We start from the raw sequence: 55,420 nt of genomic DNA, 5'->3' as shown, positions 1-55,420 counted from the left end.
TTCCTGCACAAAACACGAGTGCCGGCGCTTGCGGTAATGCCCGCCGTCCTTCAGGTGGGCGTCCGGCGGCAGCCTGTCCCAGGAGGGCGTCAGCGCATTCCAGGCCGGCGCCCAGGCGGCGCCCAGTTCCAGCGTGGCCGTCAGCTCGGCCGGGTTCAGCAGGCTCAGGCCGTCCTGGCTGAGCGCCTGGCGGGCCGACTTGGGGACAGTGGCGATATTGAACATAGGCCGCTATTTTGCTTGAGCCGCGCAGCCCGCCCGGCAGCCGCACCCGCAAAGCCCCACGGCCCCAGGAAGTGAAACCTGCCTACATACACAGGTTCAAAAACTTTCCATAATGGCCTGTCTGTCTAATTAGAGGAGCTCTCCATGCTTTACAAATTCAAATCCAAAGACGCCGGCGACGTGATCATGCTCGAAGCCAACGGCCGCAAGGTCCTCGAAATCATCGGCAAAGACCCCGCCCCCAAAGGCATCATCCTGCCCGAGCAGATGCCCGCCGCCATCGCCGCCCTGCAGGCCGCCATCGCGCATGAAGAAGCCCACGACGCCAATGCCGAAGACGGCGTCGTCCCCGGCGACGGCCTGGGCCTGCGCCAGCGCGCCGTCCCCTTCATCGACATGCTGCAGCGCAACCTCAAGTCGGGGCATGAGGTGGTCTGGGGCGTTTAGGCCTCTGGGCGGAGAGGGGCGCCGCCGCGGCAGCCCCTGTCTCTCTATATATGTATGAATGAAAAAAAGCCCTGGTGACAGGGCTTTTTGCTTGGTGGCGGCTTTGGACATGTGATCCGCGGCCGGCGTTTTAAAAATCGCTCACACCCAGCCGTTTCAGCGCATCCTTGGCCGGCTCCAGGCCCTGCAGCGCCGCTTTTTTGTACCACTCGGCAGCGGCAGCCTTGTCCTGCGAGCCGCCCCAGCCGTATTCATAGGCGTGGCCCACCTTGTACTGCGACTGCGCAAAACCCGACGTCGCGGCCGACAGGTAGTAGGCAAAGGCCTTGCGCGGGTCCGCCGGCTGGCCGGTGCCGTTTTCAAGCTGGGACGCCACGTTGTGCGCGCCGCGCGCCAGGCCGGCCTCCGCCGCGCGCATGAACCAGTCAAACGAGGCCTTGACGTCCGGCCGGGTGCCCACGCCCCGGAAATACATCACGGCCAGGTTGTTCATGGCATAAGGGTGGCCCTGCTCGGCGGCGCGCCGGTAATTCTCAAAGGCCAGCGCGGGGTCGACAGCCGTGCCGATGCCGTTGTGCTGGTTCCAAGCCAGGCTGGCCTGCGCCAGCACAAAACCGGCCTCCGCCGACTTGCGGTACCAGGTATTGGCCAGCTCATGGTTCACCTCCACGCCCAGGCCCTGGTTGTAAATCATCGCCACAGCGTGCTGGGCGCGTGCATTGCCGCCATTGGCCAGGCGCAGCAATTCTTCACGCGTGCCGGCGTTACCCTTGGAAGCCGCCTGGAACAGCGCCGCGACTTCAGGATTCGGCAGCTGCGACAGCAGCCGTGCAAACGGGTTCGCCAGCGACACCGGCGCTGCTTTGGCCGCATCGGTAGCGGGAGGCGGCGCGCGGTTGGCCGCGGCAACAGTGGCGCCGGCGGCCATCTCCGTCTGCGCAGCTGAATTGCGTTCAGCCGCCGTGCTGGCCAGCGGCTGCGCGGCGGCGGCAGTTCCATTCGCGCCCGCAGCGGGAAACAAACGTGAAAGCGCTTGCGCCGCGCCTTGCTTCAGCCCGGCGGAGTCCGTAGTCGACGCGGCAAACTTCTCAATGTACTGGCGCGTCGTGTCCGGGTTGCGTGAAAAGCGGTGCGACACCACAAACGCATCCGCCGAACGCTGCACCTCCCCCTGCGCCCCAAACACTTCCGCCAGGTTGGCCCAGGCCACAGCCCGTGCCGGCGCCAGCGCCAGCGTGTAGCGCAACTGCGCTTCCGCCTCAGTCAGTTTGCCCGTGCGGTACAGCATGTAGCCGTAGTTGTTGGCGATCTCCTGGTCCGACGGATCGGCCCGGCGCGCCTTCTCAAAATCGGCCGCCGAATCGGCCATCTGGTCGGCCTTGAACTTTTCCAGCGCGGTGGTGTTCAGCCGCCGCGCAAGTTTTCGGTCGCCGCGGGTTGGGTAAGGCAGCTCTTCAATCTCCGTCTTCGCATCCCACACCGCATTGGCATCGCGAGACGCGGCACCCGCCAGCATTTTGGTGACCTGGTCCAGGCGCGAAGTGATCTGGGCATTGGCCGGTGCGTTTGCTTGCGCAAACGCCGGCAGGCTACTGAGCTGAAGCACGGCGGCCAAGACGCAGGTAGCTGAGAAATAGCCCGCACGTCGACGTGCCGCTTTGGTGTTCATGACGATCCTCCCTTTTGTTCGGGGGAGTTTATCTGCAAGGCACCCGGCACTTGAACCGCGCCCATTCTCTCCATGAAAGATGCGCATAAATCGGCGGAACCGTTCAGAATTTCCTCAGTAAGATGGCTTTCCCCACTTTTTTGGAGGCAAATGCATGAGCGTTTTGGACGCCGGGCCCTTCTACCATGGTACGAGAGCGGATATGCAGGCTGGCGACTTGCTGACGGCAGGTTTCAGATCGAACTACGACGACAGCGTTGTGATGAACCACATTTACTTCACGGCTTTGTCAAAGGGGGCTGGGCTTGCTGCGGAGATGTCCAAGGGCGAAGGTGCACCGCGGGTTTACATCGTTGAGCCGACAGGTGAATTTGAGAACGACCCTAACGTCACAGACAAAAAATTCCCCGGCAACCCAACGCGGTCATACCGGAGTGCATTCCCTTTAAAAATCATCGGCGAACTGGAAAGCTGGGAACCCTACGACCCAGAGTTCATTCAACAACTCAGGAAGCGCGTCCAGACGGGAATGGGGGAAATTCTTAACTAGGGGTCGGCGACAGAAACTGGCAGGCGCTATGGACAAGTCGGCAGGTTCTTTGGAAGTTCAGGGTCGCCGTTTCGTCCAGAATCGGCTTGAAGTGAGGCCCTGGACACAGCGGTACTAAGGCGCCATCCCATACAGAACATCAGAACGTAAAACGTACTTTGTTCCTTGCTCGACCGTTGCGCCCTCGTGCCAGGTGTCATGGATAAAAAGCAGGGCGCGGCCGGTTCGGGGCTGGATCTTGAAGTCCCGAAAATCGGTTTCCCCGCCCGTGAAGTTTTCGTTGAGGTAGACCAGGAATGTCAGCCGGCTGGTAAGACCGCCCTCCATCCACGGGCCGTCCTTGTGCATCTTGAAGCGCTGCCCCGGCGAATATTTGTAGAAGCGAAGGTCCTTGGGCAGGCCCAGAGCTTTTTGTCCTTGCAAGCTCGGTAGCGCAGCCGCCGCCAGTCCCTCCCACAAGCGCTGCACCCACTGAGGCGACTCAAACAAGGTGCGCTCGTTGTTGCGCACCGTGGGCATGGATCGCTGGCCTTCGGCGGTGCGCACACCCGCCGACTCGAACCCGTGCTCGTCCGCCAAACGAATCAGGTCAGCACAGTCTGTCGCAGCAAGAAAGTGATCAATCGTGAAAACTCGCTCTGAATGGGTGGTCAGAGGCGACGGTGTAGGTTCGTTCATGCGCGAAGTATGTCATCGTGATTCGATTTAAAGCCGACCTTATCGTTTTTGCACCATGAAAAAAGGCTGGTGTTCACGGTTTTTATAACTTGTGAAATGCGAACGGTGTCGTTACCGAAGGTGCTTAACAGTCGGATTCTGTCGTACGCGAAAGCTGGTACAGCCGGCAGTGGCCTGTCGGTTTCGGCGAAGGGTTGTGCCTCATTCGAGTTCCGGGGCAATTAGGTGTATCCGGGTTCGCTGATATGGCACCCAATCTCTTTGTGGCACGGCGTGCTGTACCTCGAACGACAGCGATCTATGCTCTACCTTCCCGTTTTCGACGGCGGCCAAACTGGCATTCTTCGAGAGTAGATCACCCGGGACTCCGACCTCCGTCGTGCTGAGATGCTGACCAGTTTCCGTCAGAAGATCAACGACAAGAGGACTGGGAAAAATTGATGAGACCACAACGACATATCCCGAAGAGCAAAACACGCCACCAATCGGTGACGCTGGCAGAAAACGCCAACTCGGCGTATTCAATTTGAGTCGGCGCGGGGCTCCCTCCAGAGACACGCCTACGTTGCCCGGACACCCATGGACACGAGCCTTCCGGAAACCAGAGTCCGTAACGACTGGCACGATTTCCGCTGAGGAGTGCACCGTAGCGTCACCTAAGTATTTCAAAGGTGCCCTCCGCATTTGCGACGGGATGATCACTTTGCGAAGGAACAAAATCGCATGGTCGCCAACCCATCCGGTTTGATTCTCGATCTGGCCATCTTTGAGTTCACGAGACGCGATCACTTTCCCGGTCGACTTTTCTGTGACAAGAATTTCTGTTCGCTTGGTTCCGTAACCTTCGCTCTTTCGAAGCAATTTTTCAGTTACTTGAAAAGCAGTCGGTTCAAGATGGTCTCGACGAATAACGAGGGAACCGTTTCTGGTTGGAATGAAGGTCTCCCCTTGGTGGGTGAAGTACTCATAGGGAGATTGCTGGGCATAGCCAATATCGAAAAATGGAAGGCTATTGCTGTCGAAGCCTATATTGACCAATTCAAAGCCGCGCACCGAGGTGATGGGTGCCGACGGGATGTGTCCGGCAGTTCGTTTGCCGCCAAAATAGATCAGCGCAACAACGAGCGCGACCAGTACGGGAAGAGGGTATCTATGACGCATAGCGTTTGAAACGAGAGACGGCGCACGGAGCGAAACATGGCGTCCTCTCGATTGAAGAGTTAGCTACTGTTACTTTGGTGCACTGCCCAGCCATGACGCATCTTACGCGGCTGCCAGCCCTTCAGATTTCGACGGAATCAACACAAGGGGGATGCAGGCGGCTGCATAAATGTGTTCGGTTGCGTTTCGGGAGTTGGCCCCAGGATCGACAACCGCCGCATACAGCAGCAGTCAACTAACTTTGGCTTCGATCATGCAGGCGATTTCCCCTAAGACCTTTGTGAAAACTGACTGAGAGATTGCCGTCGCTTCATTTGAGCGACTCCAGATACTCAACTACCTCTTTCCGTGAGTAGCGTCTCGCGTAGTCAAGAGCAGTCATACCTGTGCTGTCTGTCGCATTCGTGTTCGCTCCGCTGCTCACGAGTAACTTCACCATCTGAAGGTGGCCGCGTTTCGCGGCTTTCCACAATGGATGAATGTGCGAGCGCTCGGACGCTCCCTCGATATGGGCCCCGGCTTCAAGCAAAGCGCGAGCAGTTTCAACCTGACCTTCTTCTGCCGCCGCAATCAGGGCCCAATTCGACGGATCTCGATCTTCCGGAAACTCCGCCATCAGCTCTGTTATGTGGGCAAGAAGCGCGTTGGTTTCGCCAGCCCTTGCCAGCTCATGTAGTTTTGCAAACGATCGTAGGGACATGACGATGCCTAACGCTGGAGCTCAAGCTCGGATTTGTCGTGGCGAAGCGAAATGCATCGCCTGGAACGCTTTTTTGGAGCGCGGGCTAGCCATGCACAACCTGCCCGACTATGAATGCCGCTAGTTCTTTGTAAACAGACTCAGGCCTCGAATCGTTTTCTACAAACCGAACCCTGCCCACGCGATAGTCGCATTTGAACTCTATGTTGGCTGCTTCCACGCCGGCGATCACCTGGCGCAGCACCTCTTGTGAATTCAGCGCACCTTGGTTTGGACCAACTCCGGGAAGTACATCGATGCTGGGCGAGCTATTTGGATGAGACGCGAACTGCAATTGCAGCATGTTGTGTGTTGGCCCTGTGATACGGGTTGCAACCAGATACTCGCCGATCTGTTGAAAATTCACTATTCATCGTTCCAAAGAATGTGAACTCAATCCACCTTCGCCCCAGAAGCCTTCACCACCTGCGCCCACTTCTTGTGCTCAGCGTTGATAAAGGCCGTGAACTGTGCCGGCGTATTGCCGCTGGGGATTGCGCCTTGTGCCAATAGCTTTTCCTTCATCGCCGGCGTACCCAGTGCTTTCGAAGCCTCTTGTTGAATGCGGTTCACGATGTCGGGCGGCGTGCCGGCGGGGGCGAGCAGGCCGAACCAGGAACTTGCGTCGAAACCTTTCATGGCCGGGCCGCCGGCTTGTTCTATGGTGGGGACGTCGGGCAGGGCGGCTGAGCGTTCTGAGCTGGTCACGGCCAGGGCTTTCAATTTGCCGGACTTGATGAGGGCCATGGAAGACGGCAGGTTGTCGAACATGACGTCCATGTCACCGCCGACCAGGGCCAGCAGCGCGGGGCCGGAGCCGCTGTAGGGGAAGTGTGTCATGTAGGTGCCGCTCATGGTCTTGAACAGCTCACCCGCCAGGTGAATGGAAGTGCCGTTGCCGCTGGAGGCCATGTTGAAGGTGCCGGGCTTGGCTTTGGCAGCGCGTATGAAGTCGCTGACGTTGTTGATGCCGGCGGCCTTGGCTTTTTCGGTGTTGACGACCATGACGTTGGGCACGCCGGCGACCAGGGTGATGGGCGCGAAGTCTTTTTGCGGGTCGTAGGCCATCTTGCTGTACAGCGATTTGTTGATGCCGTGTGTGCCCACGGTGCCCATCAGCAGGGTGTAGCCGTCGGGCTGGGACTTGGCGACGACGTCGGCGCCGATGTTGCCGCCGGCGCCGGCGCGGTTCTCGACCACAAAGGGCTGGCCGAAGGCCTTGGACAGTTCAGGCGCCATGGCACGGGCCAGGATGTCGGTGGTGCCGCCGGGCGCGAAGGGCACGACGATCTTGACGGGCTTGGCCGGCCAGCCGGCGCTTTGTGCCCAGGCCGAGGGCGTGGCCATAAAGGTGGCGACGGCGGTCAGCGCGGTGGCCAGGAAGGCGCCGTAGCGGCGGGAAAGAAAGGGTTTGCTGTTGTTCAAGAGTATCTCCAGGGGATGGCCGGCAGGCGGCCAGGGTGTCGCATGAAGATAGCGTCCGCAGGCAGCTCCTTCAAGGGGGTTAAACCCGGGTTTTTGATCGCAGGCTGGGGATAGGAGATTCATCTGCGGATATAAAAAAAGCCGCCTGGCGAACCGGGCGGCTTTTCCATCAGGCGGGGAACGAATCAGTCGGCAAACTTGCCGGCGGCTTCGACCACGGGCTTGATCTTGTTGATCTCGGCGGACACAAAGGCTTTGTGGGCAGCCGGCTCGACGCGCTTGTCGGTCACCACGATGGCGCCCAGGCCTTCCTGCTTCTTGATGAAGTCGGGGTCTTTGAGGGCGATCTTCAGGGCATTGTTGAGCTGGGTCAGCACGGCCGGGGGCGTGCCCCTGGGGGCGTAGAGGCCGTGCCAGATGGTCAGGTCAAAGCCCTTGAGCCCCATTTCCTGCAGCGTCGGGTAGTCTTTCAGCAGCTTGTTGTTCGACAGCGGCTTGGCGGTGGTCACGGCAAAGGCCTTGACGCGGCCGGCCTCGATCTGGCCGGTGGTGTTGGTGGTCTGGTCGCACATCATGTCGACCTGGCCGCCGACCAGTGCATTCATGGCCGGCGCGGTGCCGCCGAAGGGGATGGTGGTCATCGCTTCCTTGGCGTTGATGGCGGCTTGCCACATCAGGCCGCACAGATGCGAGGCCGAGCCCAGGCCGGCATGCGCGATGTTGAGCTTGCCGGAATTGGCACGGATGTAGTTCTCGAAATCGCGGTAGTTGTTGGCGGGCAGCTGCGGCTTGCCGATGATGGTCATCGGCACCTCGTTGATCATGCCCAGGAATTCGAAATCCTCGAGCACCTTGTAGGGCAGCTTGCGGTACAGGGCCGGCGCGGCCGCCATGCCGATGTGGTGAACCAGCAGGGTGTGGCCGTCGGGCGTGGCGCGCGCCACCTTGGCCGCGCCAATGGTGCCGCCGGCGCCGTTGACGTTTTCCACGACGAAGTTGGCGCTGCCGCCCATGGCCTTGCGCATGGCTTCGGCGAGGTCGCGCGCGACACGGTCGGTCGGCCCGCCGGCCGCGAAGGGCACCACAAGACTGATGGGCTTGGAGCCGGGGAAGGCGGGGGCTTGCGCGTGGGCGGCAAACATGGCCGTCGCGGCCGCGGCGAGGACTAACAGGCGTTTCATGAGCGTCTCCTTGTAATGAACGCGCCAAGTTTACGGTCCCCTTACGGTGTAAACATCGCGGGAACTACGTAAGGGCTAGCCCCCGGTCCCGTGCCGGATAGCTGCGCAAACCCCGGCTTTGGGAGTTCAGGCCAGCAGGGGCCGCGGAACCGGCTTTGCCGGGCCGCAGGCGCAGCGCCCCCTCGGGGGGCAGAGAGCTACACGCAGTGAGCGAACGTGGGGGCTACTTGTAACTCCGTGCGTCTTCAATAACCTTGCCGTCGTTGGGGAGACTGCCGGGCGCCACCAGCTGCACCGTGCCGCGCAGCTTGGTGACGTCGCGGATGGCGTCGGCGATGCGCTGGTCCAATCCATCGGGGGCCGACGCCGCCTCGGCCTGGAAGTGCATGCTGTCGTTGGCCATTTCGCCGCTGACCACCAGCCTGGCCTTGAGCACTTCGGGAAAACGTTTTGCGATGTCGGCGACCTGGCCCGGGTGCACAAACATGCCGCGCACCTTGACGGTCTGGTCGGCCCGGCCCATCCAGCCCTTGATGCGCGTGTTGGTGCGGCCGGTCGGGCAACTTCCCGGCAGCACGGCCGAGAGGTCGCCGGTGCCGAAGCGGATCAGCGGGTAGTCGGGGTTCAGCGTGGTGACCACCAGCTCGCCGACCTCGCCCTCGGCGACCGGGTCGCCGGTGCCGGGGCGCACGATTTCCACGATCACGCCTTCGTCCAGCACCAGGCCTTCGCGGGCCTCGGTTTCATAGGCGATCAGCCCGAGGTCGGCCGAGGCGTAGCACTGGTAGGCGGCGATGCCGTGCCCGGCCAGCCAGTCGCGCAGGCTGGGCGGGCAGGCCTCGCCCGAGACCATGGCCCGGGTCACGCTGGGCAGCGCCACTTTCATTTCGGCGGCCTTGTCGACAATGATTTTGAGGAAGCTGGGCGTGCCGACATAACCGGCGGGCTTGAGCTCGGCCATGGCCTGCACCTGCTGCTCGGTCTGGCCGGTACCGCCCGGAAACACCGTGCAGCCCAGCGCATGGGCGCCGCTCTCCATCATGGTGCCGGCCGGCACGAAGTGGTAGCTGAAGCAGTTGTGCACCAGCTGCCCGGGCCTGAAGCCGGCGGCGTGCAGCGCCCGCGCCATGCGCCAGTAGTCCTTGCGCGTGCTGTCGGGTTCGTAAATCGTGCCGGGGCTGGCGAAGACGCGCGGCATCGCGGCACCATAGCGCAGCGCGCTGAAGCCGCCGAAGGGGTCGCCCCCCGCCTGGCGCGCGGCCTGCTGGCGCTCGAGCAACTCGTACTTGCGCGTGACGGGCAGGCGCGCCAGCGCGGCACGCGAGCTCACGGTGGCGCCGTTCACGCCCTTGAGGATGGCGGCAAAGGCCGGTGCGTGCGACTGCGCATGCGCGATCTGCTGCGGCAGCGCGGCCAGCTGGGCGGCCTCGCGGCTGGCGTGCGGCCGGTGTTCCAGGGTGTCGTAGAAATTGTTCATGTCCCTATCCCTACCCTCAAGCCAGCCAACGCTTGCGGCGCTTGTAGCTCTTGACATCCTTGAAGCTCTTGCGCTCGCCACCGCCCACGCCCAGGTAGAACTCTTTCACGTCCTCGTTGTTGGCCAGGTCGGCGGCCGCGCCGTCCATCACCACGCGGCCGCTTTCCATGATGTAGCCGTAGTCGGCGTACTTGAGCGCCATGTTGGTGTTCTGCTCGGCCAGCAGGAAGGTGACCTGCTCCTTCTGGTTCAGGTCCTTCACGATGTTGAAGACCTCCTCGACGATCTGCGGCGCCAGGCCCATGGAGGGTTCGTCCAGCAGCACCATGGAGGGGTTGGCCATCAGGGCGCGGCCTATCGCGCACATCTGCTGCTCGCCGCCCGAGGTGTAGGCCGCCTGCGAGGTACGCCGGGTTTTGAGGCGCGGAAAGTAGTTGTAGACCTTCTCGAGGTTGGCCGCGACTTCGGCCTTGCTGCTGCGGGTGTAGGCGCCGGTCAGCAGGTTTTCCTCGATGGTCAGGTGGGCAAAGCAGTGCCGGCCTTCCATGACCTGCACCACGCCGCGCTGCACCAGGTCGGCCGGCGAGAGGTTTTCGATGCGCTCGCCGCGCAGTTCGATGGAGCCCTTGGTGACCTCGCCGCGCTCGCCCTTGAGCAGGTTGGAGATGGCGCGCAGCGTGGTGGTCTTGCCCGCGCCGTTGCCGCCCAGGATGGCGACGATGCGGCCCTGGGGGACCTGCAGCGAGACGCCCTTGAGCACCAGGATCACGTGGTTGTAGATGACCTCGATGCCGTTGACGTTGAGAACGATGTTAGGTGTGTCCATATTTTTTCCTGACCAATCTTGAGAGCTGCCGGCAGGGCCATCAGCCCTCAAGGTTGGCGGCTCGCGAGAGCCGCGCCCCTCCCGCCTGGCGGGAGGGGTTGGGGTGGGTGCCGTCAGTACATGGCAAAGCCAGCTGAGCGGCTACGCCGCTCAAGACTGGCAGTCGGCCGGTGTGCGCGCCGTCAGCTTTTTCTCGGCGGCGTACTTGGCGGCGGTGCTCTTGACCAGGGGCTTGATCACCTGTTCATCGGCCTGCAGCCAGTCGGAAGTGAACTTCCATTCCTTGCCGTCCCAGGTGTGGATGCGCGCCCATGCCGAACCCATGTGGTCGGTGCAGGAGGTGCTGATGGGCCGCATCACGCCGGCAAAGCCCAGCGCGTCGAGCTTGGCCTGGGTCAGGTTCAGGTTTTCCAGGCCCCAGCGGACCTGCTCGCCCGTCATGATTTTTCCCTTGCCGAAACGGTCCTGTGCCGAGCGCAGGCCTTCCACGCCCAGCATGGCGCTCATGGCGCCGCGCATGTAGAGCACCTGGCCGACTTCTTCCTTGGGGCCCGTGCCCTGGCCCTTGCCGTGCACCAGGGCCATGACGTCCTTGACCAGCTTGGAGTTCGGCTCGGCGCCGTGCTGCATGGTCACGGCGTTGTAGCCCTTGGCACCGTCGGCCACGTCTTTGACGTCAGGCTCGGCGCCGGCCCACCACACGCCGTACATCTTCTCGCGCGGGTAGCCGGTGGCCTGCGCCTCCTTGATGGCCGTGGTGTTCATGATGCCCCAGCCCCACAGCGCCACGTAGTCGGGACGCGACTGGCGGATCTGCAGCCAGGTGGCTTTCTGCTCGACGCCGGGCGCGGTGACGGGCAGCAGCTGCAGGGTGAAGCCGTGCATGGCGGCGCGCTCCTGCATCAGCGGGATCGGCTCCTTGCCGAAGGGCGAGTCGTGGTAGACCAGCGCGATGCGCTTGCCCTTGAGCTTGTCGAAACCGCCTTCCTTCTTGGCGATGGCCTGGAGGATGGCGTCGGCGGCGACCCAGTAGGTGCCGGCGATGGGGAAGTTCCACTTGAAGATGGAGCCGTCGGCGCTCTCGCTGCGGCCATAACCCACGGTCACCACGGGAATCTTGTCGACGGGGGCTTTTTCGGTGATGGCGAAGGTGGCGCCCGTGGACAGCGGCTGCACCAGCGTGGCGCCGCCGTTCTTGCCCTTGAGGCGTTCGTAGCATTCGACGCTGCGCGCGGTGTCGTAGCCGGTTTCGCACTCTTCAAACGAGATCTTCACGCCGTTGATGCCGCCGCGCGCGTTGACCAGCTTGAGGTAGTCCACATAGCCGTTGGCCCAGGGCACGCCGTTGGGCGCGTAAGGCCCGGTGCGGTAGGACAGCACGGGGAAGAACTGCTCCTTCGCCTGGGCATAGGCGCCGGTCGCCACCAAGGACGAGGCGCCGGTGGCGAGGATGGCGACTGCCAACATCAATTTACGAATCTTCATTTTTGTCTCCTGGAAATAGTGAATAACACCGCGAAAACTTGCACTTAAAAACGGTACTTAAAACTGGCACCTCAGTAAACGATTGAATGACCGGCGCCGCATCGGTGATTTCGAGTAATCCTTAACCCTATGAGTGACACCGATGGCTTCAATGAGGGAAGGGCCAAAGCCGCAACTTTTGCTTGCCCACGGCCCACAGCTTGGCCAGCCCGTGCGGCTCGACAATCAAAAACCACACGATCAGCCCGCCAAAAATCATCAGCTCCGCATGCGAGACACCCGCCGTGGAGATCGAGATGCCCAGCCAGCCGGCCAGCACCGGCAGCAGCTGGCTCAGCACGATGGGCAGCACCACGATGAAGGCCGCGCCGAAGAAGCTGCCCATGATGGCGCCCATGCCGCCGATGATCACCATGAACAGCAGGCGGAAGGAGTAGTCCACCGAGAAGGCCGCCGGTTCCCAGGCGCCCAGGTAGATAAAGGCCCACAGGCCGCCGGCGATGCCGATGATGAAGGAGCTCACCGCGAAGGCGCTGAGCTTGGCGTACATCGGGCGTATGCCGATCACCGCGGCGGCCACGTCCATGTCGCGAATGGCCATCCACTCGCGGCCGATGGCGCTGCGCACCAGGTTTTTGGCCAGCAGGGTGATCACCACCACGATGGCCAGGCAGAACAGGTATTTGCTCAATGCGCTTTCGATGGGCAAGCCGAAGACCTGCAGGTTGGACACCGACACCGAGCCCGAAGGCGTGTCCATGGTGAACCACTTGATGCGCAAAAACATCCAGTCGCTGAAGAACTGCGCGGCCAGCGTGGTCACCGCCAGGTACAGGCCCTTGACGCGCAGGCTGGGCAGGCCGAACAAAATGCCGAAGAGCATGGCGCACAGGCCGCCCAGGATCAGCGCCGGGATCAGCGGCATGCCGGGAATGCGCACGAAGAAGTTGTAGGCGCCGTAAGCACCCACCGCCATGAAGGCACCCGAGCCCAGCGAGATCTGCCCGCAGTAACCGACCAGGATGTTCACCCCTACGGCAGCCAGCGAGAAGATCAGGAAGGGAATCAGGATGGCGCGGAACAGGTAGTCGCTGGCCAGCAGCGGGACGGCGATAAAGGCAAAGGCCAGCAGCAGGCCAATGGCGATGCGGTCCTGCAGGATGGGGAAGATCTGCTGGTCGGACCGGTAGCTGGTTTTGAACTGGCCGTTTTCTCTGTAGAACATGGTTTTTCTTTAGGTAAAAAGCGGCTCAGACACGGTCAATAATTTTCTCGCCGAAGAGGCCCTGCGGCCTTACCAGCAAGACACACAAGGCGAGGACATAAGCAAACCAGATCTCGATGCCGCCGCCGACGTAAGGGCCGATAAACACCTCGGCCAGCTTCTCGCCAACACCGAGGATCAGGCCGCCGACAATCGCGCCGGGCACCGAAGTCAGGCCGCCCAGGATCACCAGCGGCAGCGCCTTGAGCGCCAGCACCGACAGTGAAAACTGCACGCCCAGCTTGCTGCCCCAGATCACGCCGGACACCAGGGCCACAAAACCCGCGACGCTCCAGACGATGACCCAGATGCGGTTCAGCGGGATGCCGATGGACTGGGCGGCCTGGTGGTCGTCGGCCACGGCGCGCAGCGCGCGGCCGGTGCTGGTGTACTGGAAGAAGGCGGCCAGTGCCGCCACCAGGGCGGTGGCGATCAGCGCGGCGACCAGGTCTTCCTGGTTCACCAGCAGGCCGCCCTGGAACACGCCTTCGAGCAGGAACATCGGATCCTTGGGCATGCCCACGTCGATCTTGTAGATGCTGGAGCCGAAGATGGTCTGGCCGAAGCCGTCGAGGAAGTAGGAGATGCCCAGCGTTGCCATCAGCAGCGCAACGCCCTCCTGGTTCACCAGCTTTCCGAGCACCAGTTTCTCGATCAGCCAGGCGACCACCACCATGATGGCCAAAGCCGCCATAAAGGCCAGTGCGTTGTTGATGAACTTGTTGTCCAGGCCGGTCCACTGCGGAATCCATTCGGAAAAGCGGGCCATGGCCAGCGCCGCGAACAGCACCATCGCGCCCTGCGCGAAGTTGAAGACGCCCGAGGCCTTGTAGATCAGCACAAAGCCCAGCGCGACCAGCGAATACAGCATGCCGGACATCAGGCCGCCAATAATCGTCTCAAGAAATGAACCCATCACTGGCTCCCTTTGCTGGATGGGGACATCGTGGATTGCGGGAAACGCTGTGATTTCATCTTGGTGTTCTCGTCCATGTCAGTGGCTGGTTCCGAGGTAAGCCCGGATCACGTCTTCGTTGTTGCGTACTTCGTCGGGGGTGCCGTCGCCGATTTTTTTGCCGTAGTCGAGCACCACGACGCGGTCGGAGATGTCCATGACCACACCCATGTCGTGTTCGATCAGTACCACGGTGGTGCCGAACTCGTCGTTGACGTCGAGTACAAAGCGGCACATGTCCTGCTTTTCCTCGACGTTCATGCCGGCCATGGGTTCGTCGAGCAGCAGTACTTGCGGCTCCATGGCCAGCGCGCGGCCCAGGTCCACGCGTTTTTGCAGGCCGTAGGGGAGCTGGCCGACGGGCGTCTTGCGGTAGGCCTGGATTTCCAGGAAGTCGATGATTTTTTCGACCGCCTCGCGGTGTTTGATTTCTTCTTTTTCGGCCGGGCCTATGCGCAGCGCCTGCAGCAGCAGATTGCTTTTGATCTTCAGGTTGCGGCCCGACATGATGTTGTCGAGCACGCTCATGCCCTTGAACAGCGCCAGGTTCTGGAAGGTGCGCGCCACGCCCATCACGGCCACCTGGTGGCTGTTCATGTGCTTGAAGGTCTGGCCGCGGAAGGTGATGGAGCCCTGCTGCGGCGCATAGACGCCGTTGATGCAGTTGAGCATGGAGCTTTTGCCGGCGCCGTTGGGGCCGATGATGGCGCGTATCTCGTGCTCTTTGACGTTGAAGGAGATGTCCGACAGGGCCTTGACGCCGCCGAAGTTCAGGCTGATGTTCTTGACGTCCAGGATGACGTCGCCAATCTTCTTGCTCATGCTGCGGCCTTCACGGGGGCAAAAGTCTGGGCGTCGCTGATCTTCAGCGTCGCGCTCACGCTGCCGCTGCGGCCGTCCTCGAATTTCACGACGGTTTCTATGAACTGTTCGGTTTTGCCGCCGTAGAGCGCGTCAATCAGCGGCTGGTATTTTTCGGCGATGAAGCCGCGCCGCACCTTGTTGGTCCGGGTGAGTTCGCCGTCGTCGGCATCCAGCTCCTTGTGCAGCACCAGGAAGCGGCTGATCTGCGAGCCGGCCAGCAGGGCGTCCACGCTGAGGTCGGCGTTGACTTTTTCGACGCATTCCTTGATGAGCTGGTAGACCTCGGGCTTTTGCGCCAGGTCGGTGTAACCGGCATAGGGCAGGTTGCGGCGCTCGGCCCAGTTGCCGACGGCGTCGAAGTCGATGTTGAGCATCACGCAGACCTGGTCGCGGCCGTCGCCGTAGGCCACGACTTCCTTGATGTGCGGGAAGAACTTGAGCTTGTTCTCCACATACTTGGGCGCGAACATCGCGCCGTCGTTGACGCCGCCCTTGATGCGGCCCACGTCCTTGACGCGGTCGATGATCTTGAGGTGGCCGCCGGCGTCGATAAAGCCCGCGTCGCTGGTGTGGTACCAGCCGTCGGCGCTCAGCACCTCGGCGGTGGCCGTGGGGTTTTTGTAGTATTCCTTGAGCAGGCCGGCGGACTTGACCAGGATCTCGCCGTTCTCGGCCACCTTGATCTGCACGCCGCTGATCGGAACCCCTACGGTATCGGCGCGCGCTTCGTTGTCCGGCTGCAGGCAGACAAACACGGCGGTCTCTGTGGAACCATACAGCTGCTTGAGGTTGATGCCGATGGAGCGGTAGAAGGTGAAAAGGTCGGGGCCTATGGCCTCGCCGGCGGTATAGGCCACGCGCACGCGCGAAAAACCCAGCGTGTTGCGCAGCGGGCCATAGACCAACACGCTGCCCAGCGCATACAGCACCCTGTCCATGGCGACTACGGGTTTGCCGTCCATCAGGGCCGGGCCGGCGCGTTTGGCCACGCCCATGAAATAGTTGAACATGCCGCGCTTGATGCGGCCCGCGTCTTCCATGCGGATCATCACGGTGGTCAGCAGGCTTTCGAAGATCCGCGGTGGCGCAAAGTAATAGGTCGGGCCGACTTCTTTCAGGTCTATGGTCACCGTGCTGGCGCTTTCGGGGCAATTGACCACGTAGCCGCAGGCCAGCCACTGCGCATAACTGAAGATGTTCTGGCCGACCCACGCGGGTGGCAGGTAGGCCAGCACTTCCTCGCCGGAGGTGAGTTTGTCAAAGTCGGCGCCGGCCTTGGCGCGGTCGAGCAGGGTGTTGTGGGTGTGGACCACGCCCTTGGGGTTGCCGGTGGTGCCCGAGGTGAAAAACATCGCGGCCACGTCGTCGGGCTGGGCTTTTTCGACTTCAGCCCTGAAAAAATCCGGCTGGCCGGCGGAAAAGCCGCGGCCCGTGTCCAGCAGCGCATCAAGCGACTGCAGGCCGGCCTCGGCATAGTTGCGCAGGCCGCGCGGGTCGTCATAAACGATGTGCTCCAGCTGCGGGCACTGGCCGCGGATCTCGAGCAGCTTGTCGACCTGCTCCTGGTCTTCCACCAGCGCGAAGCGCACGTCGGCATTGTTGATCGGGAAGATGCATTCGGCGCCCACGGCATCCTGGTAGAGCGGAATCGGGATGGCGCCCAGCGCCTGCGCGGCCAGCATGGTGGCGTACAGGCGCGGCCGGTTGGCGCCGATGATGACCATGTGCTCGCCGCGCCGCAGGCCCAGCTGGTGCAGGCCGCAGGCGATGTGTTCAACCAGCAGCGCCATGCCGGCCCAGCTGTGCGCCTGCCAGATGCCGTACTCTTTTTCGCGCATGGCGGCGGCGCCGGGGCGCTCGGCCGCATGTTTGAGCAGCAATCGTGGGAACGTGGTCTGCATTCGCTTTCTTGTCTCCGTTCTGGTGCGGCTTTTTCAGTGAAAACCGCGGGTATGGGTCGAATAGTAGGACCGGCTTTGACGCTATGGTGTCATTGCGACGACAATTTCCGGGTAAGTCCTACTGGGGTGTGCCCGGGGTCCGCCCGGTTTATCGGATAAAGCGCCCGTCGCGCGAAACCATGGTCAGTTCCACAAAACGCGAGGCGTTGCGGGCCGAATCGCTGAAGCTGACCTCGAAGCCACCCAGGTCGTAGCGCTTCAGGTTCCAGGTGCTGTCGATGAAGGCGGCGCGCGTCGGGTTCTTGCCGGCGCGGCGCAGCGCTTCGGCAAACACGCGGGCATTGATGTAGCCCTCCAGCGCCAGGTGCGAAGGCTCCAGCGCCACGCCGGCGGCCTTCCAGGCCTGCTGGAATTCGCGCACCATGGGCACCACCGTGTTGCCCGGCAGCGGCACCACCTGCGACACCGCGATGCCGGTGGCGTCCTCGCCCATGGCCTTGAGCGTCGCGGCCGCGCCCATGATGGACAGCGCGTAGAGCGACAGCCCCTTGCGCTGCGCGCGTATCGCCTTGACGAACTCGATGGTCGGTTTGCCGGCCAGGCCCACCAGCACGGCCTCCGGGCTGGACGCCGCGATCTTGACCGCCGCTGCGCCGGCATCCGAAGCGTTGTTTTCCACGGTGACGATGGCGGTCGCTTCCAGTTTGTGTTTGGCCATGGAGCGTTGGGTGGCGTCGAAGACCTCCTTGCCGAAGGAGTTGTTCTGGTAGGCGATGGCGATGCGCCGTATGCCTATGGTCGCCAGGTGCTGCACCAGCTGTTCGGCTTCGTCGGCGTAGCTCGCGCGTATGTTGAACACGTTGCGGGCGTTGGCCGGGCGCGCCGACAGCGCACCTGAGAAAGGCGCGAAGAAAGGCATGCCCGATTCCATCACCTGCGGCAGCATGGCCTCGATCATGGGCGTGCCCATGCAGTTGAAGAGCGCGAAATTGCTTTTGTCGTCGATGAAACCCTTGACGTTGCCGAGCGCGCGCTTGACGTCGTAGCCGTCGTCGGTTCCTGTGAGTTCGATCAGCCGGCCGTTCACGCCGCCTTTGGCGTTGATGCCGGCAAAGCAGGCCTTGGCGCCCTGGTGCATGGCCTGGCCCAGTTCGCCCAGCGGCCCGCTCAGCGCGATGGATTGCGCGATGCGCACCGGGCCGCTGTCTTGTGCGCGCGCCGGGCCGTAGAGTGCGGCCGGTACGGCGGCGAATGCGCCCAGCATGCGGCGGCGTGTCAGGCGGCTGCGGGCCGGCGGCGAATCGATGTTCGAGGTGATGGAAGGGACGGAAGGGGCTGTCATGGGGGTGTCTCCTGGTCGTTGTGGGCTCGTGGCGGGCTTGTTCCAGGCTCTTGCCGGCCTGTCTCCGCGGGGCAGATGCTATGCTTTGGAAAGAAGGCCAACTGTCTGCGCGACGACAATCCAAGGGTTGCGCCCGCCCCGGACTTTCCCTGATCCGCCACCCCTGTTTCTGCTTGAACATTGCGAGCATGGCCACTGAGTCACCTCTTCACCAGCGCCGCAGGACGCCCACGCCGGACGAGCTGCGGGGCATTCCCTGGCTGCCCCTGCTGCTGCCGGATGAACGCGCGCGCGCGTTGGCGGGGCTGCAGGTGGGCGACGCCGCGCCGGGCGACTATGTGTGCCGTGTCGGCAAGCCGGTGACCTACTGGTTCGGCGTGGTCGAAGGCCTGCTCAAGATGAGCAGCGACAACGAGCAAGGCATGACCATGACCTTTACCGGTGTGCCGCCCGGCGGCTGGTTCGGCGAAGGCACGGCGCTCAAGCGCGAGCCCTACCGCTACAACATCCAGGCCTTGCGCAAAAGCGTGGTGGCGGGGCTGCCGGTGGAAACCTTTCACTGGCTGCTGGACCACTCCATCGGCTTTAACCGCTTTGTGATGAACCAGCTCAACGAGCGCCTGGGCCAGTTCATCGCCGCGCGCGAGATCGACCGCATGAACAACCCCGACATCCGCGTGGCGCGCAGCCTGGCCTCGCTGTTCAACCCGGTGCTCTACCCGGGGGTCGGTGAAATCCTGCGCATCACGCAGCAGGAACTGGCCTACCTGGTCGGCCTGTCACGCCAGCGCGTGAACGAAGCGCTCAGCGCCTTGCAGGCCCAGGGTTTTATCCGCATCGAATACGGCGGCCTGCGTGTGCTGGACCTGGAGGCGCTGCGCTCCAGTGTGTTTGCGAGCGAGGGCGAGGGTTTGGCCCCTCGCACAGGCCCTAGCCCGTGATGCCGGCGATGGCCAGGCGCAGGTTGTCCCGGGCGCGTGCTTCCAGCGCGGCCTGGAAATGCGGCGTGCTGTAAATCAAGGGCCGGCCCAGGAAAGCGCGAAGAATCTCCCCGCGCTTCTGGCGGAATATTTCCTCGGGCACGAAGGCGTATTCCTGGCGTATCTGTTCTTCGTACTCGGCAAAGCGCGGCGGCAGGGCGCCCAGGATGGACAGGTCCACGTCCACCAGCAGCTTCGCATCGGGCGACACCGGCAGCGCGCTGTGGCAGGTGGCCATGATCAGTTCATCCACCCGCTGCACGGTGGCCGGCGGCGCGCCCTGGCCTTCCAGTACAGCACGCGCCCAGTCGGCGCTTTGCCGCTCGTTGTCGTGGCGCTGCGTGTCATAAATCCCGTCATGGAACCACAGCGCGATTTCGACTTCATCCGGCCGTTCGGCCAGGTGGCGCACGGCCTCGAAATGCGCCAGGCATTCCGCGAGGTGCTGCACGGTGTGGTACTTGCGGTGAGGCTCGGAGTAGCGCGCGACCAGCTCATCAAACACGCTGCCGGCGATGGTTTGCGGCGCCAGCGCGCTTGCGCAGCGTTGCCAGGAGCGGGCCAGGAGGGCCTTGGTTTCAGGGGCGGCGCTTGACATCAGTACAGCGTCGATTTCTGCCGCGCCGGCAGTTCGCGGTCATATTTTTCACCGTCGATGGCCGCCGCCGTCAGCGCCTGCAGCATGGCGCCGGGCGTGGGCACGTCGGGCCGGCCTTGCGGCACGGCCTGCCAGAGCTTTGAGCGCTGTATGGCCCGTGCGCACTGGAAGAACACCGACTCGACCTTGATCACGATGACGCAGTGGGGCGGCTTTCCTTCCATGGCAAAACGCTGCAGCAGGCCGGGCTCGGTCGTGATGTTGGCACGGCCGTTCACGCGCAGCGTCTCGCCGGCGCCGGGCACCAGGAACAGCAAGGCCACGCGCGGATCGGCCAGCAGGTTGCGCAGGCTGTCGATGCGGTTGTTGCCGCGGCGCTCCGGCAGCAGCAGGGTTTTGTCGTCCTGGATCGCCACAAAGCCCGGCGGGTCTCCGCGTGGCGAGGCGTCCAGGCCGCCGGGCCCGGCTGTTGCCAGCACCGCGAAGGGCGATGCCTCGATCAGCGCCTGGTAGGCCGGGTGCAGGTAGTCCACCTCTTTTTTGAGGGAGGCGTCACCGACGGCGCCGAACAGCGCTTCCAGTTGCGTGAGGTTGGTGATGGCGTGGGGATCGGCTTGTGCGTTCATGGGCATGACTTTATCGCTTTGGTTTTTTACCGGTGGCGGCGGGGGCAGGCGCGCACAGCGCTTCCACCAGCCGGATGGCCGGCACCGACAGTTGCTCAAAGCGGCGCGCGCAGATTAAAAGCTGGCGGTCGGCCCAGCTGTCGGACAGCTTGAGCAGGCGCAGCGTGCCCGCGCCCGCATGGCGTTCGGCCGCGACGGCCGGCACCACGGCCACGCCGACACCGGCCTCCACCATGCGGCAGACGGCGTCAAAACTGCGCAGCCGTATGCGCGTTCGCATGCGCAGCCCCAGGCGCCCGGCCTGCAGGGCCAGGTGTTGCTGCAGGGCGCTGTCCTCGCCCAGGCCGACAAAGTCATGGGCCAGTGCTTGAGCGAAGCTGGTCTGGCGCTGTCGGCCGAAGCCGCTGCCCTGCGGGACCACCAGCACCAGATGGTCGCGCCGGAAGGGCCGGGATTCCAGGCTGGAAATATCCGCGGAATCAGCCACGATGCCGAGGTCGGCCACCTGGTCCAGCAGTTGCGACGCGATCACATGGCTGGGGCGTTCCTCGAGGTCGACGTCGATGGCCGGATGGGTGTTGAGGAAATCCGCGAGCGCCTGTGGCAGGTAGTCGGTGATGGCGGCGGTGTTGGACAGCAGGCGTACCCGGCCCGCCAGGCCGCCGGCGTAGTCGGCTATCTCGCCGTGCATGCGCTCTATCTGCTGCAGCACCAGCCGCGCATGGTGGGCCACGGCCAGGCCGGCCTTGGTCGGCTTGACGCCGGCGCGCAGGCGCTCCAGCAGCGGCACGCCGAGTGCGCCCTCCATGCCGCGAATGCGCGCGCTGGCCGAGGCCAGCGCGAGGTGCGAAAGCTTGCTGCCGGCCGTGATGCTGCCGGTGTCGATGACGTGCAGGAAGAGACGCAGGTCGACGAGGTCAAAGCGAATAGTGGCGGGCATGTAGCTTTGGGATTTGCTTCCAGCCTTCGGCAATGGCGAAGGCTGCCAGCGCATATTACCGCTTGAGCGCTGGCACCGCACTGCGCAGAATCGTTTGCATGAACTTGAACGACATCACCGGCAGTGGGCCCGAAACCCTGCTCATGGGTATCGTCGCCGCCGTATTTTTGCTGGCCGGCCTGGTCAAGGGCGTGGTCGGCCTGGGCCTGCCGACGCTGTCCATGGGCTTGCTGGCCGGCGTGATGCCGCCCGCGCAGGCAGCTGCCATCCTGATCCTGCCTTCGTTTCTGACGAATGCCTGGCAGATGTGGGACGGCGCCGCGCTGGCCAGTTTGGTGCGGCGCCTGTGGCCGCTGCAGCTGGGGGTTGTCGCCGGAACACTGTGGGCGCCGGTCAGCCTGGTCACGCTTGATGTGGGGCTCGCGTCAGCGGGACTGGGCGCCGCGCTGATCGTCTATGCCTTGCTGGGCTTGTTCGCGATGCCGCTGGCGATTCCGCAGCGCGGCGAACGGGTTTCTTCCTTTGCCGCCGGTCTGGCGACCGGCGCCATCACCTCCGCCACCGGCGTGTTTGTATTTCCGGCCGTGCCTTACCTGCAGGCCTTGTCGCTCAAAAAGGACGAGCTGGTGCAGGCGCTGGGCCTGTCCTTCACCGTCTCCACCGTCGCATTGTTCCTGCGCCTGGCGCTGGAGGGTTCTTTTGCGGTGGGCCGCTTGCCGTCCGGCTGGATCCTGGTGCTGCCTCTGCCGGCCGCCTTGCTGGGCGTGGCCGCCGGCCAGATGCTGCGTGGGCGGGTGGGCGAGAAGGGCTTTAAACGCCTGTTTTTCGTGGGCCTGCTGCTGATCGGTATTTACATGCTCGCTCGCGGCGTGATGCATTGAATGGAAACGCAGGGCGAGGTGTCGCAGGCCCTGGAGGCGCTCCATGCCGGGGCCGCGCGCCTGGCATTGCGGCTGGAGAAGGCTGGCGATCTTCTTCTGCTCCCCGAGGCCTTGTCCCTGCTGGACGATATTGATGCCTTGCGCGCACTGCACCTGCGTGTGGTGATGCAACAGCACGCGGCGGCCTGAACAGGCCCGATTTTTACGCTTTCTTTATACCGGCCACCGGTCTTTCATCCCCGTTTTTACACGCCGGATCCGACACTTTCTCCATCGCTATTGCTTGGAGAAGATCATGGATCTTGCGTTTATCCTCGGCGCCGCCGCCCTCTGGGGTGTGATGGTCTTGTTGGTCTGGGGCTTTCAGAAGCTCGAAAAATCCGAAGGGGGCCGTTCATGATCCCCCTGGACGTTTTGTACGGCTTTGGCGGCGTCTGCGCCATCGTGCTGCTCACCTACCTCGTGTATGCGCTGATCTGCGCCGAGGAGTTTTGATGAGCAACGCTTCATGGGGCTTGTTAGCCCTTTTCCTCGGGGCGCTACTGGTGACCGCCTGGCCAATGGGCATCTGGCTGGCCCGCCTGTATTCGGGCAGCCTTCCCAACTGGATGCACAAGCTCGAAGCGCCGCTGTACCGCCTGGCCGGCACCTCGGCCGACACAAGCATGAAATGGTCACAGTACGCGCTGGCCTTGCTGGCCTTCAATGCGTTGGGCGTGCTGGCCGTTTACGCGCTTCAGCGCCTGCAGGTCTGGCTGCCGCTGAACCCGGCCGGCATGGCGGCCGTGTCGCCCGACTCGGCCTTCAACACCGCCATCAGCTTTGTCTCCAACACCAACTGGCAGGGTTATGCCGGTGAATCTACCATGGGCTACCTCACTCAGATGCTGGCGCTGGCTGTGCAGAATTTCTTCTCCGCCGCCACCGGCATTGCGGTCGTGTTCGCGCTGTTCCGCGGCTTTGCCGCGCGTGCCACGGGCGCGATCGGAAACTTCTGGGTGGACGTCACGCGCATCACGGCCTGGCTGCTGCTGCCCTTGTCGCTGGTGTTCGCGATCTTTCTCGTGGGCCAGGGCGTGATCCAGAACTTCGACGGCTACAAAGAGGTGGCCACGCTGGAGACCACGTCCTACCAGGTGGCCAGGAACGGCCCTGACGGCCAGGCGCTGAAAGACGACAAGGGCAATCCTGTCATGGAAGACGCCAAGGCCAGCACGCAGACCCTGGCCATGGGCCCGGTCGCCTCGCAGGAGGCCATCAAGATGCTGGGCACCAACGGCGGCGGTTTCTTTAACGCCAACTCGGCCCACCCGTATGAGAACCCGACGGCGCTGAGCAACTTCTTCCAGATGTTGTCCATCTTCCTGATTCCCGCGGCGCTGTGCTTTGCCTTTGGCCGCGCGGTGGGCGACACACGCCAGGGCTGGGCCGTGCTGGCCGCGATGACGCTGCTGTTTGTGGTCGCGGTGGTGGCCATCACCCCGGCCGAACAAGCCGGCAACCCCTTGCTGCCCCCCCTGGGTGTGGACCAGGCGGCCAGCGCGCTGCAGGCCGGCGGCAATATGGAAGGCAAGGAAACCCGCTTCGGCATCAATGCCTCCAGCCTGTTCGCGGTCATCACGACGGCGGCATCGTGCGGCGCGGTCAACGCGATGCACGACTCCTTCACGCCGCTGGGCGGCATGGTGCCCATGGTGATGATGCAACTGGGCGAGGTGGTGTTCGGCGGGGTCGGTACCGGCCTCTACGGCATGCTGATTTTTGCCATGCTGGCGGTGTTCATCGCCGGCCTCATGATTGGCCGCACGCCGGAATACCTGGGCAAGAAGATCGAATCGCACGAGATGAAGCTGGTCTCGATCGCCATCCTGGTGACGCCCATCCTGGTGCTGGCGGGTACAGCCATCGCGGTGCTGGCAGGCGCCGGCAAGGCCGGCATTGCCAACCCGGGTGCGCATGGTTTTTCGGAAATCCTCTATGCGCTGAGCTCGGCCGGCAATAACAACGGCAGCGCTTTCGCGGGCCTGTCGGCCAACACGCCCTTCTACAACACGCTGCTGGGCTTGGTGATGTGGCTGGGCCGTTTCGGTGTCATCGTGCCGGTGCTGGCGATTGCCGGCGCGCTGGCCGCCAAGAAACGCCTGCCCGCCACGGCCGGCACCATGCCCACGCACGGCCCGCTGTTCGTGATGCTCCTGATAGGCACCGTGCTGCTGGTGGGCCTGCTCAATTACGTGCCTGCCCTGGCGCTGGGCCCGGTGGTCGAGCACCTGATGCTCTGGCCCGCCCACTGAACCGCAAGAAGGCCAACGAGAAATTGATATGAATACCCAAAAACCTTTTGTGCTGCTCGATCCCGCGCTGCTCAAGCCCGCCATCGCAGCCTCGTTCACCAAGCTGGACCCGCGCGTGCAATGGCGCAACCCGGTCATGTTTGTTGTCTACATCGGCAGCATCTTCACCACCTTGCTGGGCCTGCAGGCCTTGCAGGGCCAGGGTGAGGCGCCGGCGGGCTTTATTCTGGCGGTGGCTGTCTGGCTGTGGTTTACCGTGCTGTTCGCCAACTTCGCCGAGGCGCTGGCTGAAGGCCGCAGCAAGGCACAGGCCGCTTCACTGCGCAGCCTTAAAAAGAGCACTTGGGCCAAGAAATTCAAAGAGGCCAATGCCAAGGTGTTTCACGGGACAGCCTGGCTTCCCGAGCAGGCGGAAAACCTGCGCAAGGGTGCCGTGGTCTTCGTCGAAGCCGGCGACATGATTCCACTGGACGGCGAGGTGATTGAAGGCGTGGCCTCTGTCGACGAAAGCGCCATCACCGGCGAATCGGCACCGGTAGTGCGCGAGTCGGGCGGTGACTTCTCGGCCGTGACCGGCGGCACGCGTGTGCTGTCCGACTGGCTGGTGGTGCGCATCGTGGTGAACCCCGGCGAGTCCTTCCTGGACCGCATGATCAGCATGGTCGAGGGCGCCAAACGCCAGAAGACGCCGAATGAAATCGCGTTGACGATTCTGCTGGTGGCGCTGACCATCGTGTTCCTGGTGGTCACGGTGACCCTGCTGCCCTTCTCGGTGTTCAGCGTGGGCGCTGCGGGCGCGGGCACCGTGGTCAGCATCACCGCGCTGGTGGCCCTGCTGGTCTGTCTGATCCCGACCACGATAGGCGGCCTGCTGTCGGCCGTGGGCGTGGCCGGCATGAGCCGAATGATGCAGGCCAACGTCATCGCCACCTCGGGCCGCGCGGTGGAAGCCGCCGGCGACGTGGACGTGCTGCTGCTGGACAAGACCGGCACCATCACCCATGGCAACCGCCAGGCTTCGAGCTTCCTGCCGGCGCCCGGCGTGACCGGCGCGAAGCTGGCCACCGCCGCGATGCAGGCTTCCATGGCCGATGAAACGCCTGAGGGCCGCAGCATCGTCGCACTGGCCCAGCGCCTGGGCGCAAGCGAAACCCTGGTGGGTGACAGCCACGAGGTGCCTTTCACCGCCCAGACCCGAATGAGCGGCATCGACGTGCAGCGCCCCGACGGCAGCATGCGCCAGCTGCGCAAGGGCGCGGTGGACGCGATCCGCAAGCACGTGGAAGCACTGGGCGGCAGCGTGCCGGCCGAGGTGCTGCGTGCCGCCGATGAAGTGGCGCGCCGCGGCAGCACGCCGCTGGCGGTGGCCGACGGCAACGTGGTGCTGGGTATCGTGGAGCTCAAGGACATCGTCAAGGCCGGCATCAAGGAGCGTTTCGGCGAGCTGCGCCGCATGGGCATCAAGACGGTGATGATCACCGGCGACAACAAGCTCACCGCTGCCGCGATTGCCGCCGAAGCCGGTGTCGACGACTTCCTGGCCGAGGCCACGCCCGAAGACAAGCTGAAATTGATACGCCAGTACCAGGCCGAGGGCCGCCTCGTGGCGATGATGGGCGACGGCACCAACGACGCGCCGGCGCTGGCCCAGGCCGACGTGGCGGTCGCCATGAACAGCGGCACCCAGGCCGCCAAGGAGGCCGCCAACATGGTGGACCTGGATTCGAACCCGACCAAGCTGCTGGAGGTGGTGGAGACCGGCAAGGCCTTGCTGATGACGCGCGGCTCGCTCACCACGTTTTCGATCGCCAATGACGTGGCCAAGTACTTTGCCATCATCCCGGCGATTTTTGTGAGCACCTACCCGCAGCTGGCCGCGCTCAATGTGATGCGCCTGGGCAGCCCTTCGACGGCCATCCTGTCGGCGGTGATCTTCAACGCGCTGGTCATCATGTTTTTGATCCCGCTGGCACTCAAGGGCGTGAAGTACCGGCCCGTCGGCGCCGCGGCACTGCTGCGCCGCAACCTGCTGATTTACGGCCTGGGCGGCCTGATCGTGCCTTTCATTGGCATCAAGGCGATTGACCTGCTGCTGGTGGCCATGAACCTCGTATAAGGAAAATCCATGAAAACCATTCTTCGACCCGCACTGGTGTTGTTTGCCGTGCTGACTCTCGTGACCGGCGTAGCCTATCCGCTCGTCGTGACGGGCGCGGCCCGGGCCCTGTTTCCGGACCAGGCGGCCGGCAGCGTGATCTTGCGCGATGGCAAGCCGGTGGGCTCCAGCCTCATCGGGCAAAACTTCAGCGACCCCAAGCATTTCTGGGGCCGCCCCTCCGCCACCGGGCCCATGCCCTACAACGCCACGGCTTCCAGCGGCGCCAACCAGGGGCCGCTCAATCCCGCGCTGGTCGATGCCGTCAAGGGCCGCATTGAAGCGCTCAAGGCGGCTGACCCCGGCAACACCGCACCGGTGCCGGTGGACCTGGTCACGGCCTCGGCCAGCGGGCTGGACCCGCACATCAGCCCCGCCGCCGCGCGCTACCAGGTGGCCCGCGTGGCCAGGGCGCGTGGCCTGCCGCTGGAGAAGGTGCAGGCCCTGGTCGAGCAGCAGACCGAGCGGCCCTTGCTGGCTGTTCTGGGCGAGGCCCAGGTCAATGTGCTGCAGCTCAATCTTGCATTGGAGACTCTTCGTTAAGAGATACCAACATGGCCTATGCCGCTTACTGTGAGTCGTTTGGTTTAACCCCGTCCCTTCCGTTGCCGCTTGCGCGCATTAAATGGATCGTGATGGACCTCACCGTGCACAGCCGCGATGCCGTCTGGGTACGGCGGGCGCTGGTGAATTGCGCCGGCGCCGGCATCCTGCGCTGCATCCCCCAGCTCGATGAGCACCAGGTGCGGCTGGAAATTCGCCTGCCGGCGCACAGCACGCCCGAGGTGATGGATTGTGTGATGGCCTGCGTGCCCGACGGCGTGATAGGCCCGCTGGTCTCCTGGCACCGCCACCTGCAGCGGCATGGGCTCAGCCATGGACTCTGATCTTTTGCACGTCCTGTGCGCACTCGCCGCCTTTGGTGTGCCGCTGGCGCTGGCCTGGTGGATCGCGGGCCGGGATGAAAAACCGGCTTCCACGCCGGCCGTGGAGGGCGAAACGGATGGGTCGCAGGAGCGCCCCCGGTGTTACCCTTTGCGCAGCGACCTCTGAGCCTTTCAAATCACAGCAACAACGCAGCCGCATGGCCATTCCCCCCGACGCCCGCCCCGACCCCGATGAACTCCTGGACCGCCTGCGCGGCGAGGAGGAAAAGGCGCGGCGGGGCCGTTTGCGTATTTACTTCGGCGCCAGCGCCGGCGTGGGCAAGACCTACGCCATGCTCAGCGCCGCGCAGCGCGAGCGCAAGGCCGGGCGGGACGTGCTGGTCGGCGTGGTCGAAACCCATGGCCGCGCCGAAACCATGGAGTTGCTGGCCGGGCTGGAACAGCTGCCCTTGCAGGAGGTGGCCTACCGCGGACGCACCTTGAAAGAGTTCGACCTCGACGCGGCGCTGGCGCGCAAGCCGGCGGTGCTGCTGGTCGACGAACTCGCGCACAGCAATGTGGAGGGCTCGCGCCACGCCAAGCGCTGGCAGGACGTGCACGAGCTGCTGGAGGCCGGCATCGACGTCTGGTCGGCCGTCAATGTGCAGCACCTGGAAAGCCTGAACGGCACGGTAGGCGCCATCACCGGCATACGCGTGCATGAAACCGTGCCGGACACGGTGCTGGACGGCGCCGATGAAATCATTTTGGTCGACGTCACGCCCGACGAGCTGATGGCGCGGCTCAAGGCCGGCAAGGTCTACATGCCGCAGCAGGCCGAGCGCGCGGCGCAAAATTTTTTCCGCAAGGGCAACCTGATCGCGCTGCGCGAGATTGCCCTGCGGCGTACGGCCGAGCACGTGGAAGACGACGTGCGCAGCTACCGCGTCGAAAAATCCATCGCCCCGGTCTGGAACACCGAAGGCGCCATCCTGGCCTGCATAGGCCCGCGCGAAGGCGCCGAGCAGACGGTGCGCACGGCGGCGCGCCTGGCCGGCCAGCTCAATGTGCGCTGGCATGCGGCCTATGTGGAGACACCGCGCCTGCAGCTGCTGGAAGTCGCCGAGCGCGACCGCATCCTGGCCGTGATCCAGCTGGCCGAAGAACTGGGCGCGGCCACGGCGGTGCTGACGGGCAGTGATGCCGCCGCTGAACTTGTCGCGCAGGCGCAGCAGCTCAATTGCGCGACGCTGGTGGTGGGGCGGCCGCAACTGCCCGGCTGGCGCGCGCTGTGGAGCGGCCCCAGCATGACGCGCCGGCTGGCCATGCTGGCGCCCACGCTGGACATCGTCGAGGTCGGTCGTGCCGACAGCGCGCGGCGGCTGGCGCGCGCCGTGCAGCGTTCGGCCGAGGATGACGAGGCCGCGGCCTGGCAGGGCAAGCTGCCGGGCTATGCCTGGGCCGCGGCGGGCAGCGCGGCGGTCACGCTGCTGGCCCTGCCGCTGCTGGCTTACTTCGACCTGGCCAACATCGTCATGGTGTTTCTGATGGCCACGGTACTGGTGGCGCTGAAGTTCGGGCGCGGTCCGGCGGCGCTGGCGGCCTTCCTCAATGTGGCGGCCTTTGATTACTTCTTTGTCGCGCCGCGCCTCTCCTTCGCCGTCAGCGACGTGCAGTACCTGGTGACTTTCGGCGTGATGCTGGTGGTGGGCCTGCTGACCGGCCAGCTCACGGCGGGCCTGCGTTTCCAGGCGCGCATCGCGGCCAGCCGTGAACGGCGCGCGCAGTCGCTGTTCGAGCTCACACGCGATTTGTCGGCTGCGCTGCTCAGCGAGCAGGTCGTCGAACTCGGCGAGGCGGCCGCGCAACGCAACTTCGGCGGCCAGGCGCTGGTGATGGTGACCGACGGCCATGACCAGCTGCTGCCGCCCGCCAAGCCGCCCGCGGATTTCGACGCCAGCGTGGCCGACTGGGTGTTTCGCAACGAACAGCCGGCCGGGCTGGCCACGGCCACCTTGTCGGCCCAGGCCTGGCATTACCTGCCGCTCAAGGCGCCCATGCGGGTGCGCGGCGTGCTGGCCGTCAAACCCGCGCAGGCGCGCTGGCTGCTGATTCCGGAGCAGGTGCAGCAGCTTGAAACCCTGGCACGGCAGATCGCCATCGCGCAGGAGCGTGTGCACTATGTGGAGGTGGCCCAGCAGGCGGTGGTGCAGATGGAGTCGGAGAAACTGCGCAACATGCTGCTGGCGGCGATTTCGCACGACGTGCGCACGCCGCTGACCGCGCTGATCGGCCTGGCCGATTCGCTGCAACGCACGGCACCGCCGCTCAGCGATGAACAGTCGCAGGCGGCGCGCGCCATCGCCGGCGAAGCGCGCCACCTGAGCGCGCTGGTCAACAACCTGCTGGACATGGCGCGGCTGCAAAGCGGCGCCGTCAATTTGCGCAGCGACTGGCAGTCGGTCGAGGAAATCGTGGGCTCGGCGATACGCCAGTCCCAGCACGCGCTGGCCGGCAGGCCCGTGGTGACGGCGCTGCCGGCCGACTTGCCGCTGGTGGAGTTTGACGCGGGGCTGATGGAACGCGTGCTGGTCAACCTGCTGGAAAACGCTTCCAAGTATGGCAAACCGCCGATTGAAATCGGCGCCGAGGTGACGGACACGGCCTTGCTGCTCACGGTGCGTGACCACGGACCCGGCCTGCCCGTCGCGCTGAAAGGCCGCGAGCACGAGCTGTTCGAGAAATTCACGCGCGGCGAGGCCGAGTCGGCCACGCCGGGTGTGGGCCTGGGCCTGGCGATCTGCCAGGCGGTGGTGCAGGCGCACCGCGGACAAATTACGGCCGGCAATGCTGCGGGCGGTGGTGCAGAATTCACCATCACCCTGCCGCGGCGCGCGCCGCCCCAGGGCCTGCCCGAAACCGCCTGATCACACCATGTCGCATCCCGCTCCCGTCGCCGTCGTCATTGAAGACGAGCCGCAGATACGCCGCTTTGTGCGCGCGGCGCTGGAGGCCGAGGGCTGGCAGGTGTTTGAGGCCGACACCGCCAAACGCGGGCTGACCGAAGCCGGCACGCGCAAGCCCGACCTGCTGGTGCTGGACCTGGGCCTGCCCGATGGCGACGGGCTGGACGTGATACGGGACGTGCGCGGCTGGTCGGCCGTGCCGATTGTGGTGTTGTCGGCGCGCGCCGACGAGGCCGACAAGATCGCCGCGCTGGACGCCGGCGCCGACGACTACCTGACCAAGCCCTTTGGTGTGGGCGAACTGCTGGCCCGGGTGCGCGCCAACCTGCGCCGTCCGCGCGGGGCGGGGGCCGACGGCGCGCCCGACGAGCCGGTGTTCCGCTTCGGCGAGGTGGAGGTGGACCGCCAGGCGCGCCTGGTGCGGCGCGGCGGCGTGGAGGTGCACCTGACGCCCATCGAATACCGCCTGCTCACGGTGCTCATCAGCCACACCGGCCGGGTGCTGACGCACCGGCAATTGCTGCGCGAGGTCTGGGGCCCCTCGCACGCGGAGCAAAACCACTATTTGCGCATCTACATGGGCCATTTGCGCCAGAAGCTCGAAGCCGACCCGGCGCAGCCCCAACACCTGCTGACCGAAACAGGGGTCGGTTATCGGCTCTGGGTGGGACAATAGCCTGAACAGCCGGCCACCCGGCCCGTCATCAAGCCCACAGCCCATGCAAGACCCCCTCAAACCCGGCCCAGGCCCCAAACCCGTGGGCGCCGCCGTCCGCATTCCCAAAGCCCCAGCGCCGGCCACAGCGCCGGGTGCGCCCGCGCCCACCGTGCGCCTGAACAAGCGCATGGCCGAACTGGGCCTGTGCTCGCGCCGCGAGGCCGACGACTGGATCGCGCGCGGCTGGGTGCGCGTGAACGGTGCGCCCGCCGTGATGGGCCAGCCGGTGGCGGTGGATGCGCGCATCGAGATCGACCGCCAGGCCGAGCAACAGCAGCGCATGCAGGTCACCATCCTGATCAACAAGCCGGTCGGCTACGTCAGCGGCCAGGCCGAGGACGGGCACGAGCCGGCCGTGGTGCTGGTGCAGCCGCAAAACCGCTGGCGCGAATGCAACAGCCACATGCGCTGGGGCCATGAACAATTGCGCGGCCTGGCGCCGGCCGGCCGGCTGGACATCGACTCGATAGGCCTTTTGGTGCTCACGCAGGATGGGCGCGTGGCGCGCCAGCTGATAGGCGAAGACTCGGACATCGAAAAAGAGTACCTGGTACGGGTCAGCTATGGGCCGGAAACGGTCAATGTGCAGTCGGTATTCCCGCCCGAAAAACTGGCACTGCTGAACCACGGCCTGAGCCTGGACGGCCAGGCGCTGCGGCCCGCGAAGGTGTCGTGGCAAAACCCCGAACAGCTGCGTTTTGTGCTCAAGGAGGGCAAAAAACGCCAGATCCGCCGCATGTGCGAACAGGTGGGGCTGTTTGTGACGGGACTCAAACGCGTGCGCATAGGCCAGGTCAACCTGGGCCATCTGCCGGTGGGGCAGTGGCGCTATCTGGCGCCGCATGAGCGGTTCTAGAGCCGCTAGAGCCGCTCACAAAATCCAGCGAAGCGGTCCTGGCTAGGCGCGTCGCCGCAGACAGTGCACCAGCACGGCAAGGCGGCGCAACAACGCCAGGAGGGTTTTGTGAGCGGCTCCAGTCTTGCAGGCGGCGCGGCCGGCGGGTACTGCACTGTCCTACCTGGACGCGGGCCAACGGATGGCAGCGCCTTCCCCGCAGCGGCCTAAAGTGGGTCGTATGGCACTAATTACTTACCTCGTCGAGGATAACCAGATCGTCCTGGACAACCTGATCGAGGCGCTCCAGGAAATCGCCTCTGTCCAGGTCACGGGCCATGGGGCCACCCAGGCAGAGGCCAGCCGGTGGCTGAGCGCGCACGATGGGGAATGGCACCTGGCCATCGTCGACCTATTCCTGAAAGAGGGCAACGGCCTGGGTGTGCTGGCAGGCTGCCGCAACCGCGAGCCCTACCAGAAGGTCGTGGTGCTCACCAATTACGCCACGCCGGAAATCCGCCGCCGCGCCACCGACCTGGGTGCCGACGCGGTGTTCGACAAATCCAGCGAACTGGACGACCTGTTTGCCTACTGCGCGGAGCAGACCGCCCATGAGGTGGCGCCGGGCAACTAGCGGCGCCAAGGACTTCCAGCGCCGTCCTTTGCGCTTATTCGCAGCGCAGTCTGTCTGAATGTCCGGCTTGAGCCCGCCATTTGAATTCATCCCCCCGGTTTTTGAACAATCCCGGCCCGTTTCATGTGCAATGGGCGCGCGGGTTTTAAAGGTTGCTAAACCGGCCCCCGGGAACGTAAGCTGCGGCAGGCCCCATAAAAAACGGAGGGATACACCGATGCTTGCTCCCCATGCCGCCCAGGTTTTTCCACAACGACCCCCGGCCCGCATGGCCGCGGCCTGCTACCTCGCCCTGGCGGCTTGCGCGGCCCAGGCCCAGACGGCAGGGCCGCCGCCAATCCCGCCCGCGGTGGCCGCGCAGATCGATGCGCTGGTGGCCGAATACGTCCCCGCCGTGTTGCCGGGCCTGCAACTGGCGATCGGCAAGGGCGGCACGGTGCTGTATACGCGCGGCTATGGCGCGGCCGACCTGCGTGCCGGCGTGCCCATGACGCCGTTAACGCCGGTGAGGATAGGCTCGGTCACCAAGCAGCTCAGGGCTGCCGCGCTGCTCAAGCTGCAGGAGCAGGGTAAGATCTCGCTGGCCGACCCGCTGTCGCGCTGGATTCCCGAAGTGCGCTACCAGCCGGACCCGACGATTGCCCAGGTCATGGGCATGGTGGCCGGCATTCCCGGCGCCGTGCAAGACCCGGACGACCTGCTGCTGGACGGCATGCCGGCCGTGCTGCAGGAGCCGCCCCTCGCCAGTGCGAAGCTGTTCGCCAACCTCCAGGCGCGCGGCCTGTTCGCGCCGCCGGGCACGGCCTACGACTATTCGAATGCCGGCTATACCGTGCTGGGCCGTGTCATCGAACGCGCCGGTGGCCAGCCGCTGGAGGCGGCTTTCACGCAGCTGTTGTTCAAGCCCGCGGGCATGGCGGCCTCTTACATGGAAGGCCGGCAAGCCAGGCCCGGCGCCGCCATCGGCCATTACCGCGTGAAGCCCGGTGACGCCTGGCGGGTATGCCCCGAACTCAACTCGGGCTTTGACGCGGCGGGCGGCGTGGTCTCGACCGCCTCCGACATCGTGCGCTGGGACGGCGCGCTCAAGAGTGGCGCCGTGGTGTCGGCCGCCAGCCTCGCGCGCATGCGCACACCGGCCACATTGGCCGGCGGAAAGGCCGCGCCCATCGGCATGGGGCTGGCGGCGCTGGGCGGGCCGGACAGCTACGGTGCGGCGGGGCAGACGGTCAGCTTTGCCGCGGCCAACGCGAGCTACGGCAGCGGCTACGACGTGGTCCTGCTGGCCAACGGCAGCAACACCATCGGCGACGCGGCCTATCCGCGCTTTGTGCTGGCCGCGCGCATCCACAACGTGCTCAACCCGGGCGCGCCCGAGCCCGTGCCGGCGCTGCCGCCCAGCGGCGGCGTCATCGACGTGACCCCGCCGGTGGAGCTGCTGACGCTTTGCAAATAGCCGCTCCGAAACATCCGCTGGTGCGCGGGCGGCTCTGCCTCCACAATCGGGCATGACCCCACCCGACCAAGCCGAAACGCCAGGGCCCTTTTCGCCGGGCCTGCTGCCCACCTGGCTGCATGTCTCCGACATCCAGGGGCTGGCGCAGCTTGCCACGCAGGCCACCTTGGGTGTCACGGGCCTGGCCGAAAGTGTGCAGGGCAATGTCTACAAGGCGGTTGCCGCGCCTTTCGGGCCGCTGGGCGCGAAATTCATCGACCGCCTGCCGGGCGCCAGTGGTGTGCGCCCGCTGGGCATCACCGGCCTGGTCTACGGCGGCATCAAAGGCGTCACGCGGCTGGCCGGCGGCACGGCCAACGCCTTGCTGTCGCGCGCGGCGCCGCTGGCGGGGCCGCGGGCCTCGACGCCGCAGCGTGAGGCCATGCTGTCGGCGCTCAACGGCGTGCTGGGCGACCGCCTGGCGGAGACGGCCAACCCGCTGGCGATTTCCATGCGCCTGCGCCACCAGGGCCAGCCGCTGCTGCTGGAGCCGCAGGCGCTGGCCGCGCGCTTGCCGGATGCGACGGGCAAGCTGCTGGTGGTGGTGCACGGCCTGTGCATGAACGACCTGCAATGGAACAGCGGCACTGCCGGCTTCAAGGGCCACGGCGAACAGCTGGCGCGCGAACTCGGCTACACCCCCGTCTACCTGCACTACAACACCGGCCTGCACACCTCGGACAACGGCGAGCAACTGGCCGGGCTGCTGCAGCAGCTGGCCAGGGCCTGGCCGCAGCCGGTGCAGGACATCACGCTGCTGGTGCACAGCATGGGCGGCCTGGTCGCCCGCAGCGCCTGCCAGCAGGCGGCGGAGGCCGGCTACAGCTGGCTGGCGCAGCTCAAGGCCCTGGTGTTTCTGGGAACCCCGCACCACGGCGCGCCGCTGGAGCGCCTGGGCAGCTGGGTGGACGGTGTGCTGGGCGGCAACATCGTGACCAAACCCTTCGCGAAGATCGGCCAGGTGCGCAGTGCCGGCATCACCGACCTGCGCCACGGCAATCTGCTGCATGCCGACTGGCACGACGCGGGGCGCTTTGAGCGCGGGCCCGATGCGCGCCGGCCCGTGCCGCTGCCGCCCGGCGTGGACTGCTACACCGTCGCAGCCACCACGCTGGCGCCCGGCAAGGGGCCGCTGATGGCGGTGCGGGAGGCGCTGGCGCGCAAGATGGTCGGTGACGGGCTGGTGTCACTGGAAAGCGCGCTGGGCCTGCATGCGGAGCCGGAGCGCTGCCTGGCGTTTGCGCCGGAGAACCAGTGGATCGCGCAGGGCATGAACCACCTGGAACTGCTGAGCCGGCCTGAGGTGGGGCGGCAGCTCGTGCGCTGGCTGGGTCAATAGTCTCGCGCCGGGCTTGAAGGGGTCTGCGCGACCCCAGGTCCCGACCGGAACCGGGCTACCAGGAGATGGTCAGCTCAAGCGGTTCCGTGGAACGCATCGGAGTTCCCGCCACGACGGCGAGCGCTTTCAGGCGCTGGGGCTGTCCCGTTTTCCCGTTTGAGGCGCTGGCAATGGCCTGCACATTCACGGTCGCGGGGCAGCTGATGCGCAGGGTTTCTTTCGGCCCGTCGGCCCGCCCACGGTGGGTGCAGCGGTGGTCTGCCGTGACGGCCTCGCTGAAGGTGTTCAGCACGATGGTGACGCCAAACGACGCGGAAGCGCTTTGCGCATGGAGTGCGGGGCAGGCCAGCAAGGCTTGCGTGGCAAGCAATGTACCCAAAACCGTCTGGAAAGTTCGCATGGCGTGTACTCCTGAAACTGTCAGTAGTAACGGCCATTCTAGTTAAATTGATAAATTTAGTAAAAATTATTACCGTAATTAATTCGTGAGATTTTTGGCAATATTCACCAAAATAATCGGTGAAATTAAATTTTCGCCCAAAAATTGTCAGAAATTGATAGTTTTCATCAAATTTCCCAGTTTGGAGGCGAGTTTTGGCCGGGCAGGATACCGGTACGTATTCGCGGCGCATGATGCTTGCCGGAAGAGGCGTCGGCGGGTTCAGTAGGTGATGGTGAGAGTGCGGCTCTGCGGCAGGCTGGTGCAGGTGGCCGATGAGCAGGTGCCGGCGAGGCCGGCTGCAATTGAACCGTTGATGGTGTAAGCCTGCGGCAAACCGTTGGCTGTGACTGTCGCCGGGTTGCTCAAGGCCAGGGTGTAGGTCAGGTTCAACAAGGTTCCCCCTGTCGCACTCAGTGACGGCGTGTAGCTCACGCCAGTGGTGCAACGCACGATGTAAGGGGTGTTGGCCGTGGCAGCGGTGGTTTGAAACGAGGTGTAGTTGAAGGTAATCGTACTTGGCGGGGTGGTGAATTGGCACGATGTGGTGTTGATGATGCTGACCGCCAGTGTTCCGGTGTCTACCGTGGTGCCTACTGAATTAAGCAGACTCATGGTCACGGTATCGGTGAAGGTTGCTGCCTTGACGTTTTGCAGCGCAGGGATGCGAGCATAAAACGGCTTGCTATCGCTGGCACTCATTGTGGTTGTAGTGCCGAAGTTGACCGTGCCGGCAAAAGCCGTTGCTGTGGTGTTGTTCCATGGCCCAGTGCCGGCGGCAGTACGGTAGAGCTCGTAATTGATCCGGTTGGCCCCCCCTCCCGTAGCGGCGGCTCGGTTGGTGGGCGGAGCGTTTGCGTTAAGCCCGTCATTTGCACGCAAGGTGTAGGCAAAGGTGATGGGGTCGCTCGTCAGCCCCCGCGTACAGGTGACGGTGTAGCTGCCCGTGGTGTCATTGGCGGTGGCGATGGTTTCAGAGTAAACCGCCGTGAAACCGGTTGACGTTACCTGGCAAGTGATGGCTGCCTGGGCCCGCAGCGCGCAAATGCATAGCAGAGCTATCAGGACGCTGCGCAATGCGTAAGAAGCACTCATCGATTGACTCCGTTACATCTGCCCGGGCTGTTGCCAAACACAACGACTTTCACGTAGTGATAGTAACGTCTTGTAGCAGTGTCGTGAATGGTGCTGCATTGCGCCATCGCACGCTGCTTTCATGAATTCAGGCGCTGCAAATTCGTGACAAAAGTCACGCCGCAACAGAGGGTGACAAGCAGCTTGACGGGTTTGCACGGACAGAAAGCAGTGGATTGCAACGTCAGTACGACACAGTCAGGGTGCGTTGCTGCGGAGCGCTGGTGCACACGCCTGCGGCGCAAGTCCCGGACTGACCCGCGGCGATGGTGCCGTTGATCGTGAAATTCTGCGGGAAACCGGTCCCCGTCTGGCCTCCGGGATTGCTCAGCGCCAGACTGTAATTGAGGTTGAGCAGGCTTCCTGTCGTCGCATCCAGCGCCATCGTGTAGGGCTCGCCTGTGGTGCAGCGCACGGCATAGGCCGTGCTGGTTGTGGCGGGGACCGTCTGGAACGAGGTGTAGTTGAACACGATGTTGCCCGGCGGCGTGCTGAGCAGGCAGACGGACTGGTTGTTGATGGTCACGGGAAAGGTGGGAAAGACGTCCACGTTGCCCGGCCCGTTGTCGTAGCGTAGCCGCATCGTCACGGTATCGGTGAAGATCTTGGCGTTCTTGTTGAGTCCGGCCGCGATGCGGCTGTAGAAGACATGCGTGACGCTGGCCGTCAAGGCGGTGGCGAAGTTGATCGTGCCCGCAAAGTCGGTGGCATTGGTATAGCCCCACACCCCGGTGCCCGGTGACGTCCTGAAAAGATCGTAGGCCATCTGGTTGGCGGCGCCGGTGCCGTTTACCGCCTGGTTGGTGCTTCCGGCGCCGGGGTTGAATCCGTCATCGGCCCGCAGGGTATAGGCCGAAGTGGTCGGGTCCGCCGGGCCGCGCGTGCAGTTGATGGTCACGCTCCAGGCGCCGGTGGTGGGGTTGGGGTCGTTCTCGAAGTAGACCATCTGGACGGGTGTCGCGGTGGCGTTGCAAACCAGCGCGGCCATGGCCGGCGCCGCGCCCGCGAGGGACAGGCATGCCGCCGCGGCCAGACGCCAGGAGTTGAGGGGATTCACGGTTTGACTCCTGAGCAGTGGACCGGGCCCACGCGGGTGATGTCTTCCAGGTTGCCGGGCGGCAACTCGACGTTGAAGGTGCAGCTTGCGCCGTTCCATTTCAGGCGCAGGCGGTTGGTAGGCTGCAGTCCGGTGACGAAAGCTTCGCCGCGGCGGGCGACGAAGAATTCCTTCTTGTCGCCTACCAGTTCGATCTCGGCGCCGGCGGGCGCGGGTTCGCCGTTGTCGAGCACGATGCGGATCAGGGCACCCCGGCCCGAGCGCACGGGGAAGGTGATCTTGACCGCGCCGCGCAGGGCGGGGACGGCTTCCTGCTCGATCGAGTCGAGTTCGGCGCTGATGGGCAGTTCGGTGGGGTCCAGCCGCACGCTGTTGCGCTGGAAGGGCAGCAAACGGGGCAGCAGCGCCACGCCTTTTTCGTCGGTGCGCGTCAGCGTGCTGCCCTGGAAACCCACGCCGACATTGGCATAACCCGGCACCTCGACGATGGCAAAACTGTCCTGCACTCTGCGCGTTCCGAAAACCTGGCCTTCGGCCATAACCATGCCTCCTATCAGGCCCAGACGCAGGTTCTGCTGGTTCTGCCCCGCGTTGACATCGGCCGAGAACAGGCCTTTGCTGCCCTGGTAGTAGGCGCCGCCCTCCGTGTAAGCACCCTCCGCGCGCGTGCCCAGCGCCGTGCGCCAGCCCCAGCCGGTTTCGGCGCTCAGGGCCCGGCTGGCGTTCACATAGCCTTCGGTCGTCCCGCTGCGGCTGGTGACGCCGGAAGCAATCGTGATGCGGTTTTCCAGCGGCACGATCAGCGTTGCGCCCACGGAGTTGCCGGAGGTGATCCCGCTGAGCCGTGTGGCGCTCAGCGTCAGGGCGCTGTGCGGCCCGAGCCGCATGGTGTAGTTGAGGCTGATGGTGTCGAGTTTCCCGAGATCGTAGGTGTCAAAGCCCGCATAACTCACGTTGAACGCGCCGAACTTGTCGGTGCTGTAGCTGTAGCTCGCGGTGGTCTGCAGCCGCGGTAGCGGGGCCGCCGTGTCGATGCCCAGCTGCCGGTAGCCGCGCGACGCGCCTTCCGCGCTCAGCGAAACGCCGTGGCGCAGGCCGGTGCGCTCGATGCCGACCAGCCAGTTGTGGCCGCGGCCGGCGGTATCGCTGCGGCTGAAGGACACCGCGGTCTGTCCCAGCATCTGGAATGGCAGCTCATAGCTGGCGCCCGCGCCCACGCGCGCCAGGGGCCGGGACCATTCGCCGTTGGCCTCGACGGTGATGCTCTTGGTCAGGCCCTGGCGCCACAGGCCCGACACAAAGCGGGGGCCGTAGTCGGCATTCTCGGTGCCCAGCTGGTTGCGTATGGCCCCCGCCTCGAAGCTCCAGTCGCTGAGGTTTTCCTCCAGCAGGTTGGCGTTGCTGAAAAAGGACTGGGTGATGACCGTCTCACGGCCCAGGATGTCGCGCACGACCACGCGCGCCTCCCCGGCGCCTGTCAGCGCGGGGAAGTTGTCGATGCTGAAGGGACCGGAGGGCACTTTGGAGGTCTGGCGCAGGGCGTCGTTGACATACAGCTCCACGGTGCTGGGCGCCGCCGACAGGCCGGTGACCGTGGGGATGGGCTGGGTGACGAAGCCGGGCTGCAGGGAAAAATTCTTGGCGAACTGCACGCCGCCGAAATAAACCGGGCGCCCCGAAATACCGGTGCGCGTGCTGCTGTCGCCTAGTCGCAGGGTGCTGTTGGATTCCAGGAAATTGCGCGTGTAGGTGGTTTCCAGCCGCCGCCAGGATGCCTTGACCGTCGGGTCCTGGCTGACCAGGTTGCGGCCCACATAACTGCTGGTCAGCAGCCCCCACTGTCCGGAAAAGCCGAACTCGGTCAAGGCGCCGAGATCCCGTGCGTCCGCCGCGCCTCCGATGGCGTTGCGTGTGTGGGTGGTCAGGTAATTCAGGTCGTAGTTGGCAAAGAAAGCCGGGATGGACGGCGACAACGGGGGCCGCATGGCGGACTCCTGCGTCAGGCGCACGGCATTGAAGGCCGCCGGGGAAAACACCAGGTCGACCGACTGCTCGGCAAAATTCAGGCGCGCCTCGAACCCCGGGATGGACGAGAGGGCATACCAGCGCTGCCCCTGGAAATCAATGTCTTGCGCGCTGGGGCGGCGGTTCAGTCGCCATTCCTCAAAAGCGTCTTCGGGCGCATACAGAATGCCGTTGCGCTCCAGCAGGGTCCAGACGCCGCCCTTGGTGCTGTTGATGAACACTTCCAGCGGAAGCAGGCGGTCATTGACGGCGCGGGCAGCCGTCGGCGCGTTGGCGGGCGCCGTGGTCTGGGCCTGCGCAAGCAGGGCGCAGCACAGGCCGGCAATGCCGATGGCCAGGGGGGGCATTCGTAAGACCTGCGGGCGCCTCCTCTTCATGGGGCTTTCGGTCAGGGCAAGGTGATGCTGGTCGTCTGGCTTTGCCCGTCGTCAAAGGTCACCACCAGCTTGGCTTCACCCGCCGTGATCGCCTGTTCGCTCTTGAGGCCGACGATTTTGCTGGCGCCCGGCAGGATATAGCTGCCGCCTTCGAATCTCGCCAGGGCCTGCTCGCCGCGCATCAGCGTCGCTTCACGGATCTGCGCATAGGCCGTGCCCGTGTTGCCGCACTGCAGACCCACGGTTTTGGCTTCCGGACGCTGGACGGTGCAGCTCACCTGGCGTTTGGCCACCGGAGGAGTGATAAACACCGGCATGCTGAGGGCCAGCGCAATGGGGACCTGTATGCCGGGGGCAGGCTGTACTTCGGGGACTTCGCGGATGATCATGCGATAGGTCAGCTGCCGGCTTGCGTCGGCCGGCTTCAGCAGGGCCAGCCGCACCACCTGGCGCGCTTTGGGGGCCAGCTTGATGATGGGGGGCGCCAGGATCAGGTCTTCCGTCAGCACCAGCTCATCGGTGCCGTCCGGTTTCTGGCTCCAGGTGTTGATGTCGGCCTGCAGCACCACTTCAGTGTCCGCCTCGTTGGTCAGCGTGACGGCGATGGCGCGGTCGCGCGGTGTCATGTAAAGGCGGACGGGTGTCACGGAAAAAACCCCGGCCGTGGCGGCGGCCCAGGGCCCCAGCAGACTCAGCAGGAGAGCGTAGGTGACGAGGCTGCTTCGGCGCTGTGGGACGTTCATCCCTAGAAGGATACCAGCATCTCGATAGATTTAGCCTGATTGCCGGCGTGGGCGAGGCGCACGGCTGTGAGCGTTCCCCGGACGTCCTGGAAGCGCAAACGGGCCTGTGTTTCGATTTCTGCGGCTTCCGGGCCCATGGCATAACGCCGGCTTTCGAATTCCCATCCGTCATCCGCCTCGTCGCCCGCCGAGGCCTGGCGCTGGTCATCCAGCCGGCATGCCGTGCGGGGGGCCGGGTCATTGCGGGACATCTCGCTACGGCAGTAATCGGGCAGCAGGGAATCGCGGGTCGGACGAAAGCCCGGCAGGAACCGGGCATTTCCCAGGGCGTTGGCGTTGCCGACAGGCGCGATGCTCACGAAGACATTGGTGTTGCAGAGCACCTGCACCGAACCTGCGCCGGCCCCCGCGCCGCTTGCGCTGGTGCAGGCGTTGCCGTTGCCGGTGGTGTTGCCCGGATTCGTCAGCGTGATCTGGACCGAAAACTGCCCGGCCGCCGTGCCCGCAAAGCTGGCGGCGGCGGACAGGAGCAACACGATACCGAAGGCGGCCTTGCGGATCATGGCTGTCGATGTGGCTGGCATCAAGCCCGGGAGATCAGTAGGTGATCGTCAGGGTCTTGGTTTTGTTGGTCGCCGCCGTGTTGGTGCACGTTGCGCCGGAGCAGGTGCCGGCCTGGTTGGCGGCCATGGTGCCGTTGACCGTGTAGGCCTGGTTGGCGCCATTGCCGGTGCCACCTGCGGCGCTCAGGCTCAGGGTATAGGCCAAGCCTACGGCATCATCGGTTACACCGGTGTTGCTCAGTGCCATGGTGTAAGGCAAGGAATTGGTGCAACGAACGTTGAAATCGCCGCCGGTGGAGGTAGCCGCAGTGGTCTGGAACGAGGTGTAGTTGAACGCCACGTTGTTGATGGTCGCTCCGGTGGGGGCTGCGAAGGAGTTGATTTCGCACTTCGAGGTCAGGTTGATCACCACGTCGAAGGTACCTGCCGCGGTGGCGGCGTAGGCGGGCAAGGTGGCAATGGCGGAAAGGCCGAGGGCGATTACTAGAATGAGCTTTTTCATGACTGTTCTCCAGTTAAAGGAACGACTAACAAGGACGAGACAAACGGGACAAATGTGAAGGTGAATGGACTGTAACTAGATATTTCTCAAACAAGGTGATTTGTATCTGTAACAGCGCCCTGTAGTGGGGAATTTGTCACGGCAGATCGTTGAAATGATTGAGTTTATTTAAAAATGAATCCAAAAGTCTTATCCGTAACAAAGGTAAATACTCCCCATGAAACTAGCTTTTCTCGTCCTTGATGGTGAATCCGTAACAAATCAGTAACAACTATGCCCAAGACCATGCAAAAACAAACCCTCTCCTTCCAGGCGGAGGTGGCCCAGCTGCTCAAGCTGGTCACGCACTCCCTGTACTCGAACCCCGAGATCTTTTTGCGCGAGCTGATTTCCAATGCTTCGGACGCTTGCGACAAGCTGCGCTTCGAGGCGCTCAACGATGCTTCGCTGCTGGAGAACGACGCCGAACTCAAGGTGCGCGTGAGCTTCGACAAGGCCGCCGGCACGCTGACCATCACCGACAACGGAATAGGCCTGTCGCAGCAGGAAGCCATCGACAACCTGGGCACCATCGCCAAGAGCGGCACGCGCGACTTCATGGCCAAGCTGTCGGGCGACCAGAAGAACGACGCGCAGCTGATCGGCCAGTTCGGCGTGGGCTTTTATTCGGGCTTTATCGTGGCCGACAAGATCACCGTGGAAAGCCGGCGCGCGGGCCTGCCGGCGGGCCAGGGCGTGCGCTGGGTGAGCGACGGCACCGGCGAATTCGATGTCAGCGAGATGGAGCGCGCGGAGCGCGGCACCAGCATCATCCTGCACCTCAAGGAGGATTCGCTCGACTACCTCAATGCCTGGAAGCTCAAGGGCATCATCAACAAGTACTCCGACCACATCTCGCTGCCCATCCTGATGCCCAAAGAGGAATGGAAAGAGGGCGAAAACGACCAGCCCGGCGAGATGGTGACCACCGGCGAGTGGGAGACCGTCAACCAGGCGGCGGCCCTGTGGACGCGCGCCAAGAAAGACATCACGCAAGACCAGTACGACGAGTTCTACCGCCAGATCAGCTACGACAGCGAAGCGCCGCTGGCCACCACGCACAACCGCGTGGAAGGGGCTACCGAGTACACGCAGCTGCTCTTCATCCCGTCCAAGGCGCCCATGGACATGTTCAACCGCGACAAGGCCGCGGGCGTGAAGCTGTATGTCAAGCGCGTCTTCATCATGGACGACGCTCAGGCGCTGATGCCCACCTACCTGCGTTTCGTCAAGGGCGTGGTGGACTCGTCCGACCTGCCGCTCAACGTCTCGCGCGAGCTGCTGCAGGAAAGCCGCGCCGTCAAGGCCATCCGCGAGGGCTGCACCAAGCGCGTGCTGGGCATGATCGAAGACATGGCCGCCAACGATGCCGAGAAATTCAAGGCCTTTTACGCCGAGTTCGGCGCCGTGCTCAAGGAAGGCCTGGGCGAGGATTTCGCCAACCGCGACCGCCTGGCCAAGCTGCTGCGCTTCGCCTCCTCGACGACCGACACGGTCAGCGTGGGTTTTGCCGACTACAAGGCTCGCATGAAGGAGGGCCAGGACGCGATCTACTACATCACCGCCGACACCCTGGCCGCCGCGAAGAACAGCCCGCAGCTCGAGATCTTCCGCAAGAAGGGCATCGAAGTGCTGCTGATGGCCGACCGCGTCGACGAGTGGGCGCTCAACTACCTGCATGAGTTCGATGGCACGCCGCTGCAGTCGGTGGCCAAGGGGGCGGTCGACCTGGGCAAGCTGCAGGACGAGGACGAGAAAAAGGCCGCCGAAGAGGCGCAGGCCCAGTTCAAGCCCATCCTCGACAAGCTGAAAGAAGCGCTCAAGGACAAGGCCAAGGACGTGCGCGCCACCACGCGCCTGGTCGATTCCCCGGCCTGCCTGGTGGTGCAGGACGGCGACATGTCGACCCAGCTGGCCCGCATGCTCAAACAGGCCGGCCAGGCTGTGCCTGAGGTCAAGCCCATCCTTGAGGTCAACGCCCAGCACCCGCTGGTCAAAAAGCTCGAGAGCGGCGAACACTTCGACGACCTGGCGCACATCCTGTTCGACCAGGCTCTGCTGGCCGAAGGCGGCATGCCGAATGACCCGGCGGCCTATGTGCGGCGGGTCAATGCCTTGCTGATTTAAGCCCCGGTCTTTACACAAGCCCCTGCAAAGCCCGCTGCGTGCGGGCTTTTTTCATCGCGCGGGCTTTTTCTTGCGGCCTTTGGGGGCGAGCGCCGCCATCTGGTCATAGAGCTGCTGCGCGGCCGAGGACAGCGGGCGGCCGCGCCGGCGTATCAGGCCCACCATGCGCGTGATGACCGGGTCCACCAGCGGCACGCTGACCAGCACCGGGTGGCCGTCGGGCGGCATGGACAGCCGCGGCACGGCGGCCACACCCATGCCGGCCTCCACCAGGTTGACCAGGGTGGAGACGTGCTGGGCTTCGCAGTACCAGCGCGGCCGGCTGGTGTTTTCGCTCAGGGCCAGGTCCAGCAGGAAGCGGTTGCCGCTGTTCTTGGTGACCGACATGTATTCGTGCGCGGTCAACTCTGACCAGGTGACTTTTTTCTTGCGTGCCAGCGGGTGCTCCGCGCGGCAGGCGACCACGAAGGCCTCCTTGAGGATGGGCTCGAACTCCAGGTCGGGTTCCTGCGTGCCGATGTAGTTGAGCCCGAAGTCCGCCTCGTTGCGCAGCAGGGTGGTCAGCACCTCGTTGGCGCCCTGGTCGATGATGCGCACCATGATCTGCGGGTAGCGCTCGTGGTAGGCCTTGAGGATGCCGGGCAGGAAGTAGCGCACGGCCGAGGGGATGCAGGCGATGGTGACCTCGCCGCTCACATGCGTGGCCACGTCGCGTATGCCCATCAGCGACTGCTCGAGGTTGCTCAGCAGCTCGTTGGCCCGGTGCGAAAACTCGCGGCCCACCGTCGTCATGTCCACCTTGCGCGTGGTGCGGTGGAACAGGCGCACACCCAAAGCGCCCTCGAGTTTTTCAATCCGCCGCGACAGCGCCGGCTGGGACAGGTGCAGCTCCTCGGCGGCGGCGCGGAAGCTGCCCAGCTTGGCCACCGCCACAAAGGCGCGCAAATCGGGTAAATCGAAATTCATGTGTGTGGCGCATTAATCATAAGAAAGATTGCATTTTACAGAGCAATAGTCTTGGCCCATCATTCGCCCATGTCGTTCCCAAGTTGCTGCCCGCATGCGCATGCGCCACAGCACCGGCGGGGCGGCGAAAGGTGCCGGAATCTCCCGCGGTGAGAAAAGTCCGGTAAGGCATGAACCCATTTTCCGGAACGCCGTCCGGCGGCTTTGAGCTGAAGCCGCCGGCCGGCGACCACCCCAAAACAGTCTGGAGGGGCCCCGGCCTCTTCAACACACAGGAGATACCCATGAGCCGAATAGTCCATTTGTCGCTGAAGGTCGACGACATCCAGAAAACCGGTGACTTCTACCAGAAGATGTTCAACTTCCAGGACGCCGAGACCAAGAAGACGCGCGACCACACCTCGCGCCACATGACGGACGGTGAGATCGACTTCACGCTGCTGACCTATGACGACGACGCCACCTCGGCCGAATCCACGGCCGCCGGCGACGGCCCCTGCATCCACCACTTCGGCATCGAAGTGGAAGACCTGGCCAAGGCCACGGAAGAGATCAAGGCCAATGGCTGCGTGGTGGTGAGCGACCCGGGCGTGATCCCGGTCAAGTTCCGCGCGCCGGGCGGCACCATCGCCGAACTCGTCGAGATCGGCCGCTACAAGACCGACAAGCAGGGCCAGAAGATCAGCCGCATCACGCACATCTCGCTCAAGGTCGAGGACATCCAGTCCGTCGGCGACTTCTACATCAAGCTCTTCGATTTCCGCGACACCGAAACCAAGAAGACGCGCGACCACACCTCGCGCCACATGACGGACGGCGAGATCGACTTCACCTTGATCAAGTACGACGCCGGCACGACCTCGGCCGAATCCACCGCTTCCGGCGAAGGCCCCTGCATCCACCACTTCGCCGTCGAGGTGGAAGACCTCGAGAAATCCACCCGCGACATCCAGGCCATGGGCTGCCAGGTCATCAGCGACCCCGGCGTGATCCCGGTCAAGTTCCGCGACCCGGGCGGCACCATCGCCGAACTGGTGGAGATAGGCCGCTACACGCAACTGGGCCGCTGAAGCGCCGCCAAGCCAGGCAAGAAACAAAGGCAAGCCCGTGCGGGTTTGCCTGCAGGGACCCTCCACCGCCCGCCAAGAGGCGGTGAGAAATAAAACAGTCGGAGACAAGCAATGAACACATTCACCCGAAAGGGCGATTTCTGGGCCGGGCTGGCATTGGCCGCGCTGGGCATTTACGTCGTGAGCCAGGCCTGGGGCTGGAACTACATGACCGAGGAAGGGCCGGGGCCGGGTTTTTTCCCGCTCTGGTACGGCTCGGTGATGGTGCTGCTGTCGCTGGCCCTGGTGGCCGGCACGGTGCTCAAGAACAACCCCAAGGGCCAGAAGGCCTTGCGTTGGTCTGAGTTGCGCCGCGCCATGACCTGCTGGGCCGCACTCGCGGTATGCGTGGCCATCATCAAGTACGCCGGCTTCATGATTTCATTCGGCCTGCTCACCTGGTTCATCATCGCCGTCATGTTCAAGCGCCCGCAAAAAGAGGCGCTGGCCTATGCCATCGGTGGGGCTGTCGGCTTTTACGCCTTGTTCACGTGGGGGCTGGAACTCCAGCTTCCCGTCGGCACGCTGTTCTAAAAATACAAAACAACAACAAAGAGACAAGCACCATGGATATCCTCAATGGCCTGATGCAGGGTTTTTCGGTCGCGTTGACGCCGATGAACCTGGCGATGTGTTTCCTCGGCTGTTTTCTGGGCACCGTCGTCGGCGTGCTGCCCGGCCTGGGCCCCCCGGCAACGATTGCGATGCTGCTGCCGCTGACCTTCAAGATGGACCCGACCGGCGCGATGATCATGCTCGCCGGCATCTACTACGGCGCCAAATACGGCGGCTCCACCACCTCCATCCTGCTGAACGTGCCCGGAGAAACTTCCTCCGTGGTGACCTGCCTGGACGGCTACCAGATGGCGCGCAAGGGGCGCGCCGGCGTGGCGCTGGGCATCAGCGCCATCGCCTCGTTTGTCGCCGGCACCATAGGCACGGTGCTGCTGATGCTGGTGGCCCCGCCGCTGGCCAAGCTCACGCTGGCCTTCAGCGCGCCCGAATATTTCGCCCTCATGGTGCTGGGCCTCACCATGGTGGTGCTGCTGGCCGGTGATTCGCTGACCAAGGCTTTGCTGTCCATGATGGTGGGCCTGTGGATCGCCAGCATGGGCACCGACCTGTTCACGGCAACCTCGCGCTTTACCTTCGGGCAGACCGAGCTGCTGGGCGGCATCGAGTTCGTCATCGTCGCCATCGGCATCTTTGCCGTCGGCGAAGTGATGTCCAACATGGAGCCCGAAAAGCCGCTGGACATGCTGCCGGTGCCCAAGGGGCTGAAGAACCTGATGCCGACCTGGCAGGACCTGAAGGATTGCAAATACGCCTTCCTCAACGGCTCGCTGATCGGGTTTTTCATCGGCATCCTGCCCGGCGCCGGCGCCACGATTTCGTCCTTCCTGAGCTACGGCATCGAGAAGTCGTATTCCAAACATCCCGAGAAATTCGGCACCGGCGTGGTCGAGGGCGTGGCCGCCCCCGAAGGCGCCAACAATGCCGACACCGCGGGCGCCATGGTGCCCTTGCTGACGCTGGGAATCCCCGGCAGCGGCACGACGGCCATCCTGCTGGCCGCTCTGGTGCTCTGGGGCTTCAAGCCGGGGCCGCTGTTCATCGAGGAAAGCCCGGCGCTGTTCTGGGGCCTGGTGGCCAGCATGTACATCGGCAACGTGGTGCTGCTGATCCTGAACCTGCCGCTGGTCGCGCTGTTCGCGCAGCTGCTCAAGATGCCGGGTTATGTGATGTACCCGCTGATCCTGGGCGTGTCCATCATCGGCATTTACACCTCCGACTCCAGCATCTTCCAGCTCAGCCTGCTGGTGCTGTTCGGCCTGGTGGGTTATGCCATGCGCAAGCTGGACTTTCCGACGGCGCCGCTGGTGCTGGGCCTGGTGCTCGGGGACTCGATGGAAAAAGCCTTGAGGCAGTCGCTGATGATGTCGCAGGGCCACCTGTCCATCCTGTTCCGGCCGATTCCCGCCGTGCTGCTGTGCATTGCCGCCTTCCTGCTGATCGTGCCGCTGATCAAAAAATTCAACTCGGCGCGGGTGCAGATGATAGACGCCGAAGCCTGAGCCAAGCCTGATGTTCCCTTGCATTTTTCCCATACCCAGAACAGGAGACAAGCCATGAAATTTTCGAAAATACTTTGCGCCGTCGGCATGATGGCGCTGGCCGGCTTCAGCGGCCTGGCCCAGGCCCAGTGGAAGCCGACCAAGACGGTCGACGTCATCGTGCACACCGGGCCCGGCGGCGGCAACGACCTGCTGGCCCGCGCGGTCGCGCAGATGCTGGAAAAAGAAAAACTGCTGCCGGTGCGCATGCAGGTGATCAACAAGCCCGGCGGCAACGGCGCCGTGGCGGCCGCGGCGATCGCCGAGCGCAAGGGCGACTCGCATACCCTGGGTTTCATCACCAGCGTCTGGATCGCCAACCCGCTCACCACCAGCGAAGCCCGGGTGACGCTGCACGACCTGACGCCGGTCGCGCGCCTGCTGCTCGAACCCGCGGTGTTCGCCGTGCGCGCCGATTCGCCCTACAAGACCCTGAAGGACTTCATCGATGCCGCCAAGGCCAAGCCGGGCGAGCTCAAGCAGTCCGGCGGCTCGGTCACCTCGCGCGACAACATCGTGCGCCAGCAGCTGCAGCAGCACACCGGTGCCAAGTGGGCCTTTGTGTCCTTCCAGGGCGGCGGCGAGCGCCTGGCCGCGTTGCTGGGCGGGCACGTCGACATGATGGTGATCGAGCCCCAGGAAGCCGGCGAGCAGATACGCGCGGGCAAGCTGCGCGTGCTGGCGCAGATCGCGGAAACCCCTTTGCCCGGCTACCCCAACACGCCGACGCTCAAGCAGGCCGGGTTTGACATCGTGGCCACACCGCAGATACGCGCGGTCGTGGCGCCACCCGCCATTCCGAAAGAGGCGCTGGCCTATTACGAAGACCTGTTCTCCAGGCTGCGCCAGACCGCCTCGTGGAAAAAATACGTGGCCGACAACCAGCTCGAAGACAGCTATTCGAACGGCGCGGACCTGGGCAAGGCCATTGAGGTCATCGAAAAAGACATGCGCACCCAGTTCCAACTCGCCGGCATGAAGCTGGTGCGCTGAACGCGGACGCTTTCACCGCTTGATTCTTTGACACAGCGGCGGGGTGGCGGCGAGGGCCGCGCTCCTCCGTGGGTGGGCCCGCGCCCGTAGCGGCGCGCGCCGGCACGCACAGACAACAAAAAAGCTCATTTTGGAGAGATGCTTGGAAGTTCTTAATATTCTCAGTGCCGGGGCCGCGCAGGCCGTGGTGGCGCGGCTGGTGGACACGCTCCGGCTGGAACACCCGGGCACCGTCAATGCCTGTTATGGCGCTGTCCAGTCCATGAAGTCGCGCGTGCTGGTGGGCGAGCCGGTGGACGTCATTGTGCTGACCGACGGGCTGCTCGATGAGCTGGTGCAGAAAAAATTGGTCGTGCCCGGCTCGCGCGCCGAACTCGGCACCGTGGGCACCGGCCTGGCCGTGCGCGCCGGAACGCCGGTGCCCGACGTCGCCAGCCTGCAGGCCCTGCGTGAAAACCTGCTGGCTGCCGAGAGAATCGTCTGCCCCGACCCCGCCGTGGCCACCGCCGGCATGGTGCTGATCAAGGTGCTGCAACGGCTGGAGATACTGGAACAGCTGCGCCCGCGATTGTTTTATTGCAGCAGCGGCCACGAGGCCATGGCCGAACTGGCCCGCGGCAACGGCCCGCGTGAGCTCGGCGTCATGCAGATGACCGAAATCATCGCCGGTGCCGGCATGGCGCTGGCCGGCCCGCTGCCGGCCGAACTGCAAAGCAAGGTCATCTATTCCGCCGGCCTGGCCGTGCACGCCAAAAATCCCGAGCGCGCCCGCGACTTCATGCGCCGCCTGACGGGCGATCGCCAGGCGCTTCGCGTCGCCGGCTTCGGCGAAGGCCTTGGCGCCGCCGCAGCGCCCGCAACCCTTTAAAAAACGAGGAAGAAACCATGTCCAGCAGTTCCAAATCCACAGCAACATCTCCCACCATTTCCGAACGCCTGGCCCGGGGCATCCTGGCCTGCGCGCCTGCCGATTACGCCGGCACGCGCGCCGTCACCAAGCGCCTGCTGCTTGACATTGCCGGCCTGTGCCTGGCGGCGCGCGGCCAGACCTATGTGAAGGCCTCGCTGGCCTCGCTGGACGGCGACGGCCCCTGCACCGTCATCGGTTTTCCGCGCAAACTCACGGCCGAAGGCGCGGCCTTCGTCAACGGCATTGCCGGCCACGGCGAGGATTTTGACGACACCTACGAAGGCGGGCCCGTGCATGCCGGTGTGGTCATCGTCCCGGCGCTGCTGGCCGCGGCCGAGCGCCACCAGCTCTCGGGCGCCGACCTGCTGCGCGGTGTGGCGGTGGGGCTGGAGGTCATGTGCCGCCTCTGCAAGGTCGCGCCCATGCGCGTGCACAAGGCCGGTTTTCACCCGACAGCCATTTTCGGCGTGATGGGCGCGGTCGCGGGCATAGGCGCCGCGCTGCGCCTGTCGGAAGAAGAATTCGTCAACGCCTTCGGCATCGCCGGCAGCATGGCCGGCGGCCTGATCGAATACCTGGCCGACGGCTCCTGGACCAAACGCATGCACCCCGGCTGGGCGGCCCAGTCGGGCTACCGCGCCGTGCGCCTCGCGCAAGGCGGTTTTGTCGGCCCGCGCACCGTGTTCGAGGGCCAGCACGGCCTGTTCCACGGTTTTGCCAACACGCTGGACGGCAAGTTTGAAGAGATGATGGACGGCTTCGGCAAGCAGTGGCTGTGCACCACCATCGCCTTCAAACCCTATGCCTGCGGCACCATGTCGCATCCCTACATCGACTGCGCGCGCGAATTCCGTGCCCGCGGCATAGCCCCCGAGCAGATCGCCACCATAGAAGCCGAAACCGCCGAAGGCATTGTTCACCGCCTGTGGGAGCCGCTGGCCATGAAGCAGTCGCCGCCCAACGGCTATGCCGCCAAGTTCAGCACGCCGTATGCGATTGCCGCCGGCATCCTCAAGGGCGACGCCGGCCTGGGCGAATACGACGAGGACGTGGTGAAGGACCCGGCGATGACGCGCCTGGCAGCCAAGGTCACCTACATCATCGACCCGGCCAACCCCTATCCCAACCAGTTCACCGGCCACCTGCGCATCACGCTCAAAAACGGCGAAGTCCATGAGCACCGCCAGGGCTACTTCAAGGGCGGCGCCGAGCACCCGCTCAGCGATGACGACATCCAGCGCAAGTTCGTCGCCAACTGCCTTTACGGCGGGCTCACGGCCGCGCAGGCGCAGCAGATGGCCGACGTGATGGCCGGCCTGCTCGATCAGCCCAAGGTCGATTTGTCCCGCCTGCCGGCCTGATGATTTTTGAAGATTGAAAGACGTTTTATGAGCAACACCAACAAACCCCAGGCCGTCGCGCTGGTCACCGGCTCGGGCCGCAACATCGGGCGAGAAATCGCGCTAGGCCTGGCCGCCACGGGTGTGGCCATCGCCGTCAATGTGCGCTCCTCGGCGGCCGAGGGCCAGGCCGTGGTCGATGAAATCATCGCCGCCGGAGGGCAGGCGCTGCTCTGCGTGGCCGACGTGACCGACCAGGCGGCAGTGGCCGCCATGGTGGCCGGCATCGAGTCGGCCTGGGGCCGCCTCGACATCCTGGTCAACAACGCCGCGATCCGCCGTGAAGCCCCGCTTGACAGCATCTCGGCGCGCGACTGGCGCGACACGCTGTCCGTGATCCTGGACGGCGCCTTCTTCTGCACGCAGGCGGCGCTGCCGCTGCTCAGGAAATCTGACCGCGCGGCCGTCGTCAACATTGGTGGCATGACCTCGCACACCGGCGCACCCGAGCGCGTGCACGTGGTCACGGCCAAGGCCGGCCTGGGCGGGCTCACGCGCGCGCTGGCGCACGACTTGTCGCCCGAAGGCATCACGGTCAACTGCGTGTCGCCCGGCATGGTAGACACCCAGCGCGCCACCAGCAGTTCCACCGCCGCGCCCAAGCACCACGCCAAGCACCATCCGCTGCTGGGCCGGCGCGGCACGGCGGCCGAGATCGCCGCTTCGGTGGTCTGGCTGGCCGGGCCGTCGGCGCGCTTTATCACCGGGCAGACCCTGCACGTCAATGGCGGGACCTACCTGAGTGTCTGACAAGGCGGCTCCCGACGCGGCGCCGCAGACGGCGCCCCAGCTCTGGGGCCGCAGGCTGCTGACCTTGGCGGCAGCGGCGGCCGGCGGCTATGCCGCCTTCTCGCTGAAGATCCCGCTGCCCTGGGTGCTGGGCGCCATGATGGGCACGGCCTTGGTGATGCTGCTGGGCGTGGGCGCGCGCCAGCCGCTGCAAGGCCGGCGCGCCGCGCAGATCACCATAGGCACGGCGCTGGGTCTGACGTTTACCCAGGAGGTGATACGCGAGGTCGCGTCGCTGGGCCACTGGATGCTCGCCGGCGCCGCGTTCTCCATCATGCTCACCATGCTGTTCTCGCGTGTGATCCAGCGCCTGGCCGGCATCGACGGGCCCACGGCGATTTATTCGGTGGCAGTCGGCGCCTCGGCCGAAATGGCGCTGCAGGCGCAAAAAGCCGGCGCCGACGGTGCACAGGTCGCCTCGGCCCACGCCATCCGCATCATCCTGGTGGTCACGCTGGCTTCGGTCGTTGCGCACTACAGCGGCGAAAAAGCCGGGCCCTATATTTCAGCGGCCACGCCCGCCATCGGCTGGCAGCTGGCCTTGCTGTCCGTCTTTCTCGCGCCGGCCTGCGGCTGGCTGGCCGAACGCATGCGTGTGCCCAATGCCTGGCTGCTGGGCCCGGTAATCATGGCCGGCTCGTTTGCCGCCTCTGGCGTCAACGGCCGCATGTTCCCCGAGGCGCTGGTTGCAGCGCAGGTGCTCATAGGCTGGAGCCTGGGCCAGCACATGACGCGCCAGTTCTTTATCAAGTCGCCGCGCATGCTGGTCTCGGCCGCCGCGGTCACGCTCAGCATGCTGGCCATCTGTGTGCTGCTGGCCTGGGGCCTGAGCAAGACCGGCGTCATCACGCTGTTGACGGCCTTCCTCGCCGTCGCGCCCGGCGGAACCGCCGAGATGGCCATCATCGCCAAGACCTTTGGCATAGGCGCGCCCATCGTGACGGCGTTTCATTTTTTCCGCGTGATCTCGACAGTGCTGTCTATCCGCTGGGTGTTCAAGTTTCTGGTGCATACCGGCTGGGTGCACGACAAGCCTTCTGCCCAGATTCCTTAAGCAAACTTGCGCCGCGCATCCAGTGCCAGGCCGGCGCCAATGCTGCCGAACAGATCGCCTTCCACGCGCCGCGCATCGGGCAGCAGCGCGGCGATCCTCTGCCGCAGCAAGGGTACGCTGCTGGAGCCACCCGTGAAGAACACCGTGTCTATGCCGGCGGCCTGCACGCCGGCCGTGCGCATCAACTGGCTGACCGTGCGCTCGATGTCGGCCACCAGGTGGGCAATCGATGCATCGAAAGTCTCCCGGCTCAGCGTGAAGCTGTGGCCGGGCTGGATGCGGCCCAGGTCTATCTGCGTGGTGCCGCTTTCCGACAGCGCGATCTTCGCGGCCTCGACCTGCAGCGCCAGCCAGTGGCCGGAGCGTTGGCGCACCAGGTTCATGAGCCGCTCCAGCTTGTCTTTTTCCATCGCCTGGCGGTGCATGTCCTGGATTTCGGGCCAGGCCTTGCGGGTGTAGGCGAAGTTGATGGTGTGCCAGGTGGCCAGGTTGAAGTATTGGGCCGAGGGCATCTGGCGGCCGCTGGCCAGCAGGCTGCCCAGGCCCAGCAGCGGCATGACGCTGGACAGGCTCAGGTATTTGTCGAAGTCGGTGCCGCCTATGTGCACGCCGCCGCTGGCCAGGATGTCTTCGCGGCGGTCGCTTTTCAGCGCGCGGGCCGGCGACAGCCGCACCAGCGAGAAATCCGAGGTGCCGCCGCCGATGTCGACCACCAGCACCAGTTCCTCGCGGTTGATCTGCGACTCGTAGTCGAAGGCCGCCGCGATGGGTTCGAACTGGAAAGCCACCTCCTGGAAGCCCACGGCCCGCGCGATCTCGCCCAGCGTCTCTTCGGCGCGCCGGTCTGCCCCCGCATCGCCGTCGACGAAGAACACCGGACGTCCCATGACGGCGCGGGTAAAGGAGCGGCCCGCGGCCTGCTCGGCGCGCAGCTTGAGCTGGCCTATGAACTGCTCCAGCAGGCGGCGAAACGGGATGGCCTGGCCCATGAGCTCGGTGGACTCGTCCATCATGGAGGTGCCCAGCAGGCTCTTGAGTGAGCGCATCAGCCGGCCTTCATGGCCGCCCAGGTAGTCGGCCAGCGCGGCGCGGCCGTAGCTGGCCTCGAAGTCCTCCGCATGGAAGAACACCACCGAGGGCAGGGTGAGCTTGCCGTCTTCAAGGGGGAGCAGCGCGGGCCGCCCGGGCCGGCTCCAGCCGACGGTGGAATTGGACGTCCCGAAGTCGACGCCGCAGGATTCAGGTGCCATGGCTGCTTATTGGAGTGCCTTGATGATGGCGGCGGTGAAAGAAGCGGTGTTGCCGCTGCCGCGTATGTCGCCGGTGCGCGCGGCCGCATCGCCCAGGGCGGTGGCCGTGGCCTGCTGCATGGACTGCGCGGCGGCCACCGCCTGCGGGATGTTCTTGCGCCGGCCCAGCCAGTCGAGCAGCATGCGCGTCGACTCGATCATGGCGTAGGGGTTGGCGCGGCCGCTGCCCGCGATGTCGGGGGCCGAGCCGTGTGTGGCCTGCGCCATCGCGAAGTCGCCTTCGCCTATGCACAGGCCCGGCGCCATGCCCAGG

At 64.6% G+C, this 55,420-nt stretch carries 55 protein-coding genes (2 of these 55 running past the window's edge); 26 read left to right on the top strand and 29 right to left on the bottom strand.

Annotation, left to right across the window (positions count from 1 at the left end):
- A protein-coding gene (locus ACSQ27_RS18305) for a 2OG-Fe dioxygenase family protein (protein ID WP_436156924.1) crosses the window boundary here: on the bottom strand, positions 1-225 show its start. Its footprint begins 522 nt before the window's first position; only the first 225 of its 747 coding nucleotides appear in the window; its start codon is at positions 223-225; the stop codon falls past the left edge of the window.
- Between the two features lie 144 nt (positions 226-369).
- On the opposite strand from ACSQ27_RS18305, the gene ACSQ27_RS18300 reads away from it, so the two are divergent.
- On the top strand, positions 370-672 hold the full coding sequence (locus tag ACSQ27_RS18300) for a DUF1840 domain-containing protein (RefSeq protein ID WP_436156923.1): 303 nt from the start codon (positions 370-372) through the stop codon (positions 670-672).
- Positions 673-802: 130 nt separating this feature from the next.
- Here ACSQ27_RS18300 and ACSQ27_RS18295 read toward each other — a convergent pair whose 3' ends face one another.
- Positions 803-2,341, bottom strand: coding sequence for a hypothetical protein (locus ACSQ27_RS18295; protein WP_436156922.1), 1,539 nt, complete (start codon positions 2,339-2,341; stop codon positions 803-805).
- Positions 2,342-2,495: 154 nt separating this feature from the next.
- On the opposite strand from ACSQ27_RS18295, the gene arr reads away from it, so the two are divergent.
- Positions 2,496-2,891 carry an NAD(+)--rifampin ADP-ribosyltransferase gene (gene arr / locus ACSQ27_RS18290; protein ID WP_436156921.1) on the top strand — a complete coding sequence of 132 codons (396 nt, stop codon included), beginning with the start codon at positions 2,496-2,498 and terminating at the stop codon, positions 2,889-2,891.
- Positions 2,892-3,005: 114 nt separating this feature from the next.
- Here the strand turns inward: arr and ACSQ27_RS18285 are convergent, their stop codons facing one another.
- The 14 genes from ACSQ27_RS18285 to ACSQ27_RS18220 all read right to left on the bottom strand — a co-directional run bounded on the left by ACSQ27_RS18285 (position 3,006) and on the right by ACSQ27_RS18220 (position 18,189).
- Complete coding sequence (locus ACSQ27_RS18285) at positions 3,006-3,569, bottom strand: prolyl hydroxylase family protein (RefSeq protein ID WP_436156920.1); 564 nt, start codon at positions 3,567-3,569, stop codon at positions 3,006-3,008.
- Between the two features lie 201 nt (positions 3,570-3,770).
- A complete protein-coding gene (locus tag ACSQ27_RS18280) occupies positions 3,771-4,730 on the bottom strand; it encodes a hypothetical protein (protein WP_436156919.1) in 960 nt (319 codons plus the stop codon).
- A gap of 310 nt (positions 4,731-5,040) precedes the next feature.
- On the bottom strand, positions 5,041-5,430 hold the full coding sequence (locus ACSQ27_RS18275; RefSeq protein ID WP_436156918.1) for an ankyrin repeat domain-containing protein: 390 nt from the start codon (positions 5,428-5,430) through the stop codon (positions 5,041-5,043).
- Between the two features lie 85 nt (positions 5,431-5,515).
- A complete protein-coding gene (locus ACSQ27_RS18270; RefSeq protein ID WP_436156917.1) occupies positions 5,516-5,836 on the bottom strand; it encodes a hypothetical protein in 321 nt (106 codons plus the stop codon).
- Positions 5,837-5,862: 26 nt separating this feature from the next.
- Positions 5,863-6,816: a Bug family tripartite tricarboxylate transporter substrate binding protein gene (locus ACSQ27_RS18265; protein WP_436157255.1), complete on the bottom strand. Its 954-nt coding sequence runs from the start codon at positions 6,814-6,816 to the stop codon at positions 5,863-5,865.
- 263 nt (positions 6,817-7,079) lie between these two features.
- Positions 7,080-8,075 carry a tripartite tricarboxylate transporter substrate-binding protein gene (locus ACSQ27_RS18260; protein WP_436156916.1) on the bottom strand — a complete coding sequence of 332 codons (996 nt, stop codon included), beginning with the start codon at positions 8,073-8,075 and terminating at the stop codon, positions 7,080-7,082.
- 223 nt (positions 8,076-8,298) lie between these two features.
- A complete protein-coding gene (locus ACSQ27_RS18255; protein ID WP_436156915.1) occupies positions 8,299-9,552 on the bottom strand; it encodes a phenylacetate--CoA ligase family protein in 1,254 nt (417 codons plus the stop codon).
- Positions 9,553-9,568: 16 nt separating this feature from the next.
- On the bottom strand, positions 9,569-10,378 hold the full coding sequence (locus tag ACSQ27_RS18250; RefSeq protein WP_436156914.1) for an ABC transporter ATP-binding protein: 810 nt from the start codon (positions 10,376-10,378) through the stop codon (positions 9,569-9,571).
- Positions 10,379-10,528: 150 nt separating this feature from the next.
- A complete protein-coding gene (locus ACSQ27_RS18245; protein WP_436156913.1) occupies positions 10,529-11,863 on the bottom strand; it encodes an ABC transporter substrate-binding protein in 1,335 nt (444 codons plus the stop codon).
- 148 nt (positions 11,864-12,011) lie between these two features.
- The gene (locus ACSQ27_RS18240) at positions 12,012-13,088 is read right to left on the bottom strand and encodes a branched-chain amino acid ABC transporter permease (protein WP_436156912.1); all 1,077 of its coding nucleotides are present in this window, start codon (positions 13,086-13,088) and stop codon (positions 12,012-12,014) included.
- Positions 13,089-13,113: 25 nt separating this feature from the next.
- Positions 13,114-14,043 (bottom strand): branched-chain amino acid ABC transporter permease, encoded by a 930-nt coding sequence (locus ACSQ27_RS18235; protein WP_436156911.1) that lies wholly within the window; start codon positions 14,041-14,043, stop codon positions 13,114-13,116.
- Between the two features lie 78 nt (positions 14,044-14,121).
- A complete protein-coding gene (locus ACSQ27_RS18230; RefSeq protein WP_436156910.1) occupies positions 14,122-14,904 on the bottom strand; it encodes an ABC transporter ATP-binding protein in 783 nt (260 codons plus the stop codon).
- Positions 14,901-16,847 carry an AMP-dependent synthetase/ligase gene (locus tag ACSQ27_RS18225; protein ID WP_436156909.1) on the bottom strand — a complete coding sequence of 649 codons (1,947 nt, stop codon included), beginning with the start codon at positions 16,845-16,847 and terminating at the stop codon, positions 14,901-14,903. The genes ACSQ27_RS18230 and ACSQ27_RS18225 overlap by 4 nt, the downstream gene beginning before the upstream one ends.
- Before the next feature lie 148 nt (positions 16,848-16,995).
- Complete coding sequence (locus ACSQ27_RS18220) at positions 16,996-18,189, bottom strand: ABC transporter substrate-binding protein (protein ID WP_436156908.1); 1,194 nt, start codon at positions 18,187-18,189, stop codon at positions 16,996-16,998.
- 188 nt (positions 18,190-18,377) lie between these two features.
- Here ACSQ27_RS18220 and ACSQ27_RS18215 point away from each other — a divergent pair, with 188 nt between their 5' ends.
- Positions 18,378-19,130 carry a Crp/Fnr family transcriptional regulator gene (locus tag ACSQ27_RS18215; protein WP_436156907.1) on the top strand — a complete coding sequence of 251 codons (753 nt, stop codon included), beginning with the start codon at positions 18,378-18,380 and terminating at the stop codon, positions 19,128-19,130.
- Here ACSQ27_RS18215 and ACSQ27_RS18210 read toward each other — a convergent pair.
- The 3 genes from ACSQ27_RS18210 to ACSQ27_RS18200 are packed head-to-tail and all read right to left on the bottom strand — an operon-like array spanning position 19,120 to position 21,321.
- The gene (locus ACSQ27_RS18210; protein WP_436156906.1) at positions 19,120-19,767 is read right to left on the bottom strand and encodes an HD domain-containing protein; all 648 of its coding nucleotides are present in this window, start codon (positions 19,765-19,767) and stop codon (positions 19,120-19,122) included. The genes ACSQ27_RS18215 and ACSQ27_RS18210 overlap by 11 nt on opposite strands.
- Positions 19,767-20,393, bottom strand: coding sequence for a pyridoxamine 5'-phosphate oxidase family protein (locus ACSQ27_RS18205; protein WP_436156905.1), 627 nt, complete (start codon positions 20,391-20,393; stop codon positions 19,767-19,769). Before ACSQ27_RS18205 ends, ACSQ27_RS18210 begins: the two co-directional genes overlap by 1 nt.
- A 10-nt stretch (positions 20,394-20,403) precedes the next feature.
- Positions 20,404-21,321, bottom strand: coding sequence for a LysR substrate-binding domain-containing protein (locus ACSQ27_RS18200; RefSeq protein WP_436157254.1), 918 nt, complete (start codon positions 21,319-21,321; stop codon positions 20,404-20,406).
- 110 nt (positions 21,322-21,431) lie between these two features.
- Here ACSQ27_RS18200 and ACSQ27_RS18195 point away from each other — a divergent pair, with 110 nt between their 5' ends.
- The 14 genes from ACSQ27_RS18195 (at position 21,432) to ACSQ27_RS18130 (ending at position 35,516) form a co-directional block, all read left to right on the top strand.
- On the top strand, positions 21,432-22,214 hold the full coding sequence (locus ACSQ27_RS18195) for a sulfite exporter TauE/SafE family protein (protein ID WP_436156904.1): 783 nt from the start codon (positions 21,432-21,434) through the stop codon (positions 22,212-22,214).
- Positions 22,215-22,403, top strand: a complete 189-nt coding sequence (locus ACSQ27_RS18190; protein ID WP_436156903.1) for a hypothetical protein — start codon at positions 22,215-22,217, stop codon at positions 22,401-22,403.
- A 207-nt stretch (positions 22,404-22,610) separates the two neighbouring features.
- Complete coding sequence (locus ACSQ27_RS18185) at positions 22,611-22,709, top strand: potassium-transporting ATPase subunit F (RefSeq protein WP_436156902.1); 99 nt, start codon at positions 22,611-22,613, stop codon at positions 22,707-22,709.
- Positions 22,709-24,508 carry a potassium-transporting ATPase subunit KdpA gene (kdpA, locus tag ACSQ27_RS18180; protein ID WP_436156901.1) on the top strand — a complete coding sequence of 600 codons (1,800 nt, stop codon included), beginning with the start codon at positions 22,709-22,711 and terminating at the stop codon, positions 24,506-24,508. Before ACSQ27_RS18185 ends, kdpA begins: the two co-directional genes overlap by 1 nt.
- A 28-nt stretch (positions 24,509-24,536) precedes the next feature.
- Entirely contained in the window at positions 24,537-26,624 is a 2,088-nt protein-coding gene (gene kdpB / locus ACSQ27_RS18175) for a potassium-transporting ATPase subunit KdpB (RefSeq protein WP_436156900.1), read from the top strand.
- 9 nt (positions 26,625-26,633) lie between these two features.
- Positions 26,634-27,206, top strand: a complete 573-nt coding sequence (kdpC, locus tag ACSQ27_RS18170; protein WP_436156899.1) for a potassium-transporting ATPase subunit KdpC — start codon at positions 26,634-26,636, stop codon at positions 27,204-27,206.
- A gap of 92 nt (positions 27,207-27,298) precedes the next feature.
- On the top strand, positions 27,299-27,550 hold the full coding sequence (locus ACSQ27_RS18165; RefSeq protein WP_436156898.1) for a hypothetical protein: 252 nt from the start codon (positions 27,299-27,301) through the stop codon (positions 27,548-27,550).
- Positions 27,540-27,716: a hypothetical protein gene (locus ACSQ27_RS18160; RefSeq protein ID WP_436156897.1), complete on the top strand. Its 177-nt coding sequence runs from the start codon at positions 27,540-27,542 to the stop codon at positions 27,714-27,716. Before ACSQ27_RS18165 ends, ACSQ27_RS18160 begins: the two co-directional genes overlap by 11 nt.
- Before the next feature lie 31 nt (positions 27,717-27,747).
- A complete protein-coding gene (locus tag ACSQ27_RS18155; protein ID WP_436156896.1) occupies positions 27,748-30,456 on the top strand; it encodes a DUF4118 domain-containing protein in 2,709 nt (902 codons plus the stop codon).
- Positions 30,457-30,463: 7 nt separating this feature from the next.
- Positions 30,464-31,171, top strand: coding sequence for a two-component system response regulator KdpE (gene kdpE, locus ACSQ27_RS18150; RefSeq protein ID WP_436156895.1), 708 nt, complete (start codon positions 30,464-30,466; stop codon positions 31,169-31,171).
- Positions 31,172-31,214: 43 nt separating this feature from the next.
- Positions 31,215-32,069 carry a pseudouridine synthase gene (locus ACSQ27_RS18145; RefSeq protein WP_436156894.1) on the top strand — a complete coding sequence of 285 codons (855 nt, stop codon included), beginning with the start codon at positions 31,215-31,217 and terminating at the stop codon, positions 32,067-32,069.
- Positions 32,070-32,289: 220 nt separating this feature from the next.
- Positions 32,290-32,682 (top strand): response regulator, encoded by a 393-nt coding sequence (locus tag ACSQ27_RS18140; RefSeq protein WP_436156893.1) that lies wholly within the window; start codon positions 32,290-32,292, stop codon positions 32,680-32,682.
- A 217-nt stretch (positions 32,683-32,899) separates the two neighbouring features.
- Positions 32,900-34,138: a serine hydrolase domain-containing protein gene (locus ACSQ27_RS18135; RefSeq protein ID WP_436156892.1), complete on the top strand. Its 1,239-nt coding sequence runs from the start codon at positions 32,900-32,902 to the stop codon at positions 34,136-34,138.
- 52 nt (positions 34,139-34,190) lie between these two features.
- Positions 34,191-35,516 (top strand): esterase/lipase family protein, encoded by a 1,326-nt coding sequence (locus ACSQ27_RS18130; RefSeq protein WP_436156891.1) that lies wholly within the window; start codon positions 34,191-34,193, stop codon positions 35,514-35,516.
- Positions 35,517-35,571: 55 nt separating this feature from the next.
- On the opposite strand, the gene ACSQ27_RS18125 is transcribed toward ACSQ27_RS18130, so the two are convergent.
- The 7 genes from ACSQ27_RS18125 to ACSQ27_RS18095 form a co-directional block, all read right to left on the bottom strand.
- On the bottom strand, positions 35,572-35,916 hold the full coding sequence (locus ACSQ27_RS18125) for a hypothetical protein (protein ID WP_436156890.1): 345 nt from the start codon (positions 35,914-35,916) through the stop codon (positions 35,572-35,574).
- 261 nt (positions 35,917-36,177) lie between these two features.
- Positions 36,178-37,050, bottom strand: coding sequence for a spore coat protein U domain-containing protein (locus tag ACSQ27_RS18120; RefSeq protein WP_436156889.1), 873 nt, complete (start codon positions 37,048-37,050; stop codon positions 36,178-36,180).
- 223 nt (positions 37,051-37,273) lie between these two features.
- Positions 37,274-38,146 carry a spore coat protein U domain-containing protein gene (locus ACSQ27_RS18115; RefSeq protein ID WP_436156888.1) on the bottom strand — a complete coding sequence of 291 codons (873 nt, stop codon included), beginning with the start codon at positions 38,144-38,146 and terminating at the stop codon, positions 37,274-37,276.
- A complete protein-coding gene (locus ACSQ27_RS18110) occupies positions 38,143-40,518 on the bottom strand; it encodes a fimbria/pilus outer membrane usher protein (protein ID WP_436156887.1) in 2,376 nt (791 codons plus the stop codon). The genes ACSQ27_RS18115 and ACSQ27_RS18110 overlap by 4 nt, the downstream gene beginning before the upstream one ends.
- A 41-nt stretch (positions 40,519-40,559) precedes the next feature.
- Entirely contained in the window at positions 40,560-41,291 is a 732-nt protein-coding gene (locus ACSQ27_RS18105) for a fimbrial biogenesis chaperone (protein ID WP_436156886.1), read from the bottom strand.
- Between the two features lie 2 nt (positions 41,292-41,293).
- Complete coding sequence (locus ACSQ27_RS18100) at positions 41,294-41,854, bottom strand: hypothetical protein (protein WP_436156885.1); 561 nt, start codon at positions 41,852-41,854, stop codon at positions 41,294-41,296.
- 34 nt (positions 41,855-41,888) lie between these two features.
- Positions 41,889-42,356, bottom strand: coding sequence for a spore coat protein U domain-containing protein (locus ACSQ27_RS18095; protein ID WP_436156884.1), 468 nt, complete (start codon positions 42,354-42,356; stop codon positions 41,889-41,891).
- Positions 42,357-42,641: 285 nt separating this feature from the next.
- Here ACSQ27_RS18095 and htpG point away from each other — a divergent pair, with 285 nt between their 5' ends.
- Entirely contained in the window at positions 42,642-44,522 is a 1,881-nt protein-coding gene (htpG, locus tag ACSQ27_RS18090) for a molecular chaperone HtpG (protein ID WP_436156883.1), read from the top strand.
- A 51-nt stretch (positions 44,523-44,573) separates the two neighbouring features.
- On the opposite strand, the gene ACSQ27_RS18085 is transcribed toward htpG, so the two are convergent.
- Entirely contained in the window at positions 44,574-45,488 is a 915-nt protein-coding gene (locus ACSQ27_RS18085) for a LysR family transcriptional regulator (protein WP_436156882.1), read from the bottom strand.
- Between the two features lie 284 nt (positions 45,489-45,772).
- On the opposite strand from ACSQ27_RS18085, the gene ACSQ27_RS18080 reads away from it, so the two are divergent.
- The 8 genes from ACSQ27_RS18080 (at position 45,773) to ACSQ27_RS18045 (ending at position 53,857) form a co-directional block, all read left to right on the top strand.
- The gene (locus ACSQ27_RS18080) at positions 45,773-46,558 is read left to right on the top strand and encodes a VOC family protein (protein ID WP_436156881.1); all 786 of its coding nucleotides are present in this window, start codon (positions 45,773-45,775) and stop codon (positions 46,556-46,558) included.
- A gap of 111 nt (positions 46,559-46,669) precedes the next feature.
- Entirely contained in the window at positions 46,670-47,131 is a 462-nt protein-coding gene (locus ACSQ27_RS18075; protein ID WP_436156880.1) for a tripartite tricarboxylate transporter TctB family protein, read from the top strand.
- 32 nt (positions 47,132-47,163) lie between these two features.
- Positions 47,164-48,672, top strand: coding sequence for a tripartite tricarboxylate transporter permease (locus ACSQ27_RS18070; RefSeq protein WP_436156879.1), 1,509 nt, complete (start codon positions 47,164-47,166; stop codon positions 48,670-48,672).
- A gap of 54 nt (positions 48,673-48,726) precedes the next feature.
- Positions 48,727-49,704 carry a Bug family tripartite tricarboxylate transporter substrate binding protein gene (locus ACSQ27_RS18065; RefSeq protein ID WP_436156878.1) on the top strand — a complete coding sequence of 326 codons (978 nt, stop codon included), beginning with the start codon at positions 48,727-48,729 and terminating at the stop codon, positions 49,702-49,704.
- A 142-nt stretch (positions 49,705-49,846) separates the two neighbouring features.
- Positions 49,847-50,572 carry a molybdate ABC transporter substrate-binding protein gene (locus tag ACSQ27_RS18060; RefSeq protein WP_436156877.1) on the top strand — a complete coding sequence of 242 codons (726 nt, stop codon included), beginning with the start codon at positions 49,847-49,849 and terminating at the stop codon, positions 50,570-50,572.
- Between the two features lie 17 nt (positions 50,573-50,589).
- Complete coding sequence (locus ACSQ27_RS18055; protein WP_436156876.1) at positions 50,590-51,975, top strand: MmgE/PrpD family protein; 1,386 nt, start codon at positions 50,590-50,592, stop codon at positions 51,973-51,975.
- Between the two features lie 27 nt (positions 51,976-52,002).
- Positions 52,003-52,764: an SDR family NAD(P)-dependent oxidoreductase gene (locus ACSQ27_RS18050; RefSeq protein WP_436156875.1), complete on the top strand. Its 762-nt coding sequence runs from the start codon at positions 52,003-52,005 to the stop codon at positions 52,762-52,764.
- On the top strand, positions 52,757-53,857 hold the full coding sequence (locus ACSQ27_RS18045) for an AbrB family transcriptional regulator (protein ID WP_436156874.1): 1,101 nt from the start codon (positions 52,757-52,759) through the stop codon (positions 53,855-53,857). The genes ACSQ27_RS18050 and ACSQ27_RS18045 overlap by 8 nt, the downstream gene beginning before the upstream one ends.
- Here ACSQ27_RS18045 and ACSQ27_RS18040 read toward each other — a convergent pair.
- On the bottom strand, positions 53,854-55,107 hold the full coding sequence (locus ACSQ27_RS18040) for an Hsp70 family protein (RefSeq protein WP_436156873.1): 1,254 nt from the start codon (positions 55,105-55,107) through the stop codon (positions 53,854-53,856). The two genes, ACSQ27_RS18045 and ACSQ27_RS18040, sit on opposite strands and share 4 nt — an antisense overlap.
- A gap of 6 nt (positions 55,108-55,113) precedes the next feature.
- Positions 55,114-55,420, bottom strand: the end of a protein-coding gene (locus ACSQ27_RS18035; protein WP_436156872.1) for an isocitrate/isopropylmalate dehydrogenase family protein. The gene runs 770 nt beyond the window's last position; the window shows 307 of its 1,077 coding nt (coding positions 771-1,077); the start codon falls outside the window, past its right edge — the gene reads right to left on this strand; it ends in the stop codon at positions 55,114-55,116.

This window comes from Polaromonas sp. LjRoot131 (genome assembly GCF_964252805.1).
GTDB lineage: Bacteria > Pseudomonadota > Gammaproteobacteria > Burkholderiales > Burkholderiaceae_C > Polaromonas.
This window is presented reverse-complemented; position numbering and strand designations above follow the sequence as displayed.

Excerpts from the sequence above, each read along its gene's own strand:
- arr (WP_436156921.1), top strand. The coding sequence starts at position 2,496 with ATGAGCGTTTTGGACGCCGGGCCCTTCTACCATGGTACGAGAGCGGAT.
- ACSQ27_RS18185 (WP_436156902.1), top strand. The coding sequence starts at position 22,611 with ATGATCCCCCTGGACGTTTTGTACGGCTTTGGCGGCGTCTGCGCCATC.
- ACSQ27_RS18275 (WP_436156918.1), bottom strand. The coding sequence starts at position 5,430 with ATGTCCCTACGATCGTTTGCAAAACTACATGAGCTGGCAAGGGCTGGC.
- ACSQ27_RS18165 (WP_436156898.1), top strand. The coding sequence starts at position 27,299 with ATGGACCTCACCGTGCACAGCCGCGATGCCGTCTGGGTACGGCGGGCG.
- ACSQ27_RS18100 (WP_436156885.1), bottom strand. The coding sequence starts at position 41,854 with ATGATCCGCAAGGCCGCCTTCGGTATCGTGTTGCTCCTGTCCGCCGCC.
- htpG (WP_436156883.1), top strand. The coding sequence starts at position 42,642 with ATGCAAAAACAAACCCTCTCCTTCCAGGCGGAGGTGGCCCAGCTGCTC.
- ACSQ27_RS18120 (WP_436156889.1), bottom strand. The coding sequence starts at position 37,050 with ATGAGTGCTTCTTACGCATTGCGCAGCGTCCTGATAGCTCTGCTATGC.
- ACSQ27_RS18135 (WP_436156892.1), top strand. The coding sequence starts at position 32,900 with ATGCTTGCTCCCCATGCCGCCCAGGTTTTTCCACAACGACCCCCGGCC.
- ACSQ27_RS18235 (WP_436156911.1), bottom strand. The coding sequence starts at position 14,043 with ATGGGTTCATTTCTTGAGACGATTATTGGCGGCCTGATGTCCGGCATG.
- kdpE (WP_436156895.1), top strand. The coding sequence starts at position 30,464 with ATGTCGCATCCCGCTCCCGTCGCCGTCGTCATTGAAGACGAGCCGCAG.
- ACSQ27_RS18260 (WP_436156916.1), bottom strand. The coding sequence starts at position 8,075 with ATGAAACGCCTGTTAGTCCTCGCCGCGGCCGCGACGGCCATGTTTGCC.
- ACSQ27_RS18080 (WP_436156881.1), top strand. The coding sequence starts at position 45,773 with ATGAGCCGAATAGTCCATTTGTCGCTGAAGGTCGACGACATCCAGAAA.
- ACSQ27_RS18285 (WP_436156920.1), bottom strand. The coding sequence starts at position 3,569 with ATGAACGAACCTACACCGTCGCCTCTGACCACCCATTCAGAGCGAGTT.
- ACSQ27_RS18055 (WP_436156876.1), top strand. The coding sequence starts at position 50,590 with ATGTCCAGCAGTTCCAAATCCACAGCAACATCTCCCACCATTTCCGAA.
- kdpC (WP_436156899.1), top strand. The coding sequence starts at position 26,634 with ATGAAAACCATTCTTCGACCCGCACTGGTGTTGTTTGCCGTGCTGACT.
- ACSQ27_RS18155 (WP_436156896.1), top strand. The coding sequence starts at position 27,748 with ATGGCCATTCCCCCCGACGCCCGCCCCGACCCCGATGAACTCCTGGAC.
- kdpA (WP_436156901.1), top strand. The coding sequence starts at position 22,709 with ATGAGCAACGCTTCATGGGGCTTGTTAGCCCTTTTCCTCGGGGCGCTA.
- ACSQ27_RS18105 (WP_436156886.1), bottom strand. The coding sequence starts at position 41,291 with ATGAACGTCCCACAGCGCCGAAGCAGCCTCGTCACCTACGCTCTCCTG.
- ACSQ27_RS18050 (WP_436156875.1), top strand. The coding sequence starts at position 52,003 with ATGAGCAACACCAACAAACCCCAGGCCGTCGCGCTGGTCACCGGCTCG.
- ACSQ27_RS18125 (WP_436156890.1), bottom strand. The coding sequence starts at position 35,916 with ATGCGAACTTTCCAGACGGTTTTGGGTACATTGCTTGCCACGCAAGCC.
- ACSQ27_RS18145 (WP_436156894.1), top strand. The coding sequence starts at position 31,215 with ATGCAAGACCCCCTCAAACCCGGCCCAGGCCCCAAACCCGTGGGCGCC.
- ACSQ27_RS18040 (WP_436156873.1), bottom strand. The coding sequence starts at position 55,107 with ATGGCACCTGAATCCTGCGGCGTCGACTTCGGGACGTCCAATTCCACC.
- ACSQ27_RS18225 (WP_436156909.1), bottom strand. The coding sequence starts at position 16,847 with ATGCAGACCACGTTCCCACGATTGCTGCTCAAACATGCGGCCGAGCGC.
- ACSQ27_RS18230 (WP_436156910.1), bottom strand. The coding sequence starts at position 14,904 with ATGAGCAAGAAGATTGGCGACGTCATCCTGGACGTCAAGAACATCAGC.
- ACSQ27_RS18085 (WP_436156882.1), bottom strand. The coding sequence starts at position 45,488 with ATGAATTTCGATTTACCCGATTTGCGCGCCTTTGTGGCGGTGGCCAAG.
- ACSQ27_RS18220 (WP_436156908.1), bottom strand. The coding sequence starts at position 18,189 with ATGACAGCCCCTTCCGTCCCTTCCATCACCTCGAACATCGATTCGCCG.
- ACSQ27_RS18160 (WP_436156897.1), top strand. The coding sequence starts at position 27,540 with ATGGACTCTGATCTTTTGCACGTCCTGTGCGCACTCGCCGCCTTTGGT.
- ACSQ27_RS18265 (WP_436157255.1), bottom strand. The coding sequence starts at position 6,816 with ATGGCCACGCCCTCGGCCTGGGCACAAAGCGCCGGCTGGCCGGCCAAG.
- ACSQ27_RS18210 (WP_436156906.1), bottom strand. The coding sequence starts at position 19,767 with ATGTCAAGCGCCGCCCCTGAAACCAAGGCCCTCCTGGCCCGCTCCTGG.
- ACSQ27_RS18065 (WP_436156878.1), top strand. The coding sequence starts at position 48,727 with ATGAAATTTTCGAAAATACTTTGCGCCGTCGGCATGATGGCGCTGGCC.
- ACSQ27_RS18240 (WP_436156912.1), bottom strand. The coding sequence starts at position 13,088 with ATGTTCTACAGAGAAAACGGCCAGTTCAAAACCAGCTACCGGTCCGAC.
- ACSQ27_RS18250 (WP_436156914.1), bottom strand. The coding sequence starts at position 10,378 with ATGGACACACCTAACATCGTTCTCAACGTCAACGGCATCGAGGTCATC.
- ACSQ27_RS18140 (WP_436156893.1), top strand. The coding sequence starts at position 32,290 with ATGGCACTAATTACTTACCTCGTCGAGGATAACCAGATCGTCCTGGAC.
- ACSQ27_RS18095 (WP_436156884.1), bottom strand. The coding sequence starts at position 42,356 with ATGAAAAAGCTCATTCTAGTAATCGCCCTCGGCCTTTCCGCCATTGCC.
- ACSQ27_RS18195 (WP_436156904.1), top strand. The coding sequence starts at position 21,432 with ATGAACTTGAACGACATCACCGGCAGTGGGCCCGAAACCCTGCTCATG.
- ACSQ27_RS18205 (WP_436156905.1), bottom strand. The coding sequence starts at position 20,393 with ATGAACGCACAAGCCGATCCCCACGCCATCACCAACCTCACGCAACTG.
- ACSQ27_RS18075 (WP_436156880.1), top strand. The coding sequence starts at position 46,670 with ATGAACACATTCACCCGAAAGGGCGATTTCTGGGCCGGGCTGGCATTG.
- ACSQ27_RS18215 (WP_436156907.1), top strand. The coding sequence starts at position 18,378 with ATGGCCACTGAGTCACCTCTTCACCAGCGCCGCAGGACGCCCACGCCG.
- ACSQ27_RS18130 (WP_436156891.1), top strand. The coding sequence starts at position 34,191 with ATGACCCCACCCGACCAAGCCGAAACGCCAGGGCCCTTTTCGCCGGGC.
- ACSQ27_RS18280 (WP_436156919.1), bottom strand. The coding sequence starts at position 4,730 with ATGCGTCATAGATACCCTCTTCCCGTACTGGTCGCGCTCGTTGTTGCG.
- ACSQ27_RS18070 (WP_436156879.1), top strand. The coding sequence starts at position 47,164 with ATGGATATCCTCAATGGCCTGATGCAGGGTTTTTCGGTCGCGTTGACG.
- ACSQ27_RS18255 (WP_436156915.1), bottom strand. The coding sequence starts at position 9,552 with ATGAACAATTTCTACGACACCCTGGAACACCGGCCGCACGCCAGCCGC.
- ACSQ27_RS18300 (WP_436156923.1), top strand. The coding sequence starts at position 370 with ATGCTTTACAAATTCAAATCCAAAGACGCCGGCGACGTGATCATGCTC.
- ACSQ27_RS18245 (WP_436156913.1), bottom strand. The coding sequence starts at position 11,863 with ATGAAGATTCGTAAATTGATGTTGGCAGTCGCCATCCTCGCCACCGGC.
- kdpB (WP_436156900.1), top strand. The coding sequence starts at position 24,537 with ATGAATACCCAAAAACCTTTTGTGCTGCTCGATCCCGCGCTGCTCAAG.
- ACSQ27_RS18110 (WP_436156887.1), bottom strand. The coding sequence starts at position 40,518 with ATGCCCCCCCTGGCCATCGGCATTGCCGGCCTGTGCTGCGCCCTGCTT.
- ACSQ27_RS18295 (WP_436156922.1), bottom strand. The coding sequence starts at position 2,341 with ATGAACACCAAAGCGGCACGTCGACGTGCGGGCTATTTCTCAGCTACC.
- ACSQ27_RS18190 (WP_436156903.1), top strand. The coding sequence starts at position 22,215 with ATGGAAACGCAGGGCGAGGTGTCGCAGGCCCTGGAGGCGCTCCATGCC.